The sequence below is a fragment of the Veillonella sp. CHU110 genome (assembly GCF_003992255.1).
Classification (GTDB): domain Bacteria; phylum Bacillota; class Negativicutes; order Veillonellales; family Veillonellaceae; genus F0422.
The window spans coordinates 1-42,941 of sequence record NZ_RQVA01000017.1 but is presented as its reverse complement, the minus strand read 5'-3'; the positions used below and the strand labels follow the sequence as shown (position 1 = coordinate 42,941).

The 42,941-nt window shown below is 36.8% G+C and carries 35 protein-coding genes, 3 tRNA genes and 1 pseudogene; 2 read left to right on the top strand and 37 right to left on the bottom strand.

What is annotated here, in order from left to right; all coding sequences use genetic code 11:
* Nucleotides 1-674 precede the first annotated feature (674 nt).
* The 5 genes from EO122_RS07270 to EO122_RS07250 form a co-directional block, all read right to left on the bottom strand.
* Nucleotides 675-1,328, bottom strand: coding sequence for a hypothetical protein (locus EO122_RS07270; RefSeq protein ID WP_127010001.1), 654 nt, complete (start codon nt 1,326-1,328; stop codon nt 675-677).
* 87 nt (nt 1,329-1,415) lie between these two features.
* Complete coding sequence (locus EO122_RS07265; protein ID WP_127010000.1) at nt 1,416-2,963, bottom strand: ATP-binding protein; 1,548 nt, start codon at nt 2,961-2,963, stop codon at nt 1,416-1,418.
* Between the two features lie 56 nt (nt 2,964-3,019).
* Nucleotides 3,020-4,072 (bottom strand): histidinol-phosphate transaminase, encoded by a 1,053-nt coding sequence (locus tag EO122_RS07260; protein ID WP_127009999.1) that lies wholly within the window; start codon nt 4,070-4,072, stop codon nt 3,020-3,022.
* 46 nt (nt 4,073-4,118) lie between these two features.
* Complete coding sequence (locus EO122_RS07255) at nt 4,119-5,456, bottom strand: adenylyltransferase/cytidyltransferase family protein (protein ID WP_127009998.1); 1,338 nt, start codon at nt 5,454-5,456, stop codon at nt 4,119-4,121.
* The gene (locus EO122_RS07250; protein WP_164725988.1) at nt 5,453-6,274 is read right to left on the bottom strand and encodes a phosphorylcholine transferase LicD; all 822 of its coding nucleotides are present in this window, start codon (nt 6,272-6,274) and stop codon (nt 5,453-5,455) included. The genes EO122_RS07255 and EO122_RS07250 overlap by 4 nt, the downstream gene beginning before the upstream one ends.
* A 403-nt stretch (nt 6,275-6,677) precedes the next feature.
* On the opposite strand from EO122_RS07250, the pseudogene EO122_RS08355 reads away from it, so the two are divergent.
* Nucleotides 6,678-7,262: pseudogene (locus tag EO122_RS08355) on the top strand (transposase).
* 99 nt (nt 7,263-7,361) lie between these two features.
* On the opposite strand, the gene EO122_RS07235 reads toward EO122_RS08355, so the two are convergent.
* The 23 genes from EO122_RS07235 to EO122_RS07125 all read right to left on the bottom strand — a co-directional run bounded on the left by EO122_RS07235 (nt 7,362) and on the right by EO122_RS07125 (nt 34,051).
* Complete coding sequence (locus EO122_RS07235; RefSeq protein WP_164725986.1) at nt 7,362-8,135, bottom strand: glycosyltransferase family 25 protein; 774 nt, start codon at nt 8,133-8,135, stop codon at nt 7,362-7,364.
* 13 nt (nt 8,136-8,148) lie between these two features.
* Nucleotides 8,149-8,829, bottom strand: a complete 681-nt coding sequence (locus EO122_RS07230; RefSeq protein WP_240632678.1) for a cytidylyltransferase domain-containing protein — start codon at nt 8,827-8,829, stop codon at nt 8,149-8,151.
* A gap of 16 nt (nt 8,830-8,845) precedes the next feature.
* Nucleotides 8,846-9,970, bottom strand: a complete 1,125-nt coding sequence (neuC, locus tag EO122_RS07225) for a UDP-N-acetylglucosamine 2-epimerase (RefSeq protein WP_127009992.1) — start codon at nt 9,968-9,970, stop codon at nt 8,846-8,848.
* A gap of 5 nt (nt 9,971-9,975) precedes the next feature.
* Nucleotides 9,976-11,010 carry an N-acetylneuraminate synthase family protein gene (locus EO122_RS07220; RefSeq protein WP_127009991.1) on the bottom strand — a complete coding sequence of 345 codons (1,035 nt, stop codon included), beginning with the start codon at nt 11,008-11,010 and terminating at the stop codon, nt 9,976-9,978.
* Entirely contained in the window at nt 11,000-12,058 is a 1,059-nt protein-coding gene (locus tag EO122_RS07215; protein ID WP_127009990.1) for a hypothetical protein, read from the bottom strand. Before EO122_RS07215 ends, EO122_RS07220 begins: the two co-directional genes overlap by 11 nt.
* Nucleotides 12,059-12,100: 42 nt before the next feature.
* Nucleotides 12,101-13,225 (bottom strand): glycosyltransferase, encoded by a 1,125-nt coding sequence (locus tag EO122_RS07210; protein WP_127009989.1) that lies wholly within the window; start codon nt 13,223-13,225, stop codon nt 12,101-12,103.
* Nucleotides 13,226-13,281: 56 nt separating this feature from the next.
* Complete coding sequence (locus EO122_RS07205; protein WP_127009988.1) at nt 13,282-14,043, bottom strand: glycosyltransferase family 2 protein; 762 nt, start codon at nt 14,041-14,043, stop codon at nt 13,282-13,284.
* 105 nt (nt 14,044-14,148) lie between these two features.
* Nucleotides 14,149-16,125 (bottom strand): LTA synthase family protein, encoded by a 1,977-nt coding sequence (locus tag EO122_RS07200; RefSeq protein WP_206168521.1) that lies wholly within the window; start codon nt 16,123-16,125, stop codon nt 14,149-14,151.
* The gene (gene rfbB / locus EO122_RS07195) at nt 16,116-17,060 is read right to left on the bottom strand and encodes a dTDP-glucose 4,6-dehydratase (RefSeq protein WP_206168520.1); all 945 of its coding nucleotides are present in this window, start codon (nt 17,058-17,060) and stop codon (nt 16,116-16,118) included. The genes EO122_RS07200 and rfbB overlap by 10 nt, the downstream gene beginning before the upstream one ends.
* A gap of 30 nt (nt 17,061-17,090) precedes the next feature.
* Nucleotides 17,091-18,113 carry an Abi family protein gene (locus EO122_RS07190; RefSeq protein ID WP_127009986.1) on the bottom strand — a complete coding sequence of 341 codons (1,023 nt, stop codon included), beginning with the start codon at nt 18,111-18,113 and terminating at the stop codon, nt 17,091-17,093.
* A gap of 364 nt (nt 18,114-18,477) precedes the next feature.
* Nucleotides 18,478-19,347: a sirohydrochlorin cobaltochelatase gene (locus EO122_RS07185; protein WP_240632677.1), complete on the bottom strand. Its 870-nt coding sequence runs from the start codon at nt 19,345-19,347 to the stop codon at nt 18,478-18,480.
* 280 nt (nt 19,348-19,627) lie between these two features.
* Complete coding sequence (locus EO122_RS07180) at nt 19,628-19,942, bottom strand: hypothetical protein (protein WP_127009984.1); 315 nt, start codon at nt 19,940-19,942, stop codon at nt 19,628-19,630.
* A 10-nt stretch (nt 19,943-19,952) separates the two neighbouring features.
* A complete protein-coding gene (locus EO122_RS07175) occupies nt 19,953-21,002 on the bottom strand; it encodes a helix-turn-helix domain-containing protein (protein WP_127009983.1) in 1,050 nt (349 codons plus the stop codon).
* Nucleotides 21,003-21,020: 18 nt separating this feature from the next.
* Nucleotides 21,021-21,329, bottom strand: a complete 309-nt coding sequence (locus tag EO122_RS07170) for a type II toxin-antitoxin system RelE/ParE family toxin (protein ID WP_127009982.1) — start codon at nt 21,327-21,329, stop codon at nt 21,021-21,023.
* Between the two features lie 190 nt (nt 21,330-21,519).
* Nucleotides 21,520-22,110, bottom strand: coding sequence for a phosphatase PAP2 family protein (locus EO122_RS07165; RefSeq protein ID WP_127009981.1), 591 nt, complete (start codon nt 22,108-22,110; stop codon nt 21,520-21,522).
* A 362-nt stretch (nt 22,111-22,472) separates the two neighbouring features.
* A complete protein-coding gene (locus EO122_RS07160; protein WP_127009980.1) occupies nt 22,473-23,744 on the bottom strand; it encodes a putative porin in 1,272 nt (423 codons plus the stop codon).
* Nucleotides 23,745-24,181: 437 nt separating this feature from the next.
* On the bottom strand, nt 24,182-25,408 hold the full coding sequence (locus tag EO122_RS07155; RefSeq protein ID WP_127009979.1) for an S-layer homology domain-containing protein: 1,227 nt from the start codon (nt 25,406-25,408) through the stop codon (nt 24,182-24,184).
* Nucleotides 25,409-25,915: 507 nt separating this feature from the next.
* Nucleotides 25,916-27,271 (bottom strand): S-layer homology domain-containing protein, encoded by a 1,356-nt coding sequence (locus tag EO122_RS07150; RefSeq protein WP_127009978.1) that lies wholly within the window; start codon nt 27,269-27,271, stop codon nt 25,916-25,918.
* A gap of 246 nt (nt 27,272-27,517) precedes the next feature.
* Nucleotides 27,518-28,774: an S-layer homology domain-containing protein gene (locus tag EO122_RS07145; protein ID WP_127009977.1), complete on the bottom strand. Its 1,257-nt coding sequence runs from the start codon at nt 28,772-28,774 to the stop codon at nt 27,518-27,520.
* Nucleotides 28,775-29,094: 320 nt separating this feature from the next.
* A complete protein-coding gene (locus tag EO122_RS08385) occupies nt 29,095-30,753 on the bottom strand; it encodes an S-layer homology domain-containing protein (RefSeq protein ID WP_164725985.1) in 1,659 nt (552 codons plus the stop codon).
* A 267-nt stretch (nt 30,754-31,020) separates the two neighbouring features.
* On the bottom strand, nt 31,021-33,015 hold the full coding sequence (locus EO122_RS07135; protein ID WP_127009976.1) for an ABC-F family ATP-binding cassette domain-containing protein: 1,995 nt from the start codon (nt 33,013-33,015) through the stop codon (nt 31,021-31,023).
* 170 nt (nt 33,016-33,185) lie between these two features.
* The gene (locus tag EO122_RS07130; protein WP_127009975.1) at nt 33,186-33,560 is read right to left on the bottom strand and encodes a hypothetical protein; all 375 of its coding nucleotides are present in this window, start codon (nt 33,558-33,560) and stop codon (nt 33,186-33,188) included.
* Complete coding sequence (locus tag EO122_RS07125) at nt 33,560-34,051, bottom strand: Panacea domain-containing protein (RefSeq protein WP_127009974.1); 492 nt, start codon at nt 34,049-34,051, stop codon at nt 33,560-33,562. Before EO122_RS07125 ends, EO122_RS07130 begins: the two co-directional genes overlap by 1 nt.
* Before the next feature lie 129 nt (nt 34,052-34,180).
* Here EO122_RS07125 and EO122_RS07120 point away from each other — a divergent pair, with 129 nt between their 5' ends.
* Nucleotides 34,181-34,540 carry a hypothetical protein gene (locus tag EO122_RS07120; RefSeq protein WP_126937967.1) on the top strand — a complete coding sequence of 120 codons (360 nt, stop codon included), beginning with the start codon at nt 34,181-34,183 and terminating at the stop codon, nt 34,538-34,540.
* A gap of 44 nt (nt 34,541-34,584) precedes the next feature.
* On the opposite strand, the gene EO122_RS07115 is transcribed toward EO122_RS07120, so the two are convergent.
* The 9 genes from EO122_RS07115 to EO122_RS07075 all read right to left on the bottom strand — a co-directional run bounded on the left by EO122_RS07115 (nt 34,585) and on the right by EO122_RS07075 (nt 42,753).
* Nucleotides 34,585-35,685 (bottom strand): glycosyltransferase, encoded by a 1,101-nt coding sequence (locus tag EO122_RS07115; protein WP_127009973.1) that lies wholly within the window; start codon nt 35,683-35,685, stop codon nt 34,585-34,587.
* Nucleotides 35,686-35,946: 261 nt separating this feature from the next.
* The gene (locus EO122_RS07110) at nt 35,947-36,246 is read right to left on the bottom strand and encodes an HU family DNA-binding protein (protein ID WP_126937965.1); all 300 of its coding nucleotides are present in this window, start codon (nt 36,244-36,246) and stop codon (nt 35,947-35,949) included.
* Nucleotides 36,247-36,292: 46 nt separating this feature from the next.
* Nucleotides 36,293-37,084, bottom strand: a complete 792-nt coding sequence (gene mazG, locus EO122_RS07105; RefSeq protein WP_127009972.1) for a nucleoside triphosphate pyrophosphohydrolase — start codon at nt 37,082-37,084, stop codon at nt 36,293-36,295.
* Entirely contained in the window at nt 37,081-38,625 is a 1,545-nt protein-coding gene (locus tag EO122_RS07100; protein WP_127009971.1) for a polysaccharide biosynthesis protein, read from the bottom strand. The genes mazG and EO122_RS07100 overlap by 4 nt, the downstream gene beginning before the upstream one ends.
* Nucleotide 38,626: 1 nt before the next feature.
* Entirely contained in the window at nt 38,627-41,908 is a 3,282-nt protein-coding gene (gene mfd, locus EO122_RS07095; RefSeq protein WP_127009970.1) for a transcription-repair coupling factor, read from the bottom strand.
* A 313-nt stretch (nt 41,909-42,221) separates the two neighbouring features.
* Entirely contained in the window at nt 42,222-42,404 is a 183-nt protein-coding gene (locus EO122_RS07090; RefSeq protein ID WP_009353527.1) for a hypothetical protein, read from the bottom strand.
* Between the two features lie 92 nt (nt 42,405-42,496).
* Nucleotides 42,497-42,580, bottom strand: a tRNA-Leu gene (locus EO122_RS07085).
* A gap of 6 nt (nt 42,581-42,586) precedes the next feature.
* Nucleotides 42,587-42,663, bottom strand: a tRNA-Arg gene (locus EO122_RS07080).
* 14 nt (nt 42,664-42,677) lie between these two features.
* A tRNA-Trp gene (locus EO122_RS07075) sits at nt 42,678-42,753 on the bottom strand.
* Between the last annotated feature and the right edge of the window lie 188 nt (nt 42,754-42,941).

Genomic DNA, 42,941 nt, shown 5'->3' with positions numbered 1-42,941 from the left:
AAAATCATAAAAAAGTTTCTATGCTAAATGTTGGCACCACTCCTCTAATAGTTGGCATCAACATTTTTATAATAAAATAAACATATATAAATGCTATCATAAAAATGATATATACACTGAAATGATTGACCATCTTCAACAGCAGATATATAATAAAAATACAAATTGGGCTATGAATCCCAAAACTAACTTTATATTATCCTTTGGGATAAAAAAGAAAAAGCGTTCCTGATTGGAGCGCTTTTTTTATTGTTATACAAATTGTCAGCGCACACTCTCAGATAAGGAATGCTTTCAACTTTTTGAAGTCCTACGAAAGTCTAATCACAAAAAAAGGCCTACGCATTAAAGTATTACATTGAACAGCTATTGGAGGTGTGTTATCTAACTTCTTGTCTCTATGAAATATCTACAGCAAACTTAATGCATATTCATCTATATCTAAAAATAAACTACACATCATATAAAATCACAACTTATGTACTTTATTGAGTTTCACTAACTTTACAGGAGCATATACTTGTCGTAAATTTTTATCAATAACAATCCATACACCATTTGACTCATATAATCTGAAAGCAGAATTTATCTCTTGCTTTTTTAGATTAAATTCTATAAGTCTTAGTACTCTTATAATATTATTATATGTTAGAACATCAATAGTAGACTCTCCACTACATACTAATCCCATTGCCTTCTTTACAAGTACTGGCAGTTTTTTCCGTATTTTTTTTATCATATACTTCTTCAAATGAAGTTATATGACTTTTTCGTAATTTTCTTTTCTGTACTTCAGCAAAAGATATATCTAATTCCCCATCTTTTATTATTCCTAGCATTTCAGGCCATGTATCATATATTCTTTGCAACAGTTCCTTCTTAGTCCATGGAGAAGGTTTATGGTCGTATACGCCTAATACTCTAATCTCTGTTTCTGTATTAATTAAAAACAATAACTCTCCAGTCCGTTCAATAAAACGAGGATCTTTTTTATCTTTCCGTTTACCTAAATGTATATGCAATATATTCCAATCGTTGAACAGTAAATCGCCAAGATTATTCAAGTTAACACCTTGTTTAGATAAATAAGGAATTATATTTCCACCAGCAACTAGATAATCAAGTATATGATGAACTCGTTTTTTATAGTTTTTAGGTATTCTAATCCCTTTTGCAAAAGAAATTTTCTTTTTATTCCCTAATCCTATCTTCCTATTAAAACTTAAGATTCTAATAATAGTTTCGTCACTATCAAAATCAAAAAATATAAGTCCCTGTTTACGACCATGCTCAAGGAGCTTTTCTTTAAAGCCTCTAATTAAACCCATAGCTCACCTTTACTATTTCTTCGCCGATAAACTAACAGGTTATTACCATAATACAATAATTCAACATATAGCGCTTTTATATATTAATCATTTAGTTAATGTACTAGAACTTTTACTTTCAATAAACTTTCTCATCATCTCAATCGAAGTCCCTAATTCATCTCTAGTAAATCTTATATTTAATTTATTTTCAGGATGATGGATTTGATGTCTAATATATTCTGTCAATATTAATTGTGAATCTATTATATCCCTATTTTTGCTCTGTTTCTTATAGGCCATTGTCTTTTTTCCTGACTTATAATCATTTAACCATTTTCTAAACTCAATATATCCATATAGTTCGTTATGATATTCTTCAGTCACTTCTCCGAAAGCTACATAATTTACCTCATTCAAGGACGGATATTTTAACTTGCCTGGCTCAACAGGTTCGATCGTTTTTATAGCGTCATTATTTTTAATAAGCCGCAGATTAGAATATTCAAGACTTTTTACAATATTCGGACTATGTGTAGTAATTATAATTTGTGTTTTATCAAGTTCTGATAAGTTTTTAAGGGCTTCTATTAATTTAAATTGATTATTCGTATGCTGTGATGTTTCAGGTTCCTCAATTGCATAAATTATATTAGCGTTTTCATTATGAACAGCACGTCTTTCTGCTTCAGCACGGAAAAAGTTTAATAAAATTAACCGTCTAACGCCACTGCCTCTCTTGTTAATTGGTATATTTTCATCCCCTGTAATGGAAACATTTTTAAAAACATCTTGCCATTTTAAATCTTTATCTTTTGGTATTACTGGATTGAGACTATTGGCAATATCTTCATCCATTTCTTTAATTTTACTAAGAGTTCTATCTGAAACTTCTTTAATTTTTTCCCTAATAGTATCTGCAATATCCTTCAACTTTTCTCTCAAAGATTCATCATTAATTATTTGCTTAACAGCTTCTTTTAAAGGATCTTGAACTTCGCTATCTGTATCACTATTTTTCCTATCAGATTGAAATAATGAATATATTGGTAGATAACTAGCTATATTCTCCCATATTCTTTTTGCATCTTCTTTACTAACATCTATTTCACACTCTTCTAATTGCAAATTATCCTGATATTTCTCCCACAAAGCTTTTCGCATTACTGCATTAATATTTAAATTTTCACACTCTATAGACTCTTCATTAATCATTTTCTTAAGTTCAGAATTTTTCTTTAATAATAGTTCGGAGCACTTTATATTTTGTGGATGTTTTGCTTTAATATAAATCTTAGGATTTCCAGAATTAGAATATCTTTTTATGATTTCTAATTGCCCCGCATCATTTAATAAATATTCCGACTCAAAACTAGTCGACACTGAAGTATCAATAATAATACTTTTAGGTAAATCTACAAAGCATACACTTATGGAAACTTCAGTATTGCATTCAGCTAGTCCGCAGTTATTTATATCACTTTTATCAAACTTAACGGCACCTTTACCATCATTAAAAAAAATATCCAATGCTTCCAAAACGGTTGACTTACCAACATCATTTTTCCCAACAATTACCGTCAAATCTTCAAACATAACTTCTATCTCTTTATTATACCCTCTGAAGTTATGTATTTTCATTGATGCTATTTTCATTTTATCTCTACACCCTCCCAACTTATCTTAATGAGGAATATTAAATTTACTCCACACTATTTGTCGACTTCACACAAACTATCCATAAATAATTTCATATATTGAACAGCCCCTGTAGTTACCCGAATATATCCTTGCAAAATATCATATCCCGATGTTTTTACTGAAATCTTCTTATCAGTTAATAGTCGTTGTGCCACAACATTAGCATCTAGATTTGTTTTTATCGTAATATAATTTCCTCCATTATATACATAAGTGTACCCTAATTTCTCTAACTCACTAATTAAATACTGTCTGCCTATTAATTCTTCATTAATGAGATGTTCAAGTAATTCCTTATTATTAATTAACTCATTAGCAAACAATAGTGCAATGGAATTAGTATCAAATGTTGGTCTCGCATTATTAATAAGTTTTATAATTTTTGCTGAAGAAATCGCATAGCCAATTCTACATGCTGCAATTGAAAAAAGCTTAGAAAATGTTCTTAAAACTATGATATGATCGTATGTATTTAGTAGTCCAATTTGTGTATAAGAATAAAAATAATGATATGCTTCATCAATTATTAATAGTGCTCCTACAGCTTTTGTTTTTTCAGCTACCAACAAAAACTCTTCATCCGTATAAGGTCGTCCAACTGGATTATTGGGATTTAAAAGAGATACTATACTTGTCTCTGAAGTAATATTATCTAATAAGCTTTTAATATCTATATCAAAATCTTTTGTTATCTCAATCTTTTTATGTATTAATCCATACATGTTTGCATATACACCATACATTTCAAAGGTAGGAGATACACTAAGAAATTCTGATTCAGGTCGTCCAAATACTTCAAATATATACTTTAAAGCCATCTCTGAACCATCAGTAATTGCAATATTATCAACATCTACTTGATGAAATGCAGCTAAAGACTCCAAGAGTGGCGCTTTATCTGGATATGTAGCAAGAAATTTAGGAGTAATTTTGTTCTTTAATTCATTCATAACATCGAGAGGTAATCCTCCTGGGTTCTCATTCATATCCAATCTTAATAATCCTTTTCTATTACATTCCGGATACTTTCTCTCCAATTTATCAATTAATTGATTGATATACATTTTATTTTCTCCTAAAATCACCCTGAATAAAAGCGCTAAAATTTATTTAGACAATAATAGTAACATTATGCTCATTTGTATATGCTTCTAAAACTTTTACTTCTTCCAAAATATCACTATGGCTCATTAAAAAACTTTCAACACCATCATTAATACATTTTTGGAATTCTATTAGCTCATAACGTAAACCTTCACCTTCAAACTTATAAAAATACTTTTGATTCTTATTGGCATCTTCAAATCTGAGCTCAAAATATTCTGTTTTCCACCATGGAGCTGGAACATATATATACCCTTTTGATCCCGAAACAACCATATCTCCCTCTGCTTTTGCATTAATAGCAATGGTTGCTGAACCCATTGAGTCTTCATAGATTAAATTAATCTTTGATAATATATCTACTCCATTTTGTTTATAGCTAATAAAATCCAATTTTTTATAATTAAATCCTAAAAGTTTAAATATTGCTAGTAATGGATATGCCCCTAATGACAATACACTACCCCCGGCTATTCTTATTTGATTGCTCAGTTCCTCTCCTAAGACTTGAGTAAAATTAGCTTCAACATTTAAAAGTTTACCAATCTGTCCACTTTTAGCTATAGCTATCATCTTAGTAAATGCAGGTGCATATGCGGTTTTTAGCCCCTCCATTAAAATAAGATTATTATCTTTCGCCTTATTTAATAGCTCTTTAGTTTTAATAACACTAGTACTAAACGGGAACTCAGTTAAAACATGTCGTTTACCTTCTAATACTTTATCTATAATCAAATCTCGTTCAGATAAGGGTAAATTAATGTATATTGCATCAGTACTATCAATTAATGCTTCTATTGAATCATACTGTTTCAATGAATTAAATTTTTTAGATCTATATTCTGAGTCAGAACCTTTTACATCAGTAAATGCTCCAACTACTTCTATACCCGTAACAAATGTGCACTCATCTAAAAGTCTATCTAAAATCTTCTCGTTTCCAATAATCCCCAATTTTAAAGTATTAGAGTTCCTAATTTGCGTACTCGAAATTCCATCAGTTCTAGGTAAATAGTGTACTTCACAGTACTCTTGTAAATAATCGAAATAACCCTTCCAGTCCGACCCTACTGTAAAAATATCAATATTAAATTTTCTAATATCATCAATTTTTTGCCCAAAATATTCTTCTACAATAATCTCATCAGCAAAACCAGTAGCACGAACATTTTCAATTCTTTGCATAAGTGATTCTCTAACATTAAACTTACCTCTTAATCTATCAAAGTAATCAGAAGTAACTCCTACAATTAAATAATCACCTAATGATTTTGCATTTTTTAATAAATTATAATGTCCCTCATGGAATAAATCATATGTACCATATGTAATTACTTTTTTCATTTTTTTCTCCAATAAGCCTCGACATCATGACCTATACGTTTTTCTTCAGGGGGTAATATCATATATTCTCCGTACATAGTTTCTAACATATCATGATGTGATTTAATAATTGGAAAACTATAACCTTCAAATAGTATCTCTTCAAACTCTTCAAACCATTTATATTTAAAAATAGATGGATTATAATCTCTTTTTTTCTGATAATCTTGAGTAATAGATACTAGTGATGTCAACTGCTGATTATAACGATTCTTATGATTCATTAGTTTATTCGCAATCATATCTAACGAAGGCACAGATAAATTATGCTTTCTTACAAAATGATTCCACTTCTTAAAATGCCGTTGAAAATGTTGAATCCATTTCCAATAAAATAAGATTTCTTTAAAATACTTTCGTTGTTCTGTCTTTTCACTTGGAATATGATCTAATACAAATATATCTATATAAACTCCGTATTCAATTGATTTCCGCTTTCCAAAGTGTTCATAAAGTATTGTATCGGTATCGAAAAATTTTGCGCAAAAAGCCATAAAGTAATTTTCTTCGTCCATTTCTGCCCACAATTTAAAATGTTCTGAATAACTTTGTATATGTTCTTTCCATAATTTTTCAAACTTATTATATTCTGGCCGGAGCATAATAACATCAATATCATCATCCCAAGGTATAAATCCACTATGCCGCACAGCACCTAATGCAGTTCCACATCCAAGTGAATATTTAATATCATGCTGTTTACAAAAAGTATCGAACTTCAATAGTATTTTTAGTAGAATCTTCTTAAATTCAGATTCTGTCAACTTTTCATTCATCATAACTCTTACCTGTAACATTCTCTTTCAATATAACTTAAAAAATACTTTAAAACTTAATTAATTTTATATCAAGTTTACAGTTTATATTCAACAACATATTATACATAGTGTAGAACTATGAGACAGTATAAAATATTTTGTGAAAACATGTTTAGTTAGTATAAAAAAAAGAACCGAACTTCTTTAAGATTTAAGTGTCAAATAAAAATCACAGAAAGATGGTTCAGTTCTCATGACTAATACTAACACAAATTTATTAAATGTACTACCAGTAAATGATCTTATTAATGAAGCAATCCATATTGATATTGTGATATCACCTATCTTTCAGTACGTAGAGATACGGCACAAAAGAAGTATTACATGTATTAATAAGGAGTACTAAGGCTGGCAACAAGAAGTTATCGATTATACCTTGTTTCCAAGTGAAAGTATATCTGACTATGAATCTCTGTTAACGTCGATGAAAGAACGCGGTGTAAAAAAGGTACACCTCTTTGTTTCCGATGGCTTTAAAGATTTAGCTGAAATATGTCAAAATATCTTCTCTACTAGCCTTTACCAACGGTGCTGGGTATTATATCTCACGCGCAATGTCAAAGGGTGCGTTAGAAAGCAGGATATTAAGGATATTTTGGATGATTTAAAACCTATTTACTCTAGTACAACCGAAGAAGCTGCTACAAACGCATTAGTGTCCTTCTTAGAAACCTAGGCGGGAAAATATCCTAGATTACGTGAGATGTTGTCAGATGTAATAAACTTATTTACCTTTTTACAGTTTCCTGAAAGCATCCAACGTAGTCTTTACAGTATCAATATTATCGAAAACTTCAATAAGCATTTAAAGCGTTATACAAACCAAAAGGAACAATTCCCTACAGAAGATTCTCTTGATCGATTTGTCTATGCACGAGTAAGTGAATATAACGGTCGACATCTCGAAAGAATACATAGAGAATTTGCTCACTTGCTTTCATCTCTTTAATTGCTTAGAGCATTTATTTCTTAAAAGAGTTTACACAAAATTCTTGACAGTACCTAACAGACTATTTCATGAGTTATCTCTATCATCATGTAATAACTATTAATATTCTAAGGTCTCAAATGGCTTATGTAGCGCCTTTGATAATCGTTTAATCTGCAAATTAATTTTACCTGTTAATGGTAATTTTTTATACAGCTCTTTATATGCCTTGTTTTTTAACTCAGTCCGATTGTCAGCATCAAACCGTCCATCTCCAATACCTGATTCTATTTCCATAGACTGCTCAACCAAATCTTGATTTAAGCAATATAGCTCTACATCAGCTAACCAATAATAAAATTTAAACGCATCAATTTCAAAACGTACTGGTGTTTGCATGGATAAAATAACTTCTGCTGCCGACCGATTTAATATGTAGGCATGTGTACAAAATTGATTCCTACTTGAATACACTGAAATATTAGTATCTGCATTCCATACTTTTTTATTATGCCACCGACTTTTTTGCAATACCAATACAGTTGGTTCGCTTTTTTGTTTCACATATTCCATCAATGATTCTAGTGCTTCAAGAGTACACTCTTTAGAAAATATAATATCATCTTCGAATATTAGTATACTTTTTTGATCCGTATTCAAAAATTCTTCATACACTTTTTTATGACTCAACGCACAACCTATTTCACCTTTTGATAAAAATGTATTTGGAATAGCTTGAGCATACACTTCTTCATCTGGCATGCGTGTTGCCATAATGGCATCTGTAAAATGAGGGCTCATAATTCCTATCTTTTTACATTCTGCTAATACTAAGTTTCTTCTTTCTGTATTATCTTTATCTGAAATAATCGTGTGATATAACAATCGTCTCACCTCTTTATAATTTTTATATTCTATTTTTCAGTATTTTTTCAGCCTCAATTAAATCATCCCAAGTATCAATGTCCACTGAGTGATCTCGATTCATAATATAAGGGATTGGATTATCGTTAAAACTTAGGTCTTCAGTCACTTCTTCTACTCTATTGATATAAATAGCCCCATTTACTTCATAATATGTTGGCATATCTTGTCTTCTGATCGTACTACTTTCATCTATAATTCGATGTAACTTATGGTTATGAATAGTTCGTAGCAAAAACGGAGAAATATCTGCAACATTAATACTGACTACCCCTTCCATCTGATGTTGAAAAAATACTTCAATCGCCACATCAATCTCCTCAGCAGTTCGTAATGGAGATGTAGGTTGTAGTAATATCACTACATCATACTCTTGCCCTCTTGCTTGTAGCCTTTGTATCGCATCTACCACAACAGAGATCGTTTTAGCCTCATCGGATGCAATATGACCATCTCTAATAAAAGGAACCAAAGCTCCATATTGTTCGCTAACTTTTTTAATATCTAAATCATCAGTACTAACAATCACATCATCTATATATGTAGATTGTTTCGCGGCTTCAATCGTGTACCCAATTAATGGTTTCCCACATAGGTTCGTAATATTCTTATGTGGAATCCCCTTACTACCGCCTCGTGCCGGTATTATAGCAACAATTTTCATAGATTCATACATATATTTATTCCTTATAACTTAATTGCTTTTGTAATGGTATTTGCCAGAATTCTTCGCTACCTAAAATATTCATAAAGAGCTCTGCACTATTACCTTGTCCCCAATTGTGGTGTACCGTATAACGACGTGGCAAACTTACTATAGCTTGCAAAATTTCTTTTCTATTATATTCTACATGAGTAATACTGATATCATCTTTAGTATATCGTCCCATTTGGCGTGTGCCTATATCAATTGTAGGTACCCCAAAATACGGTGCCTCTCTAACTCCTGCGCTTGAATTACCTATCATAAAATCAGCATGTTGTAATACAACCAAAAATTCTTCAAATCGTACAGACTTAAAGAATAGAAAGGAATCATCTCCCTCTAATTGCTTATACAATTCCAAAATAATGTGGCTACCATGATCATTATTAGGGTAAATGACAATAAACTTTTTTCCACTCTCTTTACAAGCTTTAAATAATTCTGTTACTTGTTGTTGTAAAAGTCCTACTTCCGTCACAACCGGGTGAAATAGAAGTACTGCATATGAGTCAAAAGGAATCTTTAATGATTCTTTAACTTCATCAATAGTTGCCAATGACTGTCCTATAATAACATCAATGTCAGGAGACCCTATTACCTTAATCCGTTGCGGACTTTCACCCATGGCTAAAAGCAATTCTTCAGCACTTGTATTAGCCACTAAATGAAAGTGAGCAAATCTAGTGATGGCATGACGAATAGATTCATCAATTGTTCCTGTTACCTCGCCACCTTCAATATGAATTACATGCACATTATTAAACGCCCCTACAATAGATCCCATAAGTGCATCACCACGGTCTCCATGAACAACAATACAATCCGGTCTTATTTCTCCCACATAGCGAGTAAAATTAGAAATACTTTTACCTAAATCATCAGACATATTATAGGTAGGCATGTTTTCTCGTGCAATATATATATGGTTATATCCATCTTTCACAACTTCTTTAAAGGTAGATCCATATTCTGTTAATAAATGCATACCGGTCACATACACATGTAACTCAAACTCTATAGATTGTTCGACTGCCATCATTAATGGCTTTAACTTACCATAATCCGCCCGCGTTCCGGTAACAAATATAATTCGTTTCATCGTAATTACTCTATCATATCCCAAGTGAGATGCGTATCACTGGAAATATCTACCTTTGCTGTTTTTCCTAAAATGCTTTCAAAATCTTTGGCTAAAATAGTACCTGTTCCTGGCCGCTTCACCCATAAGTTATCTGTCGTAAATTGCTCTCCCTGTTTTACATTGGCAATTGTCACAACCGTAGCATACGCAAAATCAATAGTCACTTGTTCTTCTTGAATAGGAGCTTTTTTACCACCTAACATAAGAGGTACCTCTTGTGCTGCTCCCAATAGTTCATCCAATGCACTAGGATCCATTGAACAAACAATGTCTGGGCCGACTCGATCCATAGAGTCTGTAAAATGACGTTCTAAAATAACTGCACCTAATGCCATAGCAGCAATACATGCATTATTATTAACAGTATGATCCGATAGTCCGACCGGTATATGGGGGAATGCATCCATCATTTCCTGCATGGCGCCTAAACGCACCCACTCTGGTTTTGTTGGATACAAATTGGTCGTATGCAATAGTGCAAAAGGTACTTGTTCTTCTTCTAAAATAGATACTGTACGTTTAATACTTTCTAAATCATTCATTCCTGTGGATACAATCATAGGCTTGCCAAACTTGGCAATATGTCGAATCAAAGGAAGATTGTTCATTTCCCCAGAACCAATTTTATAGGCTTTCACACCAAAGCTTTCCAAGCGTTCCGCCGCTGCACGAGAAAATGGCGTACTAATAAATTCCATTCCCAATGATTCTGTATATTTCATCAATTCATACTCATCAGATTCACTTAACGCTGCATTTTCCATGATTTCATAAATCGATACATCTGCATTACCTGGAATTACTTTTTTAGCAGCAGAGCTCATTTCATCTTCTACAATATGTGTTTGATGCTTTACAATTCTAGCACCACTTGTATATGCGGCATAGACCATTTCTTTAGCTATGGATAAGCTGCCATTATGGTTAATCCCTATCTCGGGAATAACTAGTGGTCTACATCCACGACCTACTTCAATATGACCGATACTAAACTTCATGTTGGATTATCCTTTCTAACTCTTCTAAGGAATAGACAGGAATTACCTTTCCTGCTTTCACTAGCCGATCAAAAAATATTAATAAATCATTATCAAGAGCATCCGTATATCCAGATTCGATTAACTCTTTAACTACAATAGGATATAAATAATAATTTGTTATATCGTATGAATTACCTAGTACAAAGCTAGCTGTTAAGACACTGGAAAACAAAGAATATTGAACTACCTTCGTATGGGGGTGATGTAGCAAGTATAATTCCCACGGGTAATCCCATTGTATTGTGTTTTTGTTTAATACTCTTTCTTTCTCTCTCGGATGAAACTTTCTATATAGGGAAAGTACAGTTTTATGTATTTTTTCTATGATATCTTTTTGATATTTTTTGTGCGCATCCAACACATATTCCCAATTCGAGTGGGATTGACGAATCTTAAAAATTCTCCGCAATTTAGCTTTTACAGATAATGCATGTTCAAACGGTTGTGAAAAAAATACATGCATTGTATCATCATCGGATAGCAACACTTCATTTGCATTAACTTCGAAAACCTTATTCAATTGTTCTAATAGTACGGTGTTCTCTATCTGTATTTTAGGAATTTCCTTGATAATAAATCTTGCATCACCATAGAAGTTCGCCAGCCTAGGTTCATACAAATATATATTCTGCCACTTGCAACACCGATAACACTCTTCAATAAATCGAGTTAAATAACACATACTCCCTTCATCAAAGATAGATATAACTGATTTCGATTGCATTAATTGTTCTTGATAATTCCACAAAAAAATATTGTTTGTAATAAAAATTTCAGTATATCTTTGCAACAATAGTTCCTGATTACCTCTAGAAGGTACTACTTTCACTTCCCCTAGTATTTCAAGTTGACTTAACCTATTAGCATATATTTTTGCCTTAGGTAAATGATCTTCTAAACAAATCATATCTGCTTTTAGATTATAACAATTGATAATATGTAGTGCTGTCACAATTTGCATCGGCGTTGCTAATACAAAAAGTACCTTTTTATCGAGCCTATTCATGAGATATTTACACCTTCTAGAACTTTTCACGTTTAAAACAACTTATAAAATAGCCTTAATTAACTTCTCGTGACTATATAATTCATTCGCTTTTTCTAATTCTAGTCTTGTCTCATCTTTTCTTGCACTTAATAGCTCCACAAGTTCCGTCATAGCAGATATAATATCGGACTCCTCTAAGGATTGGATTCTAACTCCTATTTTAAATTGTTCGAATACCTCTGGATTTAATTCTTGCGATGCTAGCACTGGTTTATAAAAGCCAATGGCTGTAAACAACATAGCCCCCCAGTTATAGCGATACCTTTCCGCTGCATAAGGCATAGCGATAGCATCTACAGATAGTAATGCCTCTTCCCAATCCTTTCCAATCAAATTTTCATGACGGAACGTAATATTGTGAATCCGTTGATACTTTGCTATTAATTCCTGAAATACAGCGGTATCCTCTGGAGTAGGAGTAGAACCTTGTACAACTAGTTCAACAGGTACCGAAAACTGCGCTTTTGTAAAAGCTTGTAAAAAGGGCTCTAACTGTTTTTCCTTTCTAAATTGTCCAAAGAATCCTATACGAATAAGTCCTGGCTTTCTAGTTACATAGTCTACATCATAATAAACAGGTGCAAATACTGGTGGTACTATGACATCTACATTTTGTAATCCTACATCACTGATATCATCGCGCAAACTAATAATGTGTAGATGAATATTTCCATATTGTTCTACACGGCGAGCTTGTTTCACAAAGTTTTCTTTTTCATCTGGTCGCATGCCATGGAATACAATATGTACTGGTACTGGAGAATTTTTAAGTTCACTGCGCAACAAAGAGCGTACATACCGATACGTAGCTGTTGGTATAATAATGGCGTCACATATACCTGACTTTGCTAATTCACAAGCATGGGTAAACCATTTTACACGTCGTTTTTCACGTTGCAAGGATCGCCATAGTTTTTGATACCAATTAGCATCTGCGTAAGTGACAACAGGGCCCCCCGATAATTCATGAACAGGTGCGCCATAATCTACTTTAAATGGAAAACCCTTTGGCACAAAAAACATAGGCTCATGCCCTTGCCGTTTCATTTCATTTACAAGGATTCTATCAAATTCAACTTCATGCCCTGCTGGCATAATAATACTCTCTAATATAGCAACTCGCATGAGGACTCCTTTAATCTATGTCTGCGAAATTTATATATAATTTCTAATTAATCTGATTATAATTCTCCATTAGATTTATATAAATGATACAATTTCACATACTTCATCATCGTATAAAAGTAATGATTTACCGAAAGCACCCAGCCCATTTTTCCATCTAAAAAACCACCTTGTAATAGATACATTTTAAGAAATGCCCATAAAGGTCTAATTAAAATATCTTTGACAAAAAATACGGATTTGTTAGATGTACGATAGGCTTCTGCTGCCACAGTAGTATAAGAATTAAACTTATTAAAATACTGTTCCCACGTATCGTATGTGTAATGATACATAGAGCCCTGCAATAGTTTCTCCGGGTAAATACTATCAATCGTTTCATGAACGGCACCGGTTACAGTAACCCCATCCCTCGGCATTAAGCGTAAAACTCGATCTGGACGCAATACACCATGTGTAGCGCGATTATGATGAAATACATTTTCACGTTGTATGGTAAAGGACTGTTTTACACCTGTATCAATCACATATCGTATCTCTTGAGCTAATTCTGATGAAATCCTTTCATCTGCATCAACAAACAAAATCCAATCACACGTTGCCTGACTTATGGCAAACATTCGTTGTTGTGCCCAGTCTTGTGCTAATGCATGTTGGACCACCTTCGCCCCTAACTCTTCTGCTATAGCAACAGTTTGATCGGTACTCCCATCATCAATAACTATTACCTCATTAGCAATCGGCAAACAGCTTTCAATGCAATCCCGAATATGCTTTTCTTCATTTCTCGTTAAAATTAATACACTAACTGTACTCATTAAACTCCTCATCTTCATCCTATACAAGAAAGACTATCGCCTTAAGCGATAGTCTTTTATTCTTATTCTATTGTATCAAGATATAGAATACCATTCAACTAAGATTTACTGATACTGTCGAACAATTGCTCCCGTCACTTCTTTATAAGCCTTCTGCAATTGAGTTACACGGTCTATTGCATAGTCGGTGATTGGTTTTCCATCCAGCGTCTCAACACGTTGATCTCTAAAGAAACCAATACAATTTTCATCAATCCAGTGATATGGCGTCACTATAATACCTTGCTTTTCTAATAAAGATGGCATCAAACTAAAATATTCATAACCTTTTGGTCCAATTAATTCCATAATTGTTGGTAATATATTCATGTGACAACCATGTGTGCTATGACAAAACATATCCTTATCTAATTCTTTATGATGCATATAAAAAGCAGTACTTATATCTTCCCGCAACGTATGCACTCTATCAGAGTTTGCCCATGGTGTAGGCAATCTACTCGTATGGTCCCCTGTGACAATAATTAAGCTATCTTCGTATGTATGCTGTAAATACTCTACAAAATGATTTAGATAATAATCACAGTATGCATAGGTCCCAATATCAGCTACATAACTTTGCAGGTGCTTTGGCAATTGTGTTTGTAATGTATCTTTTGAAAAACCATATTTCTCAATAGGAATCTTAAATGGCCCATGATTCGATGTTGTATAGATACAATGAAACTCGTATGGGTGGGCTTCGCCTACTTCTAATTGCTTTTGTACTCCTTCAAAGAAAAGATGATCATAAACACCTAGCCACGTTGCAGGACTCCCTTTAGGTGTAATATCAAATCCCGAATATAACTCATGAAAGCCAGCTGCTTTGCCAAATGGTCCTAAGCTAGCCCAAGATAGTGAACCTCCATACCACAACGAACAATGGTATCCTATCCCTGCCAATTGTTTTGGTAATGATGTTGGTAAAGCATGTCGCCAAAAGTAGGATCTTTCATTTAATTCTAAATCTACATCGTAGATACCGTTAAATAAAGAACTAATAGAAGGCTGCGATATCAAACCTCCTGCTAAAAAATTATCGATACAAACTGTATGTTCCTGCTGTCGTATCTTTCTTCCCGCTTCCGCAATTGGAATCCCCTCATACGCAGCATCGAAGGCAAATTGACTGTAACTTTCCTCAATAATCAAAAAGATTCGTTTTGGTTTTTGAATCTGCGCCCCTTTAGTAGTCCTTCTCATAGAGTTCCAAATCGATTGTACCAAGTCAGTCTCAACTTTCATAATTGGTGAAAGCAACGTCTTAGATTCCTCGTCCGTATGCTCTAGAATTTCCTGTGGATGCATGCGCCACGCTAATTTAAAAGCTACCAGATCACTAATGCATGCTTTAGCAAAGAATCTATCTTCCTTAACAACTTCAGGGACTGTATCCCATTCAGGCTTTTTATCATGACGCAGCGTACCACCATACCGCATCCAATAAAAGAAAACCACCGTAGCTATAGTAATCACTACATTGATAACTACATACAGCCACATTTCACCTACAGTTGGTGCTGATAGCGTACCTAAACCTAATAACCAAGATACAATTCCATAGGTAATACCTATATAGATTGGTAATGAAAGTAGTATCCACCATCCATGATTTTGATTAAAGAAAATATCTAATAAATTTCTCTTATCTGCATTCTTCCCTAACCTTAAGTTGGAATTATATGTATCCTTATAATGATAATAGAAAATTAACTTTCCTAAAAATGCCACATACAGAAGGAATAGATACATAACTCCAAATACAGCTCGGATACTATCTCCATAGATTATTAACAACTCTAACCATAAGGATGGTAACGTTACGAATACGAACGGCACTAATAATACATACGCATTTAGATCCATTCCCCACCAAAACCCAAAGCGGAAACACTCATACCACCGCTTCTCGGCACCTTTGTATTCCCTATTGGGTGCAAAAAAATAGATAAAACATGCTCTAAAAATAGCCTCTATAATAGGTGCTAACAAAAATATCTTGATATCTTGTTGCAACCCTTGCAAAATACTTAATTCCATCTATACCACTCCACAACTTCCCTCAAGGTATCCCCCAACGTATACTCTGGTTTCCACCCCAAGGTCCGTAATTTTCCACTATTAATGGCATATCGCCTATCATGTCCCAATCGATCGTCTATATAGGTAATTAGCTCATAACTTTTCTCTAAACAGTCCAGTATCCGCTTCACCAGGTCAATATTAGCCACTTCTTCATTGGCACCTATGTTATATACCTCGCCTGGCATCCCCTTCTGGAGAATCGTATCAATACCCCTACAGTGGTCTAGCACATGTATCCAATCTCGCACGTTGAGTCCATCTCCATAGACTGGCAATGGTTCGTCATGTAATGCTTTTTGTATCATTAAGGGAATTAACTTTTCTGGATATTGGTGAGTTCCGTAATTATTGGAACATCTTGATACGGTCATAGGTAGGCCATAGGTCTTGTAATAACTCAATGCCAGAAGGTCCGAAGATGCCTTAGATGATGCATAAGGGCTGGTCGGCTGTAATAGGTCGCTTTCAGTAAAAGCCTCACCTTCGCCTAGTGGCAATGCTCCATACACCTCATCTGTCGACACATGGTGAAAGCGCACTCCACCATGTCGCAAGCATGCATCTAGCAGGACACCTGTGCCCATTACATTGGTCTCTAAAAAGATTTGAGGACCTGCAATACTCCGATCCACATGGGTCTCTGCTGCAAAGTGCACCACTATATCTGGTTTGTGTGTCGAAAAGATAGATTCCACCAACTTCGCATCACAAATCGTTCCAATATACTGCTTCAAACGCTCATCACCGAGCAAATCCTTAATATTCTCTTCATTACCCGCATAGGTTAAGGCATCTAGGCATATAAAGGAATCATTTGGATAGGTATTCATCATGTATCGCAAAAAATGGCTACCTATGAAGCCGCAGCCACCAGTTACTAAAATATTCATAATTTAATCTTCTCATGTATTTTAACTTCATCATAATATATCTTCGTACAATTTGAGATATTTATGTAATCTTTCAAAGAGGTTTTTAGGCATTGCTGTAAGCTTACAGTAATCGTTAAATAAATATGTCTTTAAAAGAAATCGCTCACTTGTGGAACTCTGAAAAACTGTATTTAAAAAGTCAGTAACAAACACTGATTTTAGGTCTTTAGTGTTCAATAATAACAAAATAATTAAAACTACAGAATATAAACCTTTACAAGCTTTTTTATCAATATTCAGAGGTTGTCCCAAATCTGCTGTCAAATAAATTAACCCTGGTAATGCCTGATATAACTGCTTGGGTTGAATAGATTTTTTTAGTCTAAATTCAGTAAAACTTAAATTATGAGCAGCTAAGTTACGATAAATTCTGATATTATTCAATCCATTACGAAGAATTTCTACTTTTTGATCATACTTTATAGCATTAGCGTTATTAAACAATAAATCTATAACCATTTCTTTCTGCTCTTTTTTTAGAACATTATATAAATTTATTGAATCCCCAAAGGATATGTTTTTAAATAAAATCCAAGGTGGTACATGATTATGCATCTCTACATAATAGTTAGTAGGTTGATATCCGCCTTTTTCATCCATCAATATAGGCAAAACTTCTGATAAAACATTCTCTTTAAAAGCAGTTCCTGCACTATATACTTGATAGTTATTAGGATCCAAATATTTATTTGCATCCACACCAAATGATGATGCAATAGTATAAGCCATTACATTTTTAAAAAGATTCTCTATAAACAAGCTATACTTCAAGATAAATGCTTGCACACTCTTATCTAACAAATGTAATTCATATAAATATTCAATAGTTATTTCACTTAAATTAATCGAATCTTTTTTTAAGGTATTCTTAAAACTACCAATTAGATCATTATATGAAACAGATATAAGCGCATGTTTAGCAAACTCATAATCATCAATTACAACACCATACTTATTTTGCAAAATATCTATTTGTTCATCATATGTTTTAAAGGGTTTATCATATTTCATATGTCCCTCCCACACAAAAAAGAAACCCGCTACTATAAGTAGCGGGCACGGTGGTATGTTCTAAGACAATACCGTTTTACTACTTATTTTATAGCATAAATTTGTTATTATTGTCAATACCTTTGTACCCTTATAGTATCTCCATCAACAATTATGAATCAACTTTACATATTCATTAATCTTCTTAATTTCTTATTTTTCATTATACCCCATATCCCACTAACAATCAAAAAACCGCATACCATATCTCACAATGGTATGCGACTCGTTTGTATGTTTCTTATAAAACTGTAATGCTTTTTGGCTACATCAAGGATGGTATCCCTACCTCTGTACACCCTAGGCCATCAGTGATTCGACTAAGTTATGCCGTTCTAAATGTTCCTTGTTTCACCGACACGTTTCCGTCGCCTTCACGCTGGCGCAAGTTACGACGTTCTGCACTTCGGATGACTTGTGCTAAATGTTTTACGAAAAGCTCTTGCACAAATGGGTTTTCCCCCAAGCCTTCGTTCCATATGGACACGCCATAGCCTTGTTGGCCCAACAGTGTCGCAATGGAATCGGAACGATCCCCCCCTAGATAGTCCATCAAATGTGCTGATCCAATCAATGCCAATGGCACCACTAGTACTTCTTGATGATCCAATCGTTCTAACAATGTCAAAGCCTGTTTAAAGTTTGGAAATCCATTGGCTGTGAATACCACAACATTTTGTCCCGCTCCGTACAAGCATTTCAATTGCAACGCACTATATTCCAATTGGTTTTGACCATTCGCCATCAACAATACGCTTTTATTTAATGCACGAATGTTAATATGTTTGATAATCGCTTCAATCGTATCGGAATAATCATCAGCATAGTTCTTCACGCCCAAGGAATTCAATAATGGTTTGCCCACTGTCACGCGCAATCCTCGTTCATGCGCATCTTTCATCACTTCTTTTCGCATTTGCACATAACATTGGTCCCAGACTAGCGCAAATGGTTGGATGAATAATTCTGTCACACCGTTTCTCGCCAAATCTTCTACGGCACCACTCAAAGTGAACACCTTTGTATCATATTTTTCATTCCATTTATCTACTAATGCATCAGACAAAAATACGCGACGCACTTCTATACCTGGATACATCTCGGCAATGCGGCGCTCCATCGCTCCTACTGATGCCTCTACAGCATCTCCATAGATTGATCCAAATGTTGCTAACACAATTCCACGTTGATTCATATATGCCTCCATATTAATTCTTAATCGTTCGGGTTACATAAACACACACTTCTTACTACCTATCATACGTCACCTGTGGGATTATGTCAATGATAATTTTTCTCAATAATATGAAAGTTACCTCATCTGAAAGCAAAAAAAGCTCCATCCTAAGACAGAGCTTTCACAGTTATTTTATAGGGTATATCAAGCAAGTCGAACAGAAAATTCCTATCTTGGAATATACTAACCTATCCAATATACACTAATCCGTATGTATAACAACTATCATATACAGTAGTTATGGTTGTGAAATAATACGAGGTGCCGCTACCTTGAACACTTCACGAAGCAATGGTAAGAAACGACCTTCAATGAGGGTACGATTCCGTTCACTTTTCGTAATTAACCATAAAGCAGTACCATTGTACTTCACACTAATTAAACTGTTAATGTACTGATTAAAATCGGATTCACCCATTTTTTCCTGTAATTCCAACAACAAAGCACGAATCGGCTCCCCTTGGTACTCTGGACGCTCTAAAACCGGTGTAAATACAACCTCATACACAGAATCACTATACTGTTGTGGACCTGCAGAACTTTCAAAATTCATAACTAACCTCCTATGCACTATATGTGGCAATATATGTCGTAAATTGATTATACCCTATAATCTTATCTTTTTGTAGCCTTCCAATGACTAAGGATATACCTATCTCTTGTGCATCTGCAAACTCCTGTATATCACGAATACTCAACTTAGATTGATTCGCAAATGTATGATATGCCTCTGAATCAATTAACCAATTGCCTGCTACGGTGTCAGCTATACTTTCATCATTCCTGTAAAGGCCCTCTACCCTATGTAGGTGTCCTTCCATAACGTGCACCAATTCATGATATAGGGTAAACCAAAATACATCCGCTCGCTTTTGTCGCAGTGTAATACCTACTACGATTTTTTTACTACTTTCATCAATAAAAGACAATCCTTGTAAAAATGCCCCTGGAATATGTGGCACTAATACCAAAGCAACACCACATCGAGCTAATAGTGTCTGTATCTCTTCAAAGAAATCAAAGCTTTCATACTTAGTATATTGTTTTAACCTGTGTAAGGCCTTATCTATTTTATCCTTTTTATAGGTATCTACAGAAATACTTCTAGCCTCCAACTTAGCATACTGAGCTATCACTAATTTTGCACGCATAGCTTTATCAGTATCTCCCAATTGGCGACAAGCAATCGGCCATATACGTATATCATCTAATAAGCTCAAATTAGCCACTTCAAAAAACTGACATAAGTTCACATGCTTATCTACATGATTGCTAGCTTTCTCAACCATATGAACTTTTACCATGTCATTGTACGGAAAACTGTTAATAAAGTTAATTTCCTTATCAGCCAAATTTTCCGCCTCAACCTTACGTAGATCTTCTCGATACAAAGTTTCTAAACGATTCCAAAATCGAGCTGGCACCCCTAACACACGTTCCAATCGATTTGCCACCTCATTGGTTAAACTTACCTTGCCGTTCAGCAAATTGCTCACATGTTTTTCCGACATCGACATACGTAAGGCAAACTCCTTTTGACTCATATATCGCATATCTAATTGCTCTCGTATCGATTCACCTGGTGGAACCGCAATATATGATTTACTGTCCATATTTCGCCCCTTATTGCATCACTTTTTATGGTAATCTGTTATCTCCATTATTTTTACAACTTTAATTTGTTTAGTATCATCATCCTTAATAAAAATCAACCGAAATGGTTGCACCAAATCTACTGCATACTCTCCAAATCTATCACCTACCAATGCATGGCATCGCCCAATTTGATATTGTATCATTTCCTCTACAGAATCAGATGCCCTAATCTCATTAATCCTAAGTTTAATTTTATTAGCCATATCAATCCCATAAGATTTTACCGAAAATTTTTTATCTTCACATATTTTTTCTAATTTTCTAGTTTTATATACTATATTCAAAGCATCACCTGCCTTAAAGTTAATAAATTAACCTTATAGGTTAATTTTAACACTTCAGATGTTATATAGCAATATTAAGTACACCAAATAAACACAAAAAGGACGGCTATCACCGTCCTTTCTATGTTACTCTCAGTATAAGAAAGTTTATACTTCATATCCTAGTTATATACCATCTTAGCATATATTCCTATCTCTGACGTCTCGGAAATCTCCGCATATACTCGCCCATCAATCGTTTATCTAATCTTTTATAGGCACGAACCACCCCTCGGCGAATCGTTTTATTATAGACCGCAGTAATTATCCATACGAGGATGAAAGCACCCAATATATCCCCAGGATAATGGTTGCCTACAAACACGCGAGAAAAGCCTACGAGGATAGAGCCATAGACCATCTTTGTTCCCAAACTCCAATGATAGAACAAGATACCGCTAGCAATGGCCATAGTCCCCACTGCATGATCGCTAGGAAAACTAGCATCCGCTGCATGAGACACGATAAGATTCACTTGGTGATCCACAAATGGTCGATTTTCGTAGAACATAGACCCTAGAATAAAACTACCAATAAGACAAAGCACTAAGAGCACCCCTGTGGCGAAACTTTCACCACGAAGTTTGAAATTGCCTTGTCGGAATCCTTTCACATATAACCAGCCTAAAATAAGTATATAGAGATATGGAATCAGTTTAGAGCTAAGTATCATCAATGCATCTATGATGGCAAGCTTGTTCGCCATGCCATTGATAATAGAAAATAACCAATCATTCATCATAACACCTTCCGTTTCTTGTAGAAATGATATGAATAATACATATAGATATATTATATCATGGTTCCTAGGGATTGTAATGTGCAGATTATAATTGATTGTGGGGCAAACCTAGTCACTCTTATCCCATATGTTCTTTTCGTACATACTATCTCCCTTACCATACATACTATCTTCTCTATCCGTATACATCACGAATCATCGTCTGTAAAAGTCTAAGATATAAATACGAAAAAATCTACCATGGTAAATAGTATATCTAAATACTACTCTATGGTAGACATTATCTATAAATAAGTCTTTCTCTGTGGAAAGTAAAAGAACCCCCGAAGAGGTTCTTTTGTATAACATATGCTGTTAGTAGATTAGAATTGGTAGTTAAGATCTACACCATAATAATTCGGAAGTTTTTCACCATCTTGTCTCTTGCTTTGATATCCAGCATATACAGATACCCCAGCATTCTTAGCTAGTGTATAATCCACTGTCGCCAACCACCCTTTATAGTCGGCACGCCCACTCTCATCAAATCCAACTCTATGTGTCGGTGTATTCCATGTTGTATATTTTACAAATGTTTCTCTTTTAAAGTTAAAATATTGTACTTTTACTCCCCAAGTGCCCTTTTTAGTAATATCTGCATTACCATAACCGATGCCTGCCGTCCAAGCTTCGCCACTAGCCCCTTGAGATACCTTTCTGACATATTCCCCACCTAACCAAATATTATGGTGATGACCAAGTTTAAGATCTAATGATGTTCCAAATATATCTGTAGTTCTCTTAGTTTCCACCCCATTATTTTTTGAACCGTGACGATCTACATAAAAGCCTTTAAGTTCAGCATTATCACTTGGGCGATAGTTTAATTGATACACAGACACTTCTTTATCATTTGATTTTACATACCCAAGAGCTAAAATAGCATCAAGTTTTTTGGTTTCATGTTTAAGCACAAGCCCTCTTAGATCCTCATCATAAGATAAGCCATTTCCAATGACATAATCAAATTTACCAATTGTTACTGTATCATGTTGATTCAATTTATATTGAATATAAGCTTCATCTATGCCATTTCCTTCATCACCTTGTGGTCCACCTGAGGACTGCTCAGGAGAAAACGTAGTATCTCCGGAGAAAAGACGTACAGCTACTTTTGTTTTATCATTTGCTTCTGCTTCAAATTTCACACGAGCTCGATACGTAAATCCAGACTTATCAAATGAGGTATTTTTTGTGCCCTTAAAATCTATATTTCTATATCTTACACGCGCATCCCCACTAAATTTAAAGTTCCCTACTTGATCTTCTAATTTATTCACACGAACGCCAAATGCTTGTAATTCGTTAGCGAATTCTATAGCCAAACGTTGGATAGTCGCTTTTTGCTCTGCTGTCACTTCATCTTTATGCGCATCGGCTCTAGCGATCATTTGCGCCATTTCATAACGAGTGATGTTGCGTTGCCCTTTGAAAGTCCCATCAGGATAGCCTTCGATAACGCCTTCTGCAGCTAAACGTTCAACGGCTTGGTACGCCCAATCTTGCGCTGTTACATCGGAAAATGGGTGCGCTGCGAAAGCAGATGTCACACCTAGTACAGCTGTCGCTGCTAACACGGCTACATATTTTTTCATAATTTATACCTCACATATAACCCTACTACATAAATATAAAATAGGTACAATACATTATCATTTTAATATCCATATATTTGTAAATGGAGTTTCCCTGTTTCCTCACATGCAAATACATATCATCAAACATTTTCCTATACCTATTTCTATTGACTTTATCTTATCACAATGCCACTGTAAATACAATTCATTGTATATCATATTTTAACATTTTGATTAATGAAAGTTTATTTTGACATCATATCTATTTATGCATACATATCTAGCATGATGAATAAAATCAAGTTAGATGAAAGTACCATGAAGAATATATCCCTTACTATACCAGCCCAATGCAACAGCAGCTTACTACCTAGTTGTATATAGGAATCTTAATATGGCTATAGACAAAAAAAGAACCCCCGAAGGAGTTCTTTTTTATATGTATAACTAACAAATTAGAATTTGTAGTTAAGTTCTGCACGGTAAGATTCAGGTTTTTCTTTGTTAGCTTGATCTTTAGTGTCGATTGTTGCGTAAGCGGAAAGACCTACGTTTTTAGCTACTGTGTAGTCTACAGTTGCTAAAACACCTTTTTGACCTTTTTTTACAAAGTTCCAAGTGCTAGAGTAGATTGGAGCACCATCTTTTACATCAAAGTATTGTGCTTTTACGCCCCAAGTACCAACTTTAGCTTTATCAGCTTCGCCATAGCCTAAACCTGCAGTCCAAGCTTCGCCATTAGCACCGGATTGTTCAGCACGTACATACTCACCACCAATCCATGCTTTGTTATGACCAGCGAAGTTTACATCTACTGCTGCACCATGGAAGTCTTTTTCTACTTTACCAGCTTTATTGTTATGGAAGTCTACTGCATAACCTTTTACAGCTACATTTTCTACAGGCATGTAGTTTACTTGGTAGGAGTTTACTTCATGATTTTCAGCAGCAGTTTTAGCTGTTTTGAACACAGAACCATCAGCACCTGCTAAGATATAGCCGTAACCAACTGTTGCATTCAATTTATCTTTACCAGCTGTTGCTACAACACCTTCAAAAGTATCATCATATGCTAAACCGTTACCAACTGTTAAGTCTTGACGACCTGCAGTTGCCGTTACATATTGACCGAAGTTGTGTTGAACATATACTTGATCAGCTTCTACTGCTGGAGCACCCGCCGCACCAAATTCTTTTTCAGCTGCGATACGAACTACTGCTTTAGTATTATCATTCACAGTTGCTTCGAATTTTACACGACCACGGTATTCAAATTTAGATTCACGAGCATCATTTTCGCCTGTGTAACGAAGACGAGCATCACCAGTGAATTTGAAGTTGCCTACTTTGTTTTCCAATGTATTCACTTTCACGCCTAAGTTGTTCAATTCAGCGGAGAATTCGTTAGCTAAACGGTTGATGATAGCATTTTGTTCAGCGTCAACACGATCTTGACGAACTAAAGCTTTAGCTACCATTTGAGCCATTTCATAACGAGTGATGTTGTTTTGGCCTTTGAAAGTACCATCTGGGTAACCGTTAACGATACCTTGGGAAGCCAATTGAGCTACTGCTTGGTATGCCCAATCTTGTGGAGTTACATCGGAGAATGGGTTTGCTGCGAATGCAGAAGTAACACCCAATACTGCTGTTGCAGCCAATACTGCTAAATGTTTTTTCATGATAATTACCTCTCATTGAAAAATAAAAAATATAAACCTATCGCCTACATTCAGGTAGATTGCTTATATCCTCATATTACTTTTCCATGGAGTGTCCACGTTTCCTCACATTGTAGTAACACAATTCAATAATTAATCCACACTATCTGTATTTGATATGTACATATAATATCACAGTAGATGTTTAAATGCAATCTTTTTCACTTTTTTAAACATTATGTGTACTTATAATTTTCACCTATATAGGTATCAAAGCAACATGATCGGGGCTTAATCAAATGTAAAGCTCGGTTACATAAATTGGCTCTATAATACGTCTCAAGTCTACTTATATACGATGTACCATCATTGATTTCATAGTAACTCCCATTATATTTGCAATCAATATATTGATGCTAGCTACTTATAATAGCACCTATTTACTTAGAATTACTTCTAGCCTCTTCCATATTGCAAAACACAAAAAAAGAACCCCCGAAGGAGTTCTTTTTCATATACACTATCCAATTAGAATTTGTAGTTAAGATCTGCACGATAGAAGTTGGAAACTTTGTTACCTTCTTGATCTTTTGCATCGATAGTAGTGTATGCTGCTAAACCAACATTGTCAGCTACTGCATATTTACCTTGTACAGACCAAGTTTTTAAGTTTTGGTTAGCTGGAGCCCAGTAAGTAGAAGCAAATACCGGTGCAAATTCACCTAAGCTAGTGTATTGCGCTTTCAAGGACCAAGTACCTTGTTTTTTCATATTGTAGTTACCATATGTAACACCTGCAGTCCAAGCATTAGAATGTTTAATTTCTCTGAATTTTGCAAATTCGCCATCAACAGCTACTTTAGATCCTAATTTAGCATTTGCATGTACGCCATAGAAGTCTAAAGATTTATCTTTAAGTGCTGTACCTACTGGAGCTAACACTGTACGAGAGAACGCTTCAGTTGCATCAGTAGCTCCTACTCTAGTATAGAACGCACCTGCTTTTACATCTTTACCTAGTTTACCGTTTACTTGGAAAACTACTAATTGTGCATTATCTTTTTGTTCTTCGTTGAACAAAGGAGCTTTTGTAACGATAGTATCAGTTTCATTCCCAGCTACCATTTTGAATGCCATATCAGTTGCATAACCATATGCTACGGATGCATTCAATGTATCTTTACCAAACTTTACTGCAGCACCTTCAAAGTCGCTATCATAAGTTAAGCCATTGCCGATAAATAAGTCTTGACGACCTACTGTAGTTGTTGCATATTTACCAAAATTGTGTTGTACATATACACGATCGATAGATGTAGAAGGGCTTCCTGCTGCACCAAATTCTTTGCTAGCTGCTACACGTACTACTGCTTTTGTGTTATCGTTTACAGTTGCTTCGAATTGTACACGGCCACGGTAGTCAAAATTAGATTTATTATTTGGCGTAATTGCCTCATTGCCCTCTTTATCTAATTTATAAGTATATGTGTCTGTATCATTACCAGTGTAACGTAAACGAGCATCACCAGTGAATTTGAAGTTGCCTACTTTGTTTTCCAATGTGGAAACACGTACGCCTAAGCTGTTCAACTCAGCGGAGAATTCATTAGCTAAACGGTTGATCACAGCGTTTTGTTCAGCGTCAACTTGACCTTGACGAGTCATAGCTTTTGCTACCATTTGAGCCATTTCGAAACGAGTGATGTTGTTTTGACCTTGGAAAGTTCCATCTGGGTAACCGTTAACGATACCTTGGGAAGCCAATTGAGCTACTGCTTGGTATGCCCAATCTTGTGGAGTTACATCGGAGAATGGGTTAGCTGCGAATGCAGAAGTCACGCCCAATACAGCTGTTGCTGCCAATACTGCTAAATGTTTTTTCATGATAATTACCTCTCAATGAAAATAAAAAAATACACGTAACCCAAGTGTCAATCTTGGTCGTGCATTCTTTCTAACAATCTTTCAATGGAGTATCCTTGTTTCCTCACATCTATATAGTTTTGAAATTCTACAATACCTTAATATATCCACCTGGATTATCTCTATATTACCATAAAACATCTTATTATTGCAAATAACACAAAAAAAGAACCCCCGAAGGAGTTCTTTTCTATAGTCATTCTAAGATTAGAATTTGTAGTTTAATTCTGCACGGTAGTAATCTGGTAATTCATAACCATCTAAGTTTTTACCACGTAATTGTGCGTTTAATGTTAAACCTACGTTTTTAGCTACTGCGTAGTCTACAGTACCTAACCAACCACGGAAATCATATGTGGAAATTGCAGGTAAGTTCCATGTTGGAGCTGTTGCTACAGACTCTTCGCCTAAACGGAAGTATTGAGCTTTCACACCCCAAGTGCCTGGTTTAGCGATGTCATATGTGCCATAACCAACGCCTGCAGTCCAACCTTCACCTGCTTCCCCGCGGCTTTCAAAACGAGCGTATTCGCCACCAACCCAAACTTTGTTGTGTGGGCCGAATTTTGTATCTACAGCAGCACCGAAATAGTTTTCGGACAAGTCACCATGATAGTTTACATAATATGCTTTAGTATCTACGTATTTACCTAATTTAGCGTTAACTTGGTATGTAGTTACTTCAGGAGTTTTACCTTCGCCTAATACTGCTTCATCTAAATCGCCATCAAGCATATGACCGTATGCAACAGTTGCATTTAAGTGATCTTTACCAACAGTAGCTTGTGCACCTTCAAATGCTCCATCATATGTAAGACCGCTACCGATTACTAAATCTTGGCGACCTACTGTAGCTGTAGCATATTTACCGAAGTTATGTTGAACATATACTTGATCTACAGTTGTTTCAGGGTTGCCTGCTGCACCAAATTCTTTATCACCAGCTGCTAGACGAACTACTGCTTTAGTATTGTCATTTACAGTTGCTTCGAATTGTACACGCGCACGGTAGTCGAATTTAGAACGTTTAGGAGATGTGCTGTCTTCTTCATTTACATAAAGATTTTCTTCTGTATGAGAACCTTGGTAACGAAGACGAGCATCACCAGTGAATGCAAAGTTACCTACTTTGTTTTCCAATGTGGAAACACGTACGCCTAAGTTGTTCAACTCAGCGGAGAATTCGTTAGCTAAACGGTTGATGATAGCATTTTGTTCAGCGTCAACTTGACCTTGACGAGTCATAGCTTTTGCTACCATTTGAGCCATTTCGAAACGAGTGATGTTGTTTTGACCTTGGAAAGTTCCATCTGGATAGCCGTTAACGATACCTTGGGAAGCTAATTGAGCTACTGCTTGGTACGCCCAATCTTGTGGAGTTACGTCAGAGAATGGGTTAGCTGCGAATGCAGAAGTCACACCCAATACTGCTGTTGCTGCAAGTACTGCTAAATGTTTTTTCATGATAATTACCTCTCAATGAAAATAAAAAATAACCTAATATCCCTAGGATAGACTAATGATATTGGTTACTTTCTCATCGAGTTATATAAGAGTGTCCATGTTTCCTCTTTTTGTTCAACTTTGATTTCACCAATACCTTTACTATATCCACCTAGATATTTATTTTATGGTACCATACTATCTAATGAATTGCAAATAATATTTAACTTTTTCTATATCATACAGTCCTTGTTATACATAGGGTTCCTATCAATTCTTTATCCTATGTAAAGCAAAAAAAGAACCCCCGAAGGAGTTCTTTTTTTTGATCCACTACCGCCTTAGAATTTGTAGTTGATTTCTGTGCGAACAAAGTTAGGTACTTCATGACCTTGTTTGTCTTTGGAATCAATTGTTGCATACGCAGCTAAACCAACATTGTTAGCAATCGCATATTTACCACTTACCATCCAAGCTTTATAGTTTTGAGTGAATGGTGTTACGAATGTTGTAGAGAAGATTGGTGCATAGCTATCATAGTTAAAGTATTGTACTTTCGTCATCCATGTACCTGCTTTAGCCATGTTGTAATGACCATAGGATAAGCCCGCTGCCCAAGCATTAGAATGTTTAATGTCTTTGAATCGAGCAAATTCGCCTTCTACTTTTACATCTTTACCTAACATAGCATCTGCATGGAATCCATAAGAATCAAGGCTATCACCTACTGTTGGACGATCTTCCATTGGAACACCAACGAAAGCACCTAATACATTTGCTTGTCCTTCTAACATAGCATCTATTTGATGACCGTTTACTTTTGCATAGTAACCACCCACATTCACAGGGCCCACTTTACCATTTAATTGTAGTACAGTTAATTCAGGGCTTGCTTTACCGTCCTCACCCATAATGGATGCTGTGAAACGTTGTGCTGGATGCATCACAGTTTCTTTTTTGTCTGCACCTTTTGCAACTACTTCAGAAGTCATACCTTTGACAGCATTAAATCCTAAACCTGCTGCATAACCATATGTAATACCTGCATTCAACGCATCTGTACCTACTGTAGCAGTTACACCATCGAATGTATCATCATATGTCATACCTGCACCAAACGCAACATCATGACGACCAGCAGTTACAGTAGCATATTTACCGAAGTTATGTTGTACGTATGCAGTATCTACTGTTACATTTGTACTATCTGCACTACCAAATTCTTTATCGGCTGCTACTACACGGATACCTGCTTTTGTATCTTTGTTTACTGTGGCATCAAAGTTGATACGTGCACGGTAGTCGAATTTAGAACGATCTAGCATACTTGCATTTTTGAATAAACCAGTAGTAGCTTTATCTAATGCCATAGTTTCGTCAGCTAATTTTTTTTCTGCTGCTGCTACTTTTTCAGTTTTCTCTTTTTTATCTGTCTCAGTGGCTTTCGCCAAGGCATCTTTAGCATCTTTAAGTTCTTTTTCTGCCGTTGCTAAATTAGCTTCATGATCTTTAATTACTTTATAGTTTGCACGTACCGCTTCTTTTTCTTTATCTAATGCTTCACCTTTTAAGCCAGCACCATCGCGAACTGCAATTTTATATACGTCCCCATCTAATTGTCTATAACGCAAACGAGCATCACCAGTGAATTTAAAGTTGCCTACTTTGTTTTCCAATGTGGAAACACGTACGCCTAAGTTGTTCAATTCAGCGGAGAATTCGTTAGCTAAGCGGTTGATAATCGCATTTTGTTCAGCGTCAACTTGACCTTGACGAGTCATTGCTTTTGCAACCATTTGAGCCATTTCATAACGAGTGATGTTGTTTTGTCCTTGGAATGTGCCATCTGGGTAACCATTCACGATACCTTGGGATGCTAATTGAGCTACGGCTTGGTACGCCCAATCTTGTGGTGTCACATCAGAGAAAGGATTTGCTGCAAATGCTGAAGTCACACCCAATACTGCTGTTGCTGCTAATACTGCTAAATGTTTTTTCATGATACTACTCCTTTTCTAAAAAAGAAACCATAGATTGAGTAGTTCTGATACGTATCGACACTAGCCTATGCATTGGGAGTATCCATGTTACCTCTCTTGACACGGCAAAGTATCAACAATCACTATCATTCTCTACTCTTGTGACAAGCGTAACATAAATTATTCAATTTGTAAATTTTTAAAAGTCTTTTAAAATGGATATACTTTTTCATTTGTTAATCTTTTTATAAATGTATGAAAAGTATATAGCTAACCCATTAAGAACTGTTACTTTCGCTCTTCTAGTTCTAACCAACGCAATGTACTCATCTCTAGCTCTTCGACTGCTTGTTCACGGTCTCGTACCGTACTTTCAATAGCACTATAATCACTGCCACCTTGCGCAATCATCGCATCATAGGCTTTCACCAAACCTTCTAGTTCAGAAATTCTAAGTTCTAGCTGTGCTAACTCAGCCTCTTCACCTAAGGTCAGTTTCTTTTTAGGTATATTTGTATCTTGCCCTATCCTATCCACGGTATTACTTTCAGTAGTAGGTGTCGGATCAGTCATATCCCTATCTACAGTACCATCCTCTGTATTTAGGCTGTGACTTTCATGATCCGTGCGTGATTTGGAAACAGTACTGTTGGTGCCTACTTCCACAGCATGGCGTAACACACCTCGTTTTGTATCGCCACCAATGGACTTGGTTTCATCCGCTTCATAGTCGGAATAGCCCCCATGATACACCTCAATGTGACCTGCCCCAGTGAATACAAATAGCTTGTCCACCACACGGTCCAAAAAGTATCGATCATGGCATACGGTAATCACGATGCCACTGTAGGAGTCCAAAAAGTCCTCTAACACTTCTAAGGTAGGAATGTCTAAATCATTGGTCGGTTCATCTAAGAGGAGCACATTGGGTGCATCCATTAAAATGCGAAGCAAAAACAATCTACGTTTCTCCCCACCCGACAGTTTACGGATAGGCAACCCATGATGGGAGGGAGGAAATAAAAAGCGTTCCAACAATTGTCCTGCGCTCAAAGAGCTGCCATCTGGTAGGTGCAAGTAGGAACGATTTTCTCGGATGTAATCCAGCACACGTTGGTCTTCTTTAAATACCGGGAGGGTCTGTGAAAAGTAGCCAATCTTGACGGTTTCCCCTCGCCCCATTGTTCCCTGTGTTGGTGTTAACTCACCTTGGAATAGTTTCATCAATGTGGTCTTGCCAATGCCATTAGGACCTACGATGCCAATGCGATCATGGCGCACCATATGATACGTAAAATCTCGAATCACGTCGCGACCTGTATCGTAGGAAAAGGATATTTTTTCTATATCAAAAATAGTGTTACCTAAACGAGAAGCTAGTACAATAGGATCTACGGTGCCTGTTTTTTGTCGTTTTTCCATTGCCTTCAATTGCTCAAACCGTTGCAATCGAGCTTTTTGCTTAGTTGTACGGGCTTTCGCTCCACGACGCACCCATTGTAATTCACTGGCAATCAGTTTCCGTCTTTTTTCCTCGATGGCATCTAATTGTGCTTCTCGTTCTTCTTTTAGCGATACGTAAGTTTCATACGTTTCTTGAAATTCATAAATGGTTTGGTTCGATAATTCCCAAATGGTATTGCATACGGCATCTAAGAAATAGCGATCGTGCGTACTTAGTAACACCGCCCCTTTTCTATCTTTCAAATACAATTCCAACCACTCAATGGTGGCTTCATCCAAATGGTTTGTAGGTTCATCCAGCAATAATAGGTCACAAGGGTACACCAAGGCTCTTGCCAACGCCAACCGACGTCGCTGCCCGCCTGATAAATTCTTTGCTAGTCCATACACATCGTGAAAGCCTAAGCGGGTTAGAATCATCTTCGCTTCTTGCTCTACAATCCAACCTTCTTCTTCATCCATTCGTGCCAACAGTTTCATGTACGCTGGAGACTCTGGCTCCTCCAAGGCTCTTTCAAAGTCTCGTACTAAGGTTAGCTTTGGGAGCTCTCCTAATAAGACATTATCTAGTAACGTCCCTGACTCATCGATATAAGGATCTTGTTCCAATCGATGAATCGTGGCCTTTCCATTGCGTTCGATATCGCCCTTATCTGGCTCTGCCGTCCCTTCTAGGACTTGTAATAGCGTGGTCTTTCCCGTTCCATTCACTCCAATAAGACCAATTCGATGGTGCGAAGCAATGGTGACATTGACATCTTTAAATAGCAACCGAGTGCCATATGATTTTTCTATTTGTTGTAAGGTTAAAATATTCATATGCCTATGTATATTTCCTTTCTCATATTCTCCCAAGTATAATGATATTTTTTTACATCCCTGTTTCTGTTTAGTTTGTATGAATGAAAAGGAGTTGTATCGAAATGTACTTGTACATGTTCGTTACAACCCCTTTTTATATTCAAGCTTTATAAAATATAATAAACCACTCATCCTCTAGCTTCAGCTATGTTTTCTCTATACTTCTTCTCAACCTTGTCTATCACCATTTTATATAATTCGGGATACTCTTTCTTTATATTAACAATAATTTTTGTAATAGCCGCATGATGAGTCACTGTTTGTTTATGCGATCTTATATACGAGATACAAGATAGATTCATCAATGGATAATCCGTAGGTACTAACCTTACATCATATTCTAAATCAATACATTTACTATGTGAAACTTTTGACACAGGTAAAGTAACCCAATCATTTTGTCCTGCCTCGGCTATGACAAGGCTGGGGCGATACTTAAACTTATTTTTTCTAAGTTTCACGTCATAATACGGAAATATTGCTAAACAAAAATCGCCAATCATCACATAACCTCCGCATCATCAAATTCATCATAATACATATCGTATACTGAGTCATAAGGTCGAATCTTTTGAGCATCCTTATATATGTCTTCAATTTTTATTATGTGATTACCATTTTCTAATGGGGCTACTCCTATACGTGCTTGTTTCCATGAATATTCTTGATGTGATAAATCACTTAACTTCCACGATTCAAATCCCCCATATTGATGTATGATATTATTAACGATATATTGATTTTCACTGGCTAATTCTTTTTCATCTACAAACGATAACCCTTCATCTGTAAAATAATTGCGAACTACAGGGCTCACAGGGCCATACTTCCACCCTTCTAAATCTTCCTTAAACATAGGATATCCAGTAATAGCAATTGTTTCTCTTTGAACAAAATAAAGAAGCTTATGTAGTTTCAGTTCATCGATGGTAACACCAGAGACATATTTGTACCGAGTAATTATATAATTAGCAACATCTAATACTTTTTCCATGGTAATACCTCCTTTTTAATTATCATATCTAAATTTTATAACTTTGTAAACAGTGATTCTTCCATTGACACACCTACTTTCATAGATTAGAATAAACGTAATATGCGTATTAATTACAAGGAGGTTATCATGGACACTGACACGGTTCAGCAAGAGTTTGAAAATATTGGTTTTGAAATTGTAGAAGTTGATGAACGAGACGTACTGTTATACGAGCTATCGGATGGTAGCGAAGAGGAAGCTGGTCAATACGCCATTGTTTCTGATGATGATGGTCGCATTCCTACATCAATGGATACGCCTATTATTGTATCCGTGTATGATGATAATGATACATTTCAATGGAGTGTAACGCTTCCAAATGGTGACGAGTTGAAAGATTTATTCTTACGTGTGGAAAGTGCGGAAGAATTACTAGATACATTACAAGAGATTCGCCAAGAAAATATTGAACGTTATGATTCTGAAATGGACTCCTATACTGAATAAGAGCACAAAAAAGACAAAACAGATACTCTCTGTTTTGTCTTTTTTTATGTATGAATCATTTTTTGACAGGCTTTGACAATTTCTTCAGCGCCATCCACTTGCCATGCTTTGGCCGCTTCATGCATGGCCTGTAATCGTTCTTGATTCTGTAATAACGCCCCGACTACATCATCGAGGTTCTCGATATGGCGAGCCCATTTACCACAGCCTTTTTGTTCTAACAATTCTGCATTGGCTTCTTCTTGCCCTGGAATAGCATTAAAGAAGACCATTGGTACTCCAATAGTAACCCCTTCCATACAGGTCAGTGCCCCTGGTTTAGTCACGAGCAATGTCGCTTTTCGCATCAGGTTAGGGATCTCATTGGTGTAGCCATAAATATAAATAGGTCGTTCTAAGGAATCCTTGATACGATGTAAGGAATTGTAGAGAGCATCATTTAATCCTGCTACCACATGAATTTCATCAATGCCTGGCACCTTATCTAAGCGTTGTAACGCCTCTTCTACACAGCCTAGGCCTAATCCGCCCCCCATGAGAAGGATCCGTTTACATGACTCACTACCATAAGGCTCTGTTAAAGGCTCGTAAAAGTGTCGCATAATCGGTATGCCTGTAACATGAATTTTTTCAAGGGGCACTTCCATATTTAATAGTTCGTATACCATAGCAGGCGTAGCTACATGGTAGGCATCTACTTCCTCATAGCGCCAAAATTGATGGGCTGCAAAATCTGTCATCACAGCCGCAATGGGAATATCGATTTTCTTATGCCGTTTGAGTACACTGGCTGCGCCGCAAGGAAATGGATGGGTACACACGATTAAATCGGGTTCTTCTTTTTGAATGAGTTTTTCCATACGGTTCTTCAGCATCCAAGATACCACCGTTTGGGCTACGCTGCCCTTCCATTCCCCTCCAGACCAACGATAGACAATATCATAGAGGAATGGAAAAAAATCTAGCATTTTAAAATAGGTTTCTTTCAATAAATTATCAAAAGAAAAGGTATCTTTTCCCAAGAAGTCCACATGGTGTATCTCAGCTGTCGGATCTTGTTGTTCCCAATATTCTTGAATGGCCAATGCCGCTTGTGTATGCCCCGTGCCAATCGAAGCCGATACAATTAAAATGCGCTGTCCCATGCGACCTCCTTTCCTTAGATAGCCTCTAACCTATTCCTTGCCCTTTGAGTAGAACTCAGTCACATATTACATTACTCCTATTCTATCACAATTTAAGAGAGATACAAAACTTTCCACCCCCCTTTTACCGATTCTATCCAAATGAAGCATTCCTGTATTAACGTAAACTACGACTGTAATATGTATGACTTTTTTATGGATAGCTGTTTATAAAAAAAGAGCCCTAACCAATGTGTTAGAGCTCTAATTAGTTCGTATCAATTATTTTTTGCGAACTGGTGTAGCTGGACCATTCACAAGATCTTTTAATTGTTTACCTGCTTTGAAAGCTGGAGATTTGGAAGCAGGAATTTGAATTTCTTCTTTAGTTTGTGGGTTGCGGCCTGTACGAGCAGAACGTGTACGAACTTCGAAAGTACCGAAGCCAATTACTTGTACTTTTTCTTCTTTTGCTAATGCTTCGCCGATTGTATCGAATAAAGCTTTTACTGCTTTTTCAGCATCTTTTTTTGTCAACTCAGCTTTTGCTGCAACACTTGCGATTAATTCAGTTTTGTTCATGATGAACCTCCCTTAAAAATAGTATTCTTTTAACTTAATCATTCGATTAAAGTTTCACCTTTGCCGCTTCCCAAAATTCATCAAGTTCGCCGAGAGTAAAATCCTCCCATTTTTTTCCACTCCGTAGCACCTCTTGTTCTACGTAAGAAAAACGCTGTATAAACTTTGTATTCGTGCGGTGTAGTGCATTTTCTCCGACTATTTTATACCATTTAAACAGATTTATCAAGGAAAAAAGTACATCTCCCCCCTCTTCTTCTGCTTTTTCTAGGTCTTTTTTGAATATTTCTCGTTTAAATTCATCTATTTCTTCATAAAACTTGGCCCACACACCTTCTTCACTAGGCCAATCGAAGCCTACCTTACTCGCTTTTTCTTGTAATTTTTGCGCTCGTAGTAAGGCAGGTAAACCTGGTGAAATTCCATCCAGTATGGACGTTCGTTCATGGCCTTTTTCTTGGGCTTTCAATTCTTCCCATGTAGCCAATGTATCGCCTATGGTTTCACGATCAGCGCGTTGGAACACATGGGGATGACGCCGTACCATTTTAGCCGTAATATCATCTACTACATCCTGCATCGTAAAATGTCCATTTTCCTCAGCTACTCGTGCATGAAAGACGATTTGTAATAATAGGTCGCCCAATTCTTCTCGCAGGTGGTCTATATTTTTTTCATCAATGGCTTCTAAGGTTTCGTAGACTTCTTCTAATAGATATCTACGCAAGGAACTATGGGTTTGTAATTTATCCCAAGAGCACCCCTGTGGGCCTCGTAGCTCAGCCAATACATCTACTATAGGATCTAATGTAAACTCACTCATTTCTCGCTCGCTCATGATGACCTACCTTTCTTCATTGTTTTCTTTCCTAATACCACTAACTCTTGCAACGTGATCGTCTTTGTCAGACTCAATGCGACCACATAGAAGATAATCCCCACCAAAATAGAGATGACAACCGCAATAGTATTGGACAGCATGGTGCTCATAAAATTATATACCATCGCTGTTCCACCGCCCATCGCCAAGGACGAAAATAAGATTTTTCCTACTTCTGTGAAAGCCACATGGAACTTAGCAATTCTATACAACACATAGACATTGACGAAGGCAGCTAATCCAAAGTCCACATTAGTGGCCCAAGCCGCTCCTTCAATTCCCCATAGGGGTGTCAAATACAAGTTAAGTAAGACTTTCACAGCCGCCCCCAAGAGCAATGTCCACATAGGCAACGCGGTCCGCCCTAATCCTTGCAAGGCTCCTGTTGTGATTTGCTGCAATCCCAAGAGCCAAATGCTGGCACTAAGCACAGCAATAGCACCCCCTGCATGAGGGGTATTGAACATCATCATAGAAATGGGGGTGGCTAATACACACAGCCCCACAAAGGCCGGTATAGTTACTAAATTGGTCATACGCAAAGCAGTTTCCATGCGATGGTGTATTTCCTCTAGATCTGCCTGTAAGTCTAATCTTGAAATAGCTGGTACAAGGCTAGTAGCCAAAGACATAGTCACGATAACTGGCAAACTAATTAAAGACGTTGCCATGCCCGTGAGGTACCCAAAGGCCGTAGTTGCCTCTTCTTTTCCATAGCCAGTGAGCATCAACTGCTGTGGTACGAGCCATAAATCGATAGCGCCGATTAAGGGAATCATAATGTTCGCAATGGCCACTGGAAATGCGAGTAGTATCAATTCTTTAATAATTGCCTTCGGTGATTCTAAAGGAGCAGATCTCATGATAGGTTGTGTCTTACGTTTATAATAGTACAACAGTACTAAGAGACCTAAAGTGACACCAATACTAGATGACAGTGCTGCACGGCTCGAGGCTAACTCAATTCCCTGTGGCAAGAAATACATAGCCGCCCCTACCATAACAATAACGCGAGCTAGCTGTTCACAGACTTGGGAAATGCCTGTAGGCAACATATTTTGAAAACCTTGAAAATAGCCCCGAAAGCAAGCCAATATAGACACGATGACAATAGCCGGCGCCACCGCCACCAAGGCACCTTCCGCACGACTATCGGTAATCACCCCTGCCTCTATGATATACGGAATGGATCCGTAAAAGGTGAGACTCAGTAAAGAACCTATGATTCCCATCGTAATAAGAGCCACTTTGAAAATATTTCGGGCCCCACGCATATCGCCTTGTCCTACTTTACGTGCCACCATAATGGAAATGGCCACCGGTAACCCAGCAGCTCCAATACTGATGATTAATTGATATAAGGAGTAGGCCATTTGATACAACCCTACGCCCTCACCACCGAGGATACGAGCTACAATGACTTTGCTGATGGCACCAATGACCTTAACCAACAACCCTGCTATGGTCAAAATCATAGCCCCTTTCATAAACCCTGTCATTTTACACCTCCTGCGGAAGCTTTCGCTCAAATTCGGTAAGCACTTGTTCTACTTGGCGAATGACACTACCCTGTTGTACCTGATAGGCCCATACCGTAGGCGATGATCCACGATGTTTCATATGTTTCCACACATCTTCACTGATGGCGCCCATATCCCAGTCCGACATTTTCGATTCATCTTGCCAAGTACAGATGATTTGGTCCTCTCTTCGGACGATACTCTTCATCCCCAATGCTCGCGCTCGCTCTTTAATAGCGGCTAGCTTAATCAATCGCTCTACTGGTTTGGTAGGCGATCCAAAACGGTCAATTAATTCATCTATAAAATCATCTAATCCTGCTTTCGTATTGATTTGTAATAACCGTTGGTATACAGATATTTTGCGCGCTTCATCGTGGATATAGGCACTATCTATGAATGCATCGATACCTACATCCACCACAGGTGCTGGTAATGGTCGTTCTGGCACCTCTTTTTGCTGTGCTTTTGCGATAGCTTCTTCTAACATGGCTGCATACATAGCAAAGCCCACAGCTGCGATATTACCATGTTGTTGAGCCCCCAATAAATTACCGGCTCCTCGAATTTCCATATCCCGCATGGCTAATTTAAATCCTGCCCCTAGCTCTGTAAATTCTTGAATGGCTTTCAGACGTTTTTCTGCACTTTCATTCAATACTTTTTCAGGACGATACATAAAATACGCATAAGCCCGTTGGCTAGAACGGCCCACACGTCCACGCATTTGATACAGCTGTGAAAGTCCCAAGTGGTCTGCATCGTAGATAATAATCGTATTGGCATTAGGAATGTCTAATCCTGTTTCAATGATGCTCGTACACAGCAACACATCGTATTGACCTTCCGTAAAGTCTTGCATAATATGTTCCATCATTGTCCCTGCCATCTGACCATGGGCCACCGCAATTCTAAGGTCAGGCATAGTTCGTTGCAGCTGTTCTTCCATATGGGTAATGGATTGCACCTTATTATATACAAAATATACTTGTCCGCCTCGCTGTAATTCACGGCGTATAGCTTCTGTCACCACCTGCATATCAAACTCTACTACGTAGGTTTGTACTGGCAATCGTTCCATCGGTGGCGTATGGATGACGCTCATTTCTCGCACGCCTACTAAAGACATATGCAAGGTTCTTGGAATTGGAGTCGCACTGAGCGTTAAAATATCGATATTGGTAGCCCATTGTTTCCATTTTTCCTTTTGTGCTACTCCAAATCGTTGCTCTTCATCAACTACTAGTAATCCCAATCGTTTAAACTGGATCTGCTTACTTAGTAAAGCATGTGTACCGATTAAGATATCGATATGTCCTTCTTGAACCGCTTTCATAATCTCTTTTTTTTCTTTTGCAGAACGGAATCGGTTTAATACTTCCACTAGAATACCAAATTGGGAAAAGCGATGCACGAAATTTTTATGATGTTGTTCAGATAATACCGTAGTCGGTACTAACATGGCCACCTGCTTACCACTCATAACGGCTTTAAACATAGCTCGCATAGCCACTTCTGTTTTACCAAACCCTACATCACCACATAATAGTCGATCCATCGGTCTAGGGGACTCCATAGATGTTTTAATCTCTTGGATGGCTTGCAATTGATCTTCCGTTTCTTCATAAGGAAATTGATCTTCAAACTCTCGTTGCCATGGTTGATCGGGTAAAAATGCAAAGCCTTCGATGAGCTCTCGCTTAGCATATAACTCCACTAGGGTATCTGCTAAATCATCAATCGATTTTTGGGCTTTTGTTTTTGTCTTAATCCATTCCTTACCACCCATCTTATGAAGCTTCGGTGTAACGCCTTCATTGCCGATATATTTTTGTAATTGGTCCAAATGGTCTGCTGGCAAGAATAAGCGGTCTGTCCCTGCATAATCGATTTCAATATAATCTCGATGGATGCCTTCCGTTTCAATGGTTTTCAATCCACGATACTTACCAATACCATGGATGCTATGCACCACATAATCACCTACAGTGATGTCGGTAAAATACTTAATCTCCTGCCCTTTATCTACTTTCTTCCGAATTTTTTTCTTCTGAAAGCCAAAGATATTTCCCTCCGTGATGACAGTCAAATTGGCATGAGGCAGTTCAAATCCTTCGGATAAGATACCATCTATGATTAATACAGCAGGAGCTGTCCATTCCCATGTGTCTCGATGTACATAGGAGATACTATTTTCTAGTAATGCACCCTCAATGGCTTCTCTTCGCTGTTGGTTATGTAACACTAATACTATCTGCCGATCTAAAGAAGCATTGAACTTGATATCATCTATAAGCATAGGGATTTGTCGCTCATAGGAAACAATACTTTTACCCATCATTCCTATCGTAGATGGCTTACCCCATCCTGTAGAGCGTTGCATCATGGTAAATAAAGTTGTTGTGGTTGCTTCTGAGGATGCTTTCCATTCTTTCCAATCCATATATAGCTCAGCATTAGAAGTATCTTCTAAATGGATTTTACGGATTGCTTCTTCTAATCGTTTCGGCTCATCCAGCAAAAGCAAGGCTTCCTTCATAAAGGACAGTATAGATGCTGTTGTTTCTTGTGCCTCTATATGAATGGGTAATACCATACATTCCTCAGCATCTTGAATCGATCGCTGCGTATCTACATTAAACTGACGAATCGTATCTACTGTATCCCCGAAGAACTCAATTCGAAATGGGGAGTCACATTGAATAGGATAAATATCTATGATATCTCCACGCACGCTAAAATGACCACGATATTCCACCTGGTCCACTCGTTCATATCCAATACCTACTAGAGATGCTAATAGCTCCTCTTGTGGTATATCTTGTTCTATTCCAATGGTCACAATGTTCTCAAGTAAGCTGTTAGGGTCTGTCACATATTGAGCGGCTTCTTCCATTGTAGCCAATACAATGACTGTCTTTCCGAGAGCCAATGACCCTAATGATTCCATCTGCTTCGCCTGTGTATCTAGACTCTTTGCAGTCCACTGTGAAAGCGTCCGATCCACGATTGGAAACGATAGTACTTGTACATCTGGCAAGAGACATTGCAAATCTCGTTCCCACATTTCTTTATGTGCCTTATCGTGTGTAACAATCACTGTAGGACGATTTGTCTTTGACAGTATTGCTTGGCTATATATAAATGACTTTTGTGACCCACCTAATCCATAGATTTGTGTCGTTCCTTTCTTATGAAAGGCATCTATGGTGTCTTTCATCGTTCCTGTTATATCTAATATAGGCCTATATGTCATGGACATATATCATTCCTTTCTTTAACACACCCGTAGTCAATGCTATATTGGTATGTTTCTTTATTGTGTACTTATTATATATAATGTATGTTTCTTCATTGTTTACTTATTATACAATGTATATTTCCAATATCGTCTTTTTTTACCCCTTAGCTCGGTTTAAATAATGTATGATACTACAGAAGTAATATATCGTACTCCTTGACTCTATATAAGTTAGATTTTCTTATTCATGTCTTTTGAAAGAAAGTGAATCTAGTTTATGTATGTAAGAGTATCGCATACAAAAAAGGGCTATAGATATCTATAGCCCTTATGATTATTCTAAATTTTCTTTAATCGCCGTATTTGTGGATTCTTCAATATAATGAAGGGCTGCATATATTAAATACGCACCTACAGTAAGACCGAAGAAAAAGGCTTTGAATATTTCTTTGTTCCAACGAGTTTCACGTAATCCGGAAACTGCAGATGCTAAAAAGCTTAAATCTGTAACTTTCATAGCAACCTCCTTGTATCAATACTTTAATTTGCAATGCTTTGCACTGCATATAGCAAAAAAAGCGAATATCTACTATTCGCTTATTTCTGAATTGGTGCGGGAGAAGGGACTTGAACCCCCACGCCAATGGCGCCAGATCCTAAGTCTGGTGCGTCTGCCAATTCCGCCACTCCCGCATAAGATGGTGACCCAGGAGGGATTCGAACCCCCGACCTTTTGATTCGTAGTCAAACACTCTATCCAGCTGAGCTACTGAGTCATATTAAATTGAGTTGGCAGGGGCAGTAGGACTTGAACCCACAACCAACGGTTTTGGAGACCGCTACTCTACCAATTGAGCTATACCCCTATCTTTACGACTTTATCAGTATAACGTAAAGTTGATACTTTGTCAAGTGATTCTTGTAGCAGAACCAAGGTATTTAGCTGGGCTAGCCGAAGCTAGCCCTCCGCTAATGCAAATCAGCAACTTCCTATCCTCCCAGGCCGTTTCCAGCCAAGTACTTTCGGCGTTTACGAGCTTAACTACTGTGTTCG

What these genes read in the sequence shown, in the direction of transcription:
- EO122_RS07270 (WP_127010001.1), bottom strand. Translation starts at nt 1,328, where the DNA reads ATGGGTTTAATTAGAGGCTTTAAAGAAAAGCTCCTTGAGCATGGTCGT.
- EO122_RS07265 (WP_127010000.1), bottom strand. Translation starts at nt 2,963, where the DNA reads ATGAAAATAGCATCAATGAAAATACATAACTTCAGAGGGTATAATAAA.
- EO122_RS07260 (WP_127009999.1), bottom strand. Translation starts at nt 4,072, where the DNA reads ATGTATATCAATCAATTAATTGATAAATTGGAGAGAAAGTATCCGGAA.
- EO122_RS07255 (WP_127009998.1), bottom strand. Translation starts at nt 5,456, where the DNA reads ATGAAAAAAGTAATTACATATGGTACATATGATTTATTCCATGAGGGA.
- EO122_RS07250 (WP_164725988.1), bottom strand. Translation starts at nt 6,274, where the DNA reads ATGATGAATGAAAAGTTGACAGAATCTGAATTTAAGAAGATTCTACTA.
- EO122_RS07230 (WP_240632678.1), bottom strand. Translation starts at nt 8,829, where the DNA reads ATGAAAATTGTTGCTATAATACCGGCACGAGGCGGTAGTAAGGGGATT.
- neuC (WP_127009992.1), bottom strand. Translation starts at nt 9,970, where the DNA reads ATGAAACGAATTATATTTGTTACCGGAACGCGGGCGGATTATGGTAAG.
- EO122_RS07220 (WP_127009991.1), bottom strand. Translation starts at nt 11,010, where the DNA reads ATGAAGTTTAGTATCGGTCATATTGAAGTAGGTCGTGGATGTAGACCA.
- EO122_RS07215 (WP_127009990.1), bottom strand. Translation starts at nt 12,058, where the DNA reads ATGAATAGGCTCGATAAAAAGGTACTTTTTGTATTAGCAACGCCGATG.
- EO122_RS07210 (WP_127009989.1), bottom strand. Translation starts at nt 13,225, where the DNA reads ATGCGAGTTGCTATATTAGAGAGTATTATTATGCCAGCAGGGCATGAA.
- EO122_RS07205 (WP_127009988.1), bottom strand. Translation starts at nt 14,043, where the DNA reads ATGAGTACAGTTAGTGTATTAATTTTAACGAGAAATGAAGAAAAGCAT.
- EO122_RS07200 (WP_206168521.1), bottom strand. Translation starts at nt 16,125, where the DNA reads ATGGAATTAAGTATTTTGCAAGGGTTGCAACAAGATATCAAGATATTT.
- rfbB (WP_206168520.1), bottom strand. Translation starts at nt 17,060, where the DNA reads ATGAATATTTTAGTAACTGGTGGCTGCGGCTTCATAGGTAGCCATTTT.
- EO122_RS07190 (WP_127009986.1), bottom strand. Translation starts at nt 18,113, where the DNA reads ATGAAATATGATAAACCCTTTAAAACATATGATGAACAAATAGATATT.
- EO122_RS07185 (WP_240632677.1), bottom strand. Translation starts at nt 19,347, where the DNA reads ATGAATCAACGTGGAATTGTGTTAGCAACATTTGGATCAATCTATGGA.
- EO122_RS07180 (WP_127009984.1), bottom strand. Translation starts at nt 19,942, where the DNA reads ATGAATTTTGAAAGTTCTGCAGGTCCACAACAGTATAGTGATTCTGTG.
- EO122_RS07175 (WP_127009983.1), bottom strand. Translation starts at nt 21,002, where the DNA reads ATGGACAGTAAATCATATATTGCGGTTCCACCAGGTGAATCGATACGA.
- EO122_RS07165 (WP_127009981.1), bottom strand. Translation starts at nt 22,110, where the DNA reads ATGATGAATGATTGGTTATTTTCTATTATCAATGGCATGGCGAACAAG.
- EO122_RS07160 (WP_127009980.1), bottom strand. Translation starts at nt 23,744, where the DNA reads ATGAAAAAATATGTAGCCGTGTTAGCAGCGACAGCTGTACTAGGTGTG.
- EO122_RS07155 (WP_127009979.1), bottom strand. Translation starts at nt 25,408, where the DNA reads ATGAAAAAACATTTAGCAGTATTGGCTGCAACAGCAGTATTGGGTGTT.
- EO122_RS07150 (WP_127009978.1), bottom strand. Translation starts at nt 27,271, where the DNA reads ATGAAAAAACATTTAGCAGTATTGGCAGCAACAGCTGTATTGGGCGTG.
- EO122_RS07145 (WP_127009977.1), bottom strand. Translation starts at nt 28,774, where the DNA reads ATGAAAAAACATTTAGCAGTACTTGCAGCAACAGCAGTATTGGGTGTG.
- EO122_RS08385 (WP_164725985.1), bottom strand. Translation starts at nt 30,753, where the DNA reads ATGAAAAAACATTTAGCAGTATTAGCAGCAACAGCAGTATTGGGTGTG.
- EO122_RS07135 (WP_127009976.1), bottom strand. Translation starts at nt 33,015, where the DNA reads ATGAATATTTTAACCTTACAACAAATAGAAAAATCATATGGCACTCGG.
- EO122_RS07130 (WP_127009975.1), bottom strand. Translation starts at nt 33,560, where the DNA reads ATGATTGGCGATTTTTGTTTAGCAATATTTCCGTATTATGACGTGAAA.
- EO122_RS07125 (WP_127009974.1), bottom strand. Translation starts at nt 34,051, where the DNA reads ATGGAAAAAGTATTAGATGTTGCTAATTATATAATTACTCGGTACAAA.
- EO122_RS07120 (WP_126937967.1), top strand. Translation starts at nt 34,181, where the DNA reads ATGGACACTGACACGGTTCAGCAAGAGTTTGAAAATATTGGTTTTGAA.
- EO122_RS07115 (WP_127009973.1), bottom strand. Translation starts at nt 35,685, where the DNA reads ATGGGACAGCGCATTTTAATTGTATCGGCTTCGATTGGCACGGGGCAT.
- EO122_RS07110 (WP_126937965.1), bottom strand. Translation starts at nt 36,246, where the DNA reads ATGAACAAAACTGAATTAATCGCAAGTGTTGCAGCAAAAGCTGAGTTG.
- mazG (WP_127009972.1), bottom strand. Translation starts at nt 37,084, where the DNA reads ATGAGCGAGCGAGAAATGAGTGAGTTTACATTAGATCCTATAGTAGAT.
- EO122_RS07100 (WP_127009971.1), bottom strand. Translation starts at nt 38,625, where the DNA reads ATGACAGGGTTTATGAAAGGGGCTATGATTTTGACCATAGCAGGGTTG.
- mfd (WP_127009970.1), bottom strand. Translation starts at nt 41,908, where the DNA reads ATGTCCATGACATATAGGCCTATATTAGATATAACAGGAACGATGAAA.
- EO122_RS07090 (WP_009353527.1), bottom strand. Translation starts at nt 42,404, where the DNA reads ATGAAAGTTACAGATTTAAGCTTTTTAGCATCTGCAGTTTCCGGATTA.